The sequence below is a fragment of the Nocardioides sp. NPDC087217 genome, assembly GCF_044744805.1.
Classification (GTDB): domain Bacteria; phylum Actinomycetota; class Actinomycetes; order Propionibacteriales; family Nocardioidaceae; genus Nocardioides.
The window spans coordinates 636,518-692,899 of record NZ_JBIUZB010000002.1; the positions used below are offsets into that span (position 1 = coordinate 636,518).

Consider the following 56,382-nt stretch of genomic DNA (forward strand, 5'->3'; position numbering starts at 1 on the left):
GGTGCGGCGGCGGCGGGACGGCGGTGCCCTCCACCACCACCCCCCCCCCCCCCCCCCCGGGGGGGGGCCCCCCCCCGGGGGGGGGGGCCCCCCCCCCCCCCCCCCCCCCCCCGACCGCGCTGACGCTTCGGGCGACGGGGGTGACGTCTCGGCCGACCTGGGTGACGCCTCGCTCAGGCGTCGAGATCCTGCGCGACCAGGGCAGCGATGGTGTCGACGGCGGCCTGGTCGGGGCCGGTGACCTCGACCTTGTCGCCGTTGGCGGCGCCGAGGGTCATGATCAGCAGCGACGAGGCCGCATCGACCGGCTCGCCGCCGGGGACGGCGAGGGTGATCTCGGCGCCGAGCTCGTCGACCTTCTCGGAGATGATCGCGGCGGGGCGGGCGTGCAGGCCGACGGCGGAGCCGACGGTGACGGTCTGGGTGGGCATGATGCTCCTTCGGTGGTGGGTTGAGGGTTCAGCTGGTCGCGGCAGCCGGGACCGGAGCGCGACCGACGGACTTGAGGGCGATCACCATGCCTGCGCCGACGACCACGCCGGCGGCCAGAGCGATCAGGTATCCGAGCACGTTGGTGACGGCGAAGAGGACGAAGATGCCGCCGTGCGGTGCGCGGACGCCGACGTCGAAGAGCTGGGAGAGCCCGCCGGTCACCGCGCTGCCGACCATGATGGCCGGGATGACGCGCATCGGGTCGCCCGCGGCGAAGGGGATCGCTCCCTCGGTGATGAACGAGGCGCCGAGCAGCCAGCCGGCCTTGCCGTTCTCGTGCTCTGCGGGGGTGAAGAGCTGGGGGCGTACGACGGTGGCCAGCGCCAGCGCGATCGGCGGGACCATGCCGGCGAGCATGACGGCGGCCATGATCCGCAGCTCGGGGGAGTCGGCGGCGAGCGAGGCGGCACCGACGCCAGTGGCGGCGAAGCTGTAGGCGACCTTGTTGAGCGGGCCACCCATGTCGAAGGCCATCATCAGGCCGAGCACGGCGCCGAGGGCGACGGCGCTGGTGCCGTCCAGGGCGGCGAGACCGTCGGTGAGCTGCTCCATCAGCCAGTTGATCGGCTTGCCGAGCACGATGATCATCACCAGACCGGCGAGGATCGAGGTCACCAGCGGGATCACCAGCACGGGCATCAGACCGCGCGCCCAGCTCGGAACCCGCCACCCGCTGACCCAGTGGGCGATCACACCGGCGAGGACACCGCCCGCGATCGCGCCGAGGAAGCCGGTCGCGGGCGCCGAGACGCCGTCGGCGTTGACCACGCCGAACAGGTTCGCGGCCAGCGCACCCATGATGAAGCCCGGCGCGATGCCGGGGCGATCGGCGATGGCGTACGCGATATAGCCCGCCAACGCCGGGATGAACAGCATGAACGCGGTCTTGCCGATGACGAAGAACAGCGCGCCGAGATAGACGGCGAGGCCGCTGTCGAAGAGGGCGTGGTCGAGACCGAGGGCCTGTACGTCGGGGAGGTTGGTCAGAGTGTTGTCGACCATGACCGCCCCGTAGACGTTGGTGATGTCGTAGCCGCCGAGCAGGAAGCTCAGCGCGATCAGCAGGCCGCCGGCGGCGACGAACGGGATCATGTAGGAGACACCGGTCATCAGGACCCGGCGGGTCCGTCCGCCCCAGCTCTCCGACGCGGTGCCGGCGGACTCCGACGAGTCGCCTCTGCCGGACTCCACGCGGGCGGCGTTCGGGTCTTCGGCGGCGGCGAGCGCCTCGGCGATCATCGCGTCGGCGTCGTCGATCGGACGCTTCACACCGGAGGAGACCAGCGGCTTGCCGGCGAAGCGGCTCCGGTCACGGACACCGACGTCGACGGCGAAGATGGCAGCGTCGGCGCGGGCGATCGTCTCGGCGGGCAACGGCGTCGCCCCGGCCGAGCCCTGGGTCTCGACCGCGATCTCCACGCCGGCCCGGGAGGCCGCGGCCTGGAGGGCCTCGGCCGCCATGTAGGTGTGGGCGATCCCGGTGGGGCAGGCGGTCACCGCGACCAGGGTGCGCTTCTCCGCCGCGGCCGGCGCCGGTGCGGGTTCCTGCGTGGCGCTCTGGGCGGCCGGTGCGTCACCCACCGCGTCGAGGATGGTCTGGGCGGCCTGCTCGGCCGAGTCCGTCTCCCGCAGGGTCTGGCCGAACTCGGGGCGGGCGAGTGCACGGGCCAGCTTGGTCAGGATGGTCAGATGCGTGGCGTCTCCGCCCGCCGGCGCGCCGATCAGGAACGCGAGGTCGGCGGGGCCGTCCTTGCCACCGAAGTCGACCGGCGGGGAGAGCCGAGCGAAGGAGACGACGGGCTCGTCGACCCCGGACGTACGGCAGTGCGGGATCGCCAGGCCGCCGGGGAGACCGGTGGCGGAGACCTCCTCGCGGGCCAGCGCGTCGGCGACGAGCGCGTCGAGGTCGGTGGCCCGGCCGGAGTCGGCCACGCGCTGGGCCAGGGCACGGATGACGTCGTGCTTGTCAGGGCCGAGATCGGCGTCGAGGGCCACGAGCTCGGGGGCGATGAGTGCGGACATCAGAGTCCTCCGGTGATGGGGTCGAGGTCGCGTACGGACACGAGGTCGGCACGGACCTGGGGTGGGGTGGGGAGGGTGGTGCCGGGGAGGCCGGCGGCTGCACTGCCGTACGCGACGGCGAGCCCGAGACGTTCAGGGGCGGAGAGCCCGCGCAGGTCGGCGAGGAGATAGCCGAACAGCGAGCTGTCGCCGGCGCCGACGGTGCTGACGACCTCGGTCGGCGGCGGGGTGGCGTGCCAGGTGCCTTCCGCGGAGACGAGGACGGCGCCGTTCGCCCCGAGGGTCGCGAGCACGGCGGTGACGCCGCGGTCGACGAGGGTCCGAGCCGCCGCCGCTGCGGCGGCCGGCTCGTCGAGGGAGTCGGCTCCGGTGATGGAGGCCAGCTCCTCGGCGTTGGGCTTGAGCAGGTCGGGTGCGCCGGCCGGGAGCCCGGCGGCGAGCGCCTCGAGAGGTGCCTCGCTGGTGTCGACGGCGATGTGGGTGCCGGTGGACCGGAGCGCGCTCACGACCTCGGCGTACCAACCGGACGGCGCCTCGGGCGGCAGCGACCCGGCGAGGACGACCCAGCGCGCCTGCTCGGCCTCCTTCACCAGCCGGGCCGCCAGGGCGTCGAGCAGCGCCGGGGTTGCCGTGGCGCCCGGTCCGTTGAGCTTGGTGGTGGTGCCGTCGGGCTCGGTCACGGTGGTGTTGATCCGGGGCCGGCCGGCGGGTCCGACGGTGACCACGTCGAGCCCGGAGGCGCGCAGCTCGGTGACCATGGGATCGAGGTCGGGACAGGGGAGCACGGCACGGGTGGGAACCCCTGCGGCGTACGCGGCTCCGGAGATGTTCACGCCCTTGCCGCCGGGCTGGGAGGTCGTGGTCCGGGCGCGCAGCACCTCGCCGCGGCGCAGCGGGCTGGTGAGCATCACGGTGTGGTCGATGCTCGGGTTGGCGGTCAGGGTGACGATCATGCGATCAGCACCTCGAGGCCGCTCTCGCGGAGCTCGTCGGCGACGTCGTCGTCGATGTCGCTGTCGGTGACGAGCACGTCGACGTTGCCCAGCGCGGCGAAGCGGAGCGTGGTCTCGACGCCGATCTTGCTGGAGTCGGTGAGGCACACGACCCGGCGGGCGGCGTTGACCAGCGCGCGCTTGGTCGCTGCCTCCTCGTGGTCGGGGGTGGAGAGGCCGTGGGCCAGCGTCAGCCCGTTGGTGGCCACGAAGGTGACGTCGACCCGCAGGCGGCTCAGCGCGTCCACGGTCTCGGCGCCGACCGCGGCCTGGGTGGCGGGCCGGACGCGGCCGGGGAGCAGGTGGAGCTCGATCTGAGGGCTGCCGGCCAGCATGGCGGCGACGGGGACCGCGTGGGTCACCACGGTGAGCTGGTGGTCGCGCGGCAGGGCGTGGGCGAACCTGCTGGTCGTCGTGCCTGCGTCGATCGCGATCGTGCCGCCTTCAGACGGGAGGAGTGCGAGCGCGGCCCGGGCGATGCGGTCCTTCTGCGCGGTGAAGGTCTGTTCCCGCTCGCCGAGGGCGGACTCGAGCACGGCCATCGCCTCCACCGGCACGGCGCCACCGTGGACTCGGCGGACCAGGCCACGTCGCTCCAGGGTGGAGAGGTCTCGACGCACGGTCTCGGTGGTGACCTCGAACCGCTCGGCGATGTCGGCCACGGATATCCGCCCGCGTTCGGCGACGAGACGGGCCGTCGCGATCTGCCGCTCCTCGGCGTACATCGCGGCCTCCTTCATGATCGGTGTGGTTTCGGGTGGGTTTCGAGGTTGTGAATGCCCACATGTGTTGTTTTATGCCCGAATGTGTTGACTCGTCAAGGGGTTAGGGCAGATATTTGTGGTCATGGTCACGTCTCACTCATCTGTCCTTTCCGGCACCCCGGTGGTCCCGGGGATCGTGCTGGCGCCCGTCCACGTGGTGCGGACCGAGGTCGATCCCGCCGCGCTGGAGGCCTTCGAGCGGCGCGGCTTCGACAAGCCCGACGACGCCCTCGCTGCCTACGAGGCGGCCGCCACCGCCGTCGCCGACGGGTACGCCCGCCGCGCCGAGAAAGCCTCCGGCGCCGCCGCCTCCGTGCTGAGCGCGAGCGCCGGCCTGGCACGGGACAAGGGGCTACGGGTCGCCGTGGAGAAGCACCTGCGCGCGGGGGAGGGACTGGTCGCCTCCGTCGCGGCGGCGGTCGAGCAGTTCGCGACGCTGTTCAGCGGGATGGGTGGACTGATGGCCGAGCGGGTCACCGACCTGCGCGACATCGAGCGCCGGGTGCTCGCCCACCTCGCCGGCGAGCCCGAGCCCGGCGTGGATGTGCCCGAGGGGCGGTGCGTACTGGTGGCCGCCGACCTGGCGCCCTCCGACACCGCTGCCCTCGACCCGGCCCGCGTGGTAGCGCTGGTCACCGAGCGGGGCGGACCCACCAGCCACACCGCGATCATCGCCCGCCAGCTCGGCATCCCGTGCCTGGTCGGCGTGGCCGGCGCGACCGGCATCGTCGAGGGAACGCCGGTGCTCGTCGACGGCCAGTCCGGTCTCGTCGACCTGGAGCCCGGCCCCGACGCCGCCGCCCGCGCCGAGGCCGATCTCGCCCGACGCCAGGCCGCGGCTGCCTGGACCGGGCCAGGGCGTACCGCCGACGGCCACCCGGTGGCGCTGCTCGCCAACGTCGCCGACGGCTCCTCGTCACGCGACGCGGCCGCCGGCCAGGTCGAGGGCGTGGGCCTCTTCCGCACCGAGCTCTGCTTCCTCGACCGTCGAGAGGAGCCCACGGTGGCCGAGCAGGCCGACGTCTACGCCGAGGTGCTCGCGCCCTTCGCCAGCCGTGGCCACGTCGTCGTACGCACCCTGGACGCGGGCTCGGACAAGCCGATCGCCTTCGCGACCCACGAGGGCGAGGAGAACCCGGCTCTGGGTGTACGCGGCCTGCGGCTCGCCGCGGACAACCCCGGCCTGCTGGAGCGCCAGCTCGACGCCATCGCGATCGCCGCCGAGCGGACCGGCGCGGACACCTGGGTGATGGCGCCGATGGTCGCCACCGTCCAGGAGGCCGCCGACTTCGCCGCCCTGGTCCGCGCCCGCGGCCTCAAGCCGGGAGTCATGGTCGAGGTCCCAGCGGCGGCGCTGATGGCCCACCGGATGCTGGAGGTCGTCGACTTCCTCTCCATCGGCACCAACGACCTGACCCAGTACGCCATGGCCGCCGACCGGCTCGCCACCGACCTGGCCCACCTCACCGACCCCTGGCAGTCGGCGGTGCTGCAGCTCATCGCGATCACCGCCGAGGCGGGACGTACGGCCGGCAAGCCCGTCGGCATCTGCGGCGAGGCCGCCGCCGACCCGCTGCTCGCCCCGGTGCTCGTCGGTCTCGGTGTCACGTCGCTGTCTATGGCACCCGCAGCGGTCGCCGCAGTCGGCGCCCGGCTCGGATCCGTGACCGCGGAGCTGTGCGACACCGCCGCCGAGGCCGCGCTCGGCGCGCTATCACCGGCCCATGGCCGCGAAGCGGTCGTGGAACTCATCGGCTGACCCGAATCGCTGACCAGCCGCGAGCTGATCAGCGGCTCAGACTGACGAAGACGAACACCATGAATCCCAGGAGCAGCAGGAGCAGGACGATCAGGCACCCGCACAGTCCACTCTGAACGAGGACGCCGCGCTGGCGGACCGTGCCTGGTGCGCCGAGTTCGCCGGCCATCGCCAGGTGGGCCGGGCCCCGGTAGTCCAGCGTCGGAGTGTGATCAGGGGCAAGGACTGCGGTTGCCAGCCCGGCCTGCCCGCTGCGTCCGTTCTGATGGACAGCGATTGACACCGGCCGGTCTGCCGGGATCTCGAAAGCGCACTCGCCCCACTGTTGTGGGTACACCGCGCCATCGATGTTGACGCTCGCCGATGGCATCGAAATCAGGCCCCGGCGCAGGCGCAACGAGAGCACACGCATTGGTCCGGCATGCTGGCTGGCGTACGGGATCACCGGCGGGACCGGTCCGAGACGGTTCATGCCGAGGAGTATCTCGCAGCCCGTCCTGTTCGATCTGGCCGCACTTATGTATGACCGGTTGGCAGACTGAATCTGTGCCTGCTCGCTACGTGTTCACGGAGAAGTGGATGATCCCGAGTCCTCCGGATGCGGTGCGAGACGTGCTGGTCGACCTGGAGCGCTATCCCGAGTGGTGGCCGCAGGTGCGGGCGGTGGCGAAGCTGGGGGAGGACGATGCCCTGGTGGTGTGCCGCTCGACTCTGCCGTACGACCTGGAGATCGTGCTGCACGCGGTCAGTCGCGACCTGCCGACGCTGGAGGTCGGGCTCGGCGGGGACTTGGACGGGTTCGCGCGGTGGACTCTGACGGCGGCGCCGGGCGGGAGCCGGATGGTGTTCGAGCAGGAGGTCGTCGTCGACGGCCTCCTGGGACTGGCCTCGATGCTGCTGCGGCCGGTGCTGACCTGGAACCACCGGCAGATGATGCTCGGCTGCCGCAACGGCCTGGCCGCCGCGGTCTAGAGTGCGGAGCCCTTCTGGTACTCGGCCCAGGACAGGTTCCAGTCGCCGAAGCCGTTGTCCCATTCCATCTTCCGGTCGGTTCCGGTGGTGTCGACGATGTCGCCGATGCGGGCCAGGCCGTAGAGCCAGGCGGCGTTGGCGGTGGACAGGCCGGTGCAGCCGTGGGAGACGTTGGCGTAGCCCTGGGACCCGGTCGACCACGGCGCGGCGTGGATGAACTCGCCGGAGTTGCTGATCCGCATGGCGTACTCGACGTCGTCGAGGGAGTAGTAGTCGCTCGAGCTCTGGTCGGAGATGCCGATCGTCTCCGAGCGCATCTCCTTGACGCGGTGCTTCTCGGAGATGACCTTGATCCCCGACCGCGTGGTGAAGCCGGGCTTGCCGGTGGTGATCGGGATCGTACGCAGCAGCTTGCCGTTGCTGAAGACCTTCATCTGATGCGTACGCGCGTTGACCTTGAAGACGTGCGCGTCACCGACCTTGTAGGTGGCGGTGCGGCTGTGCTGGCCGTAGACGTCGCCGCCGGCGGAGGCGCCGTTGATGTCGAGGTCGACCTTGATGGTGGTGCCGGGCTTCCAGTACTTCTGCGGACGGTAGCGAGCCTCGGTGTCGGAGACCCAGTACCAGGACCCGGTCTGGGCCGGGGTGGAGGTGACGTGCATGCGCTTCTCGAAGGACGCGTGGTCCTTGACCGGGATGTCGAAGTAGACCGCGACCGGCATCCCGACGCCGACCTCGGACTTGTCGACGGGGACGATCGTGGCGAAGGTCTGCTGGGCCAGCGAGAGCGAGCGGGTGGTGAAGCTGCTCTTCACGGTGCCGGTCTCGCCGGTGGCGGTGACCGTGTAGCGCAGCGCCGGGTCGAGCAGGTCGTTGGCGGTCCACGTCTTCTTGTCTTCGGAGAGCGATCCGGGCACCGTGCGTCCGTCGGGCTTGGCGACCTTCACGCTCGTGAACTCACCCGAGGTCGCCGTCACCGTCACGACGCTGTCGACAGGTACGTCCTTGGCGCCGTCGGCGGGGGCGATCGTGGCGGCGAGAGGCTTCGCCGACGGCGAGGCGCTGGCCGACTCGCCCTTCGCGGCGGACTCCGGGCTCTCTGAGTTCCCGGCGCAGCCGGAGAGTGCGATCAGGGCCACCACGGCCACAACGACAGGAAAAGGACGAACCCGCATGGGATAACTATGCGGTAGGCGGCAACCGAATTCTCGGCGCGTCCGCGCGTGTGATGAAGGTTGTGGTGTTGTCGGCGCTGCCACGTACGGTATCTGCCGATGAGTGACACTCGCGTCGAGGCGGCGTACGCCGGGGCTCTGGCCGCCTTCAAGAACCCGATGCTCGACCTCCTGCACGGCCGGTTCGCGCCGTTCGTGGTGGCGGTGCTCTCGGTGACCTTCACCTCCGAGCGGGCCACCGTGCCGGTGGTGGACGCGCACGCCGAGATCGGCGACATGCTGGACCGGCTCCGGGCGACCGGCCACGCCGAGGGCGAGGGTGGCGAGGTGATGCTGCCTGTCGGCACGGCGCGCGAGCTGTGCCGCCAATGGGTGCGCGCCGGGTGGCTGCTGCGCCAGATCGAGGGCGAGGACGAGGTCTACCGGCTCTCCGCGCATGCGGTGGGCGCCCTCGAGATCGCGGGCCGGGCGAGCGGGTCGCGGGCTCGGGTCTCCGAGTCGCGGGTCAGGACGCTGCTGGAGGCGGTCGAGCGGCTCGCCCTGGATGCCGACCCCGACGTGCTGACCCGGGTGGCGCGGCTGACCGAGGAGATCGCCGAGCGACGCGCCGAGATCGCCCGCCTGGACCGCACCGGCGTCGTCGACACCGTCGATGACGACACCCTGCTGGAGCAGGCCGAGAACATCCTCCATCTGACCCGTGAGCTCCCGGCCGACTTCGCGCGGGTGGTCGAGTCGATCCGGGCGATGCAGCGTGACGTGGTGACCGACCTGCGCCAGGACGTACGCCCGGCTGGGGAGGTCCTGCGCGAGTACCTGCAGCGCGGCAAGGACGTGATGGCCTCCACGCCGGAGGGCAAGGCGTTCGCCGGTGCGCTGCGGATGATCGGAGACCCGCGCCGCCTCGACGACCTGGCCACCAACCTGCACACCGTCCTGCGACACCGGTTCACGAAGGCGATGGGTCCGACCGAGCGGGCCGAGCTGGCTGCGGTCGGGCGCCGGATCGAGACGGGCGTCGCCGAGGTGCTGGCCGCCCAGCAGACCGCCTCCCACGTGATCACCACCCAGGTGCGTACGCACGACCCGGCCCGCGACCGGCAGGTCGACGACCTGCTGCGCGATGTGATGGTCGGCTTCCAGGCGTGGATGCCGTCCTCACGGCCGGCCGAGTCCGTCGAGCCGCTGCGCCGGCTGCCGGTCGCCGACCTCGGTCACCTGCGCCAGTCGGTCAGCGAGCTGCGACCGCCCGAGCCGCCCGCGCCGCTCGCCGACTGGGGCGACGTGGAGAGCGCCGTCGAGGACACCAAGGCCTGGGGCGGGCCGGGCTACCGGGCGATCGAGGCCCACCTGGACACCTATCTCGCGGCCCATGGGGCGGACGAGCCGGTCGACCTGGCCGAGGTCTTCGCGGCCGCGCCGGAGGAGATCCGGCGCCCGGTCGACCTGCTCGGGCTGCTCGAGATCGCGCATCGCCGCGGGATGGCCGAGACGGGGGAGATCTCCACGATCGAGGCGGTCCGGGCCGACGGGGTGCGGCGACGGTTCGCGTTCGGCGGAGTGAGGCTCAGCGCAGTGATGGCGGCAGATGACGAAGGGGATGGGCGTTGAGCGAGACGGTGACACCGGCCGAGGCTGAGGTTAACCCTCAAGTTGAGGGTGAGGATGAGGCGGGGGTCGTGGCCTACGGCAGCGAGCCGGAAGGCTTCATCGAGCCCGTCTCGATGGAGGACGACCCGACCGAGCTCTTCGTCGGGGACCGCGGTGTCCTCGACGCCGACATCCGCCGGGTGCTGGTCCAGCTGCTGCGCCGCCGGTTCATCACGGCCGAGAAGAACCCGCGGCAGTGGCGTACGTTGCTCGACCACCAGGCGGTGATCGAGTCCCGGCTCCACGACCTGTTCATCCGGCTCGTCGTCGACCACGACCGCGGCATCGCCTACAAGCGACAAGTCCGCTCGGAGGAGCTGGACGTGCCGGTGCTCCTCAAGGACGACGCCTACTCGCGGGCCGAGACGCTCGTGCTGGTCCACCTCCGCACCGTCTTCCAGCGCGAGCGGGGCGCGGGGGAGAACTCCGCGCGGGTCGACGCCGACGAGCTGGAGCAGACCGTGCTCACCTACTTCGACGTCGCCAGCGGCGACGCCGCCGCCCGCCGTGAGATCCGCCGGGCCGTTGACCGGCTCGCCCGCGAGGGGCTGATCGAGGAGGAGTCCGAGGACCGCTACCGGATCACCCCGCTCGTCGAGATCGTGCTGAGCGTCGAGAAGCTCGCCGAGCTGAAGGCGTGGCTGAAGGAGTCTGCTGGTCGGGCAGCGAGCCCGCCTGCGGCGGAGCGTGTCGAGGCCAGCGAGAACGACGACGATGACGCCGACGATGAAGAGGAGACCGAGCAGTGAACATGATCGACAGCCTCTTCGGCCTCATCCCCGCCCGCTCCAACGGCCGGCAGTGGGTCGCGCGCGAGCTGCAGCTGGTCAACTGGGGCGGCTACGACGGCGCCCACCGGGTGCGCTTCTCACCGACCGCGACGCTGCTGACCGGAGGATCCGGGTCGGGCAAGTCGACGCTGATGGACGCCTACATCGCGTTGATCATGCCCCACACGACGCCGTTCAACGGTGCCTCCAACGGTGGTGTGGTGGGTCGTCCACGCGGCCAGGACCAGCGCAACATCCTCTCCTACGCGCGCGGCAAGATCGACGAGGCGAAGACCGCCGAGGGCACCAAGATCCGGGTGCTTCGCGGCGACGGCCGCGACACCTGGTCGGCGATCGCGATGACCTGGGAGGACCAGACCGGGGCCCGCTTCACCGCGGTCCGTGCCTGGTACGTCCCCGCGTCCGCCAAGAATCTCGACGACGTGACCAAGCTCCGCGCCGTGGCCGAGGCGGGCTTCGACGTACGGGATCTGGAGCCGGTCGCGGCCCACCGGTTCACGCGCACCTCGGTCGCCGAGGTCGGGCTCACTCCGATCGACACCGACCGCGACTTCACCGCTCGGATCCACTCCGCGCTCGGGATCGGTGCCGCGGGCGACGGCGAGAAGGCCGTCAACCTGCTGGGAAGGATCCAGGCGGGGCAGCAGATCACCACGGTCGACGACCTCTACAAGAAGATGGTGCTCGAGGAGCCCGAGACCCTCGCGACCGCCGACGGCGTCGTCGCCCACTTCGACGAGCTCTCCGCGACCCGCGACCGGATGGTCACCGCGCAGCAGCAGGTGCGTGCGCTGACGCCGATCCGCGAGCACCGGGCGGCGATCGAGGACGCTGCCGCCAGGCTGGAGGTTATCGACGGGATCGGTGCCTTCGGTGACGAGACCACCCCCGCCGGGCTCTGGCGGGCCGGCAAGCGGGTCGACCTGCTCAGCGAGTTGGAGTCGGACCTGAGCTCCCGCAAGAGCGCCGCGGAGAAGACGGTCGCCGAGAAGCAGGCGCTGATCGACGCCGCCGAGTCCGAGCGCGACGGCCTCGCGGTCACCGTCGCCGCCTCCGGCGGCCGGCGCCTCGAGGAGGCCACCCGCGAGATCAGGTCCGCCGAGACCCGGGTCGACAACGTACGCCGCGCCCGCGAGGCGCTCGACAAGGAGCTCGCCGTCCTCGGTGCGGTGGCCGCGACTCCGGACCAGTTCGAGACCCTCCAGGTGACCGCGCAGGAGGCGCTGGTCGACGACGACGCCCGCACCACCGCCCTCAACGCCTACGCCTCAGCCCGCTCGGCCGAGGCCGACGCGATCGGCCAGGTCGGCCGGCTCGAGAGCGAGCTCGCCGATGCCGAGAAGACCAAGAGCAACATCCCCGAGCCGTTGCGCGCGGCCCGCGCGGTGCTCGCGGAGGCGGCCGGGCTGAGCCCGGCGGAGATGCCGTTCGTCGGCGAGCTGGTCGAGGTACGCACCGAGCACGAGGCCTGGCGCGAGGCGTTCAACCTGGCCCTGGGCGGGTTCGCCACCACGATGCTCGTCGACTCCGCTCATGTCGGCGCTTTCCGGGCCGCGATCGAGTCCGTACGGCAGCGCACCCGGATCCGCTACGAGGCCGTCCGCACCGGCGTGAAGGATGGTGTGCACAGTCTGGACGAGGGCACTCTTCCGGGCCGCCTCGACTACCGCCGGGGTGTGTTCACCGGCTGGCTCAAGCAGCGGCTGACGGAGCGGCACGGCTACGTCTGCGTGCAGACGCCTGCTCTGCTCGGTCAGCACCGGATGGCGCTGACCGTGACCGGCCAGGTCTCACAGGGGACGCGCGGGGCCCACGGCGGTCACGGCGCCGGCAACGTGCTCGGCTTCACCAACACCCGGCGCGTCGCCGAGCTCACCGAGCTCCTCGAGACGGCGCGCAAGGACGCGGAGACGGCGAGCATGGCGGTCGCCGAGGCGGAGCGAGCCATCAAGGACCTCGACCTGCGACGTACGTCCTTCAAGGCGGTCACCGCGCTCACCTGGGACCAGGTCGACGTCGCCGGGGCCGCAGCCGAGCGGGACCGTTGGGCCGCGGTGATCGAGGAGGTCACCGCCGACAACCCGGAGATCGCCACGCTGCAGGAGCGGCTGAAGAGCGCCCGCGCCAAGGTCGACTCGCTGCGCGAGGGGATCGGGGCCGCCAAGAGCACCGTCAAGGAGCTCGACGTGCGCTGGAGCGACGTCGTCGAGCAGGTCGACCGGGCCAAGGACGCGCTGGAGGACGCGGCCGCCTCGGGCACCGATGTCGCGCCGGCCCAGGCCGACTATCTCGAGCAGCTCTTCAAGGCGGCCGGCGGCGAGGAGGCCGGCCGGCGCGAGGACGCGCTCGCCGAGCTCGATGCCGTCTTCGCCCGGGCGGGCGAGAGCCTCGAGACCGACCGCGCCGCCGCCCAGGAGACGATCGGGGCCGCCCGCGTCCAGCTGCGGCAGACGTTCGAGGCGTTCCTCGAGCGCTGGCCCAACCCCAACCTCCACACCGACCCCGATGCCTCCTATGCCGACTTCGACCGTCTCCTCGACGAGCTGCAGACCAGTGGCCTGCACGAGCTCGAGGTCGAGTGGCGCGACTCGCTGCTCAAGCTGTCGGGCAACGACCTGACCAACCTCGACTCGACCCTGTCGCGGGCCGTGCGTGAGATCCGGGACCGGATCGACCCGATCAACCAGATCCTCGCCGAGCTGCCCTTCAACGACGACGGCCACCGCCTCCGGATCGACACCCAGGAGGGCCAGTCGGCGGTGCGTGGCCGCTTCCGCAAGGAGCTCCGCGCCGTGCGCGACCTGATCGAGAAGGCGTCGTCCAACGAGACCCGGGAGCAGGCCTACACCCGGATGTCCCGGCTCATCGACCGCATGCGCCGCACGGCGCCCGACTTCGCCGACCTGATCGATGTACGCAACCACGTCCGGGTCAGCGCCGAGAAGGTCACCGCCGACACCGGTGAGCACGTCGCTCTCTACGACCACATCGGCGAGAAGTCCGGTGGCGAGTCGCAGGAGCTGGTCGCCTTCATCGTCGGTGCGGCGCTGCGCTACCAGCTCGGCGACGCCGGCGCCGAGCGGCCGCGCTACGCGCCGGTCTTCCTCGACGAGGCGCTCATCAAGGCCGACGCCCGCTTCACCGGCCGAGCGATCGGCGCCTGGCGAGGTCTCGGTTTCCAGCTCATCATCGGCGCCCCCAACGACAAGCACAGCGCCATCGAGCCGCACGTCGAGGTGCAGTACACCGTGCTCAAGGACGCCGAGGGCCACTCGTTCCCGAAGCTGGAGGTCGGCCTCGACGAGGTCCCGGCGCGGTGACCGGCTAAGGCTGCATCGAGAGGAACAGGAACGCGGCCAGCAGGACGAGGTGGACGAACCCCTGCAGGGCGTAGACGCGGCCCTGGACGACGGTGAGCCCGGTGACGAACACCGAGATGACCAGCAGCACGATCTGGGTCGGCTCGAGGCCCAGCTCGAGGGGACCGGTCAGCCAGATCATCGCCACGGCGAGGGCGGGGATGGTGAGTCCGATCGACGCCATCGCTGAGCCGTAGGCGAGGTTGAGGCTCGTCTGGACCCGGTCCCGAGAGGCGTTGCGGACCGCGGCGATCGACTCGGGAGCGAGGACGAGAAGGGCGATCACCACGCCCACGACCGCGTAGGGGAACCCGAGGCTCTTGACGGTGCTCTCGATCGTGGGGGAGAGGACCTTCGCCAGGCCGACCACGGCGACGAGGGAGACCAGGAGGAGGGCCAGGCTGAGGGCGGCCTCGCCCGCCGAGGGCGGGTCGGCGTGGCTGTCCTTGTCGAGATCGACCAGACCGGTCATCCGACCGTGCTCGTCGCTGGTGACGGGGAGGAAGAAGTCGCGGTGGCGGACCGTCTGGGTGAACAGGAAGGCGACGTAGAGCGCCAGCGAGGCGATGGCGGCGAAGACGAGCTGCGACGTCGAGTACTGCGGGCCCTGCGCCGACGTCGTGAACCTCGGCAGCACCAGGGTGAGACCGGCCAGGGCGATGACGGTGGCGACCGCCGACCCGGTGCCGGCGGCGTTGAAGCTGACCAGCCCGTGCTTGAGGGCGCCGACCATGAGCGAGAGCCCGACGATGCCGTTGAGGGTGATCATCACCGCGGCGAAGACGGTGTCGCGGGCATAGGTGCTCGTGCTGTCGCCACCGCTGGTCATCAGCATCACGATCAGACCGACCTCGATCACGGTCACCGCGATCGCGAGGATCAGCGAGCCGAACGGCTCGCCGACCTTGTGGGCGACGACCTCGGCGTGGTGGACCGCGCCCAGCACCGCACCGATCAGCACCGCTGCCACCACGGCCAGGATCGTCCAGTGGTCGTGGCGGAGCCACGCGAAGACCAGCACCACCAGGGCGAGGATCGGCACGACCACTGACCATTGCAGGCGGCCCCGGACCGCTGGCGCACTCATGGGTCGACCTTAACGGTCAGGACTCGCGCACCCGTCTCCTGACACCTGTCGCTGCACGTGACCTTGGCCGATTTACCCAATCGGCACACGTTGTATACAACCGTGGTGAATCCTTGATGATTGCATTCAGTTCGTTGCCCGCGTTCCCCCACCCCCAGGAGCAGCCATGCCACGGATACCCCGCCTTGCTGCGTACGCCGCCGTCTTCGCCCTCGCCCTGAGCGCGAGTGCCTGCAGCGAGGTCCAGAAGACCTCGACCGAGTCCTCCGACAAGGTCGCGGGTGATGTCGTCACTACGATCGGGATCGGCGACAAGGAGATCAAGGAGGGCGGGACGCTCACCATGGGCCTCTCCGCCGACCCCGACGCGCTCGACCCCACAACGTCGTCCTCGCTCTACACGCGCTACGTGATGGAGACGGTCTGCCAGAAGCTCTACGACATCGACGCCGACGGCGGGATCGTGCCGATGCTGGCCACCGCGCTTCCCGAGCTCTCCGAGGGCGGCCTGGTCGCCACCTTCCCGGTCAAGGAAGGCGTGAAGTTCGCCGACGGGACGCCGTTCGACGCGGCAGCCGTGGTGACCACGCTGAAGCGGAACCTCACCAAGCCGGACTCCTCGCGCGCCAGCGAGCTCGGCACGCTGAGCGAGGTTGAGGCGAGCGGTCCGTACGAGGTGCGGCTGAGGTTCAAGGAGCCGTTCTCGCCGCTGACGGCCTCGCTGGCCGACCGTGCCGGGATGATCATGTCGCCCACCGCGTTGAAGGAGCTGGGCGACAACTTCGCCGACCACCCGACCTGTGTCGGGCCGTTCAAGTTCGTCGACCGCGTGCCCGGCACCTCCATCACCGTGGAGAAGGACGCCGGCTACTACGACGCCGAGAATGTCCACCTGGACAAGATCGTCTACCGGATCATGACCGACGCCTCGATCCGCGCGGCCAACCTCAAGTCCGGCGACGTCCAGGTCGCCGACTCGCTCGCGCCGGCGGACATGGCCGACCTCCGCAAGGACAGCGACCTGTCGATGATGCAGGTGGGTTCCTTCGGCTACCAGGGCGTCCAGATCAACATCGGCAACCAGAACGGCGTCGGCACCCCGGTCGCGCAGATCGACACCCCGATCGCGAAGAGCAAGGACGTACGCCGGGCGTTCTCGATGGCGGTCGACCGCGAGCAGCTGGTGCAGAGCGTCTTCCACGGTTACTACGACCCGACCTGCTCGCCGATCGCGGACAGCAGCGAGTTCGCCACTGACGCCTCCCAGGCCTGCCCCGAGCACGACCCGGCAGGAGCCAAGAAGCTGCTCGAGGAAGCGGGTGTCACGACCCCGCTGAAGGTCACGATGCAGACCTCCAACACCCCGAGCAGCCTGCAGTTCGCGCAGGCGCTCCAGGCCCAGGTCGAGGCGGCCGGCTTCGACCTGCGGATCGAGCCGGTGGAGTACACCACCCTCCTGGACAACAACGACCGCGGCGCGTTCGAGGCGATGCAGCTCGGCTGGTCCGGACGCGTCGACCCCAACGGCAACACCTTCAACTTCCTCACCACCGGCGCGGGTCAGAACACCATGGGCTACAGCAACGCCGAGGTCGACAAGCTCCTCACCGACGCCGCCTCCGAGACGGATACCGCCGAGCGCGCCGATCTCTACGGCAAGGCGATCGCCCAGGTCCAGGAGGACAACCCGATCGTCTACCTCTACCGTCAGCGGAACCTGACCGGGCTGTCGAAGCAGATCGCCGGCGTCTCCGTCTTCTCCGACGGCGTCGTACGCATCAGCGGCGCCGCCTACCTGGCCGGCTGATGGGCGCCTATCTCCTCACCAGGACGTGGCACTCGCTGCTCACGATCGTGCTCTCCTCGATGGTGATCTTCGCCGGGGTGCGCATGCTGCCCGGTGACCCCGCGCTGGCGATGGCAGGGGAGGAGGCGAGCCCGGAGCGGATCGCCGCGGTCCGCGCCGACCTCGGGCTCGACCAGGCGCTCTGGGTGCAGTACGCCACCTGGGTCCGGAACTACGTGCACGGTGACTTCGGGCGCTCGCTGCGCACCGGCACGCCGGTCACCGAGCTGCTCGGCAGCACGCTCCCGGTGACACTGTGGCTGGCGGCGTACGCCCTGCTGATCGCCGTCGTCGTGGGGCTCGCCCTCGGGGTCATCGCCGAGCGGCGCCGCGGCCGGTGGCCGGAGTTCCTCGCCAACGGGGTCGCGATGGTGGGGCTCTCGGTGCCGAGCTTCTGGCTCGGGCTGCTGGCGATCCTCTACCTGTCGGTGCGGCTCTCGCTCTTCCCGGCCTCCGGCTACGTGCCGATGCTCGAGAACCCGGTGGATGCGATCTACCACCTGACCCTGCCGGCGCTGATCCTCTCGCTCGCGATCGCAGCCGCGGTGATGCGCCAGACCCGTGCCTCGATGATCGAGACGATGGGGTCGGACTTCGTCCGTACCGCCCGTGCCAAGGGGCTGGGCGGGCAGCGGGTGCTGCTGGCGTACGGCCTGCGGAACTCGCTCCTGGTCGTGGTCACCATCGTCGGGCTGCAGCTCGGTGGGCTCATCTCGGGGGCGGTGGTCACCGAGAGCATCTTCGGCCTGCCCGGGTTCGGCAAGCTCACGCTCAACAGCGTGTTCACCCGGGACTACCCGGTCATCGAAGCCGTCGTCGTGATCATCACCGTCGGATATGTCCTGATCAACCTGGCCGTCGACGTGCTCTACTCCGTCCTCGACCCCCGGATCCGCGTGGCAGGTGCCGCATGACGACGACCACGACGTACGCCGGGCCCAGCACCTGGTGGCGACGGATGCGGTCCAACCGGACCGCCATGGCCGGCGGAACGATCCTCGGCATCGTCGTGCTGGCGGCCGTGCTGGCGCCGGTGCTCGCACCCTACGGCCCGACGACGACTCACTTCGACGCTCCCTTCCAGCGGCCGGGCACGATCGGGTTCCCGCTCGGCACCGACAACCTGGGCCGCGACACGCTCTCACGGATGCTCTACGGGGCGAGGGCGTCCCTGCAGGTCGGGGTGCTGTCGGTGCTGGTCGCGACGGTCGTCGGGGTCCCGCTCGGCCTCATCGCCGGGTCCTGGCGCTGGGCTGACGCGCTGGTGTCCCGATTCACCGACGTGGCGCTCGCGTTCCCGTTCCTGATCCTCGCCGTCGGACTCGCCGCCATCCGTGGGGCGAGCCTGTCCAACGCGGTCCTGGCGCTCGGGATCGCGCACGTGCCGCAGATGATCCGGGTCGTACGCGGCGAGGCGCTGCGACTGCGGACGACCGACTTCGTGGCGGCGGCCGTGACCATGAACGCGAGCAGCCTGCGCGTCATGGGTCGGCACATCCTGCCCAACGCGCTGTCCGCGATCATCGTGCAGGCGACGATCATCATGCCCTCCGCGGTGCTCGGGGAGGCGGTGCTCTCCTTCCTCGGTCTCGGCATCCAGCCGCCCGAGGCGAGCCTCGGGGTGATGCTCTCGGACGCGCAGCAATACTTGGCCCAAGACGCGTGGCTCGGTGTCTTCCCCGGTGCGCTGATCGCGATCATCTGTCTCAGCTTCAACCTCTTCGGGGACGGGCTGCGCGACAGCCTCGACCCGGCCAACGACGAGAGGACGTCATGACCTACACACCTGCTTCCGAGTTCAAGACCCGACCCGACCTGCTCGGCAGGTTCGGGATGGTCGCCTCGACCCACTGGCTGGCCAGCGGGGCCGCGCAGGCGGTGCTGGAGCGGGGCGGCAACGCCTTCGACGCTGCCGTGGCCGGTGGTTTCGTGCTGCACGTCGTCGAACCGCATCTCAACGGTCCGGGCGGTGATCTCGTCGGGATCTTCGCGACCTCCGAGGGCGAGCCGACGGTCCTGATGGGTCAGGGCCCCGCACCCGCGGGAGCCTCCGTCGAGCACATGCGCGCCGAGGGGCTCGAGCTGGTCCCCGGGGCGGGGGCGCTCGCCGCGGCCGTTCCCGGCGCGGTCGAGGCATGGCTGATGCTGCTGCGCGACCACGGCACCTGGGAACTCGGCGACATCCTCGACTACGCGATCGACTACGCCCGCAACGGTCACCCGATCCTGGGCCGCACCGTCGCCACGATCGCCACGGTGGCCGACCTCTTCCGCGACCACTGGCCCACCTCGGCCGAGCGCTGGCTCGTCGACGGCGAGCTGCCGGAGCCCGACACCATGGTCCGCAACGAGGCCTACGCCTCGGTGCTGGAGCGGCTCGTTGCCGCAGGCGAGGGGGCCGCGACCAGGCAGACGCGGATCGATGCGGCCCGCGCGGCCTGGGGGAGCGGGTTCGTCGCCGAGGCGATCGAGGAGTTCGTACGCACCCCGCACCGCCATGCCTCCGGAACCGACCATTCCGGGGTGATCACGGCGGCTGACATGGCTGGGTTCTCCGCTGCGTACGAGACGCCGGTGAGCACGTCGTTCCGGGGTCACACGATCGCGAAGGCCGGGGCGTGGACGCAGGGGCCGGTCCTGCTCCAGATCCTCAACCTGCTCGACCCGCTGGACGACGCGCTGCTCGACCCGTGCAACCCCGAGGGGGCGCACACGATCCTGGAGGCGACCAAGCTGGCCTTCGCCGACCGCGACGCCCACTACGGTGATGGCGCCGACGCGGAGCGGATGGCGGTCCTGCTCTCCCAGGAGTACGCCGCCACCCGCCGTGCCCTGATCGGCGACGTGGCCAGCCGGGAGGTCCGTCCCGGCCTGGACGCCAAGGAGCTTCCGCCGTTGAGGGAGACCTACGATCCGGCCGCCGCGGCGGCCGGAGTCGGCGAGCCCACCGTCTCGCCGACCGGGGACGTACGCGGCGACACCTGCCACATCGACGTCGCCGACCGGTGGGGCAACATCATCGCGGTGACCCCGTCAGGCGGCTGGCTGCAGTCCTCCCCGACGATCCCGGATCTCGGGTTCTGCCTCGGCACCCGGCTGCAGATGACCTGGCTGGAGCCCGGTCTCCCGTCCACCCTGCAGCCCGGGCGCCGACCGCGCACGACGCTCACCCCGACGTTGGTGCTGCGCGACGGCGAGGCGGTCACCGCGGTGGGTTCTCCCGGCGGTGACCAGCAGGACCAGTGGCAGCTGCTCTACCTGCTGCGCACGATCGTGGGCGGCTACACGCCTCAGCAGGCGATCGACGCGCCCGCACTCCACTCGACCTCGTTCCCGGGGTCTTTCTGGCCGCGCACCTGGACGCCGGCGGGCGCCGTGGTGGAGGACAGGCTCGGCGAGGCACTCATCGAGAGCCTGCGCGAGCGCGGCCATGCCGTCGAGGCGGCCGGCGACTGGTCGCTGGGCCGGCTCTCCGCGGTGACCAGGGACCCAGCGACCGGGACGCTCTCCGCCGCCGCCAACCCGAGAGGGGCGCAGGGCTATGCCGTCGGACGCTGAGATGCTGTCGGTCACCGACCTCCGGGTCGCCTTCGGTCGCACGGAGGTGCTCCACGGCGTCGACCTGGCCGTCGGCCACGGTGAGCGGGTCGCTGTCGTCGGCCAGTCGGGCTCGGGGAAGTCGACGCTGGTCGCGGCGATCCTGGGCCTGCTGCCCGGAACGGGGCATGTCACGGGAGGCTCGATCAGGCTCGGCGACGACGAGCTGACGGGACGTACGGAGAAGGCCTGGCGGCGCCTGCGGGGCGAGCGCATCGGCCTGGTTCCGCAGGACCCGATGACCAACCTCAACCCCGCGATGAGGGTCGGTGCTCAGATCGCCGACGCGCTCGTCGCGGCGGGGCTCCGCGGCACCGCGGTCGAGGAACGGGTGCTCGAGCTGCTCACCGAGGCGGGAATCCCCGAGGCGGAGCGCCGGGCGGGGCAGTATCCGCACGAGTTCTCCGGAGGGATGCGTCAGCGCGTCCTGATCGCGATGGCGCTGGCCCGCGAGCCGAAGCTGCTGATCGCGGACGAGCCCACCAGTGCGCTGGACGTGACCGTGCAGCGGCGGATCCTCGACCACCTCGAGACCCTCGTCGCAGCCCACGGCACCTCGCTGCTCTTCGTCACCCATGACCTCGGGCTCGCGGCGGACCGGGCCGACCGGGTGGTCGTGATGCACGACGGCAGCATCGTCGAGACCGGGCCCGCGGCCCAGATCCTCAGGGACCCGCAGCACGACTACACCAGGCGGCTGATCGCGGCATCTCCGTCGCTGGACCGGGAGGGTCGCTCGCCGTCGCGTCCGGACGGCACCGATCCGATCCTCGTGGTGGAGGACCTGGTCAAGGAGTTCAAGCTCCGCGGCCGGCACAGCGGGACCTTCCGCGCCGTCGACCATGCCTCCTTCTCCGTCGAGCGCGGCACCACGACCGCGGTCGTGGGGGAGTCGGGATCGGGGAAGTCGACCATCGCCAAGATGGTCCTCGGCCTGGAGACACCGACCTCCGGCACCGCGCGGATCGACGGCCGCAGCATCGCCGGGGCATCGCGCGCTGACCGGGCCGATCTGCGCCGTCGCGTGCAGCCCGTCTTCCAGGACCCCTACAGCTCCCTGGACCCCACCTTCACCGTCGCCCAGCTGGTCGCCGAGCCACTGCACATCCACCGGGTCGACGAGCGGAAGGACCGGCAGGGCCGCGTACGCGAGCTCCTCGACCAGGTGGCGCTGCCCGGGTCTGTCGCCGGGAGACGACCCAGCGAGCTCTCCGGGGGCCAGCGGCAGCGGGTCGCGATCGCCCGGGCACTGGCCCTCGACCCGGAGCTGGTGATCTGCGACGAGGCGGTCTCCGCGCTCGACGTGCTCGTCCAGGACCAGATCCTCACCCTGCTGGCCGACCTGCAGCGTGATCTCGGCCTCAGCTACCTGTTCATCACCCACGATCTCGCCGTCGTACGTCAGATCGCACATAGAGTCGTGGTCATGCACAAGGGCAGGGTCGTCGAGCACGACACCGTGGACCAGATCTTCACCGCACCGACCTCGGCCTACACCGCCGAGTTGCTGGAAGCGATCCCCGGTGCGGCTCTCGCAGGCTGAGGGCGGTCGTCCGGCTGGTGCGCTGACAGCAGCCGTACGCCGCGACATCATCGCCGGGGAGCTGACCCCCGGGACCAGGGTGACCGAGGCCTTCCTGGCCCAGCGCTACGGCGTCAGCCGGGTGCCGGTGCGCGAGGCGCTGCGCGCACTCGAGGCGGAGGGGTTCATCGAGTCCACGCCGCACATCGGGTCGAAGGTCGGCCACGTCCCGTTCGACGAGGCGGACGACCTCTTCGCGGTCCGGGAGGCGCTCGAGATCGCGACCGCTCGCCGCGCGGCCGAACGGGCCAGGGGTCTCTTCGACCAGCCCGAGCCCAACCAGGCGTGGTTCGAGATCCGGCGCGAGCTCGCGCAGATCCTCGACGAAGGGGACGAGTGGGTCGCCCGGGACGATCTGGAGCCCCTGGTCGCGCTCAACGACCGCTTCCACATCCTCGTCGCCGAGCTCAGCGGCAGCAAGACGCTGGCCACCTTGCTGCGTCAGCTCTCCCACAAGATCGAGTGGCTCTACGCTCTCGACACCTTCTCCCGCGGCAAGCGGCTCTGGCCCGACCACCGGCGCATCCTGGCCGCGATCGACGCGGGTGACTGCGACCGCGCCGCCGAGCTGATGGGCTGGCACGTACGTGAGTCGCGGATCGGCTACGCGTTGCGCAGCGCTCCGCCGGAGAAGGTCGAGGAGCTGAGGACCCTTCCACCTGTTCCGGGTGGTGGGCGTCCGCCTGCGTGAGCCGGCCTGCTCCGCTGGTCGAGCCTGCTCCGCTGGTCGAGCCGCCGGAGCCGCTAGGCGGAGGCGTGTCGAGACCAACACGGTCGATTCCGCGGGAAACCTCGGTTGGGTGACTGTTCTTCGTTTCGGGGTTCGCCGCCGACCCTTGATTTGAGTGTTTCTCGATCGGGCGCCGCGTCAAGGACGCCCTTCGGGCGCCGGCTTCGCCGGCCGCTTCGCGGTCCTTGACTCGGCACCCGATCGAGAAAGATTTCGCCTGTATCGGGGCGGCGGCGAGAGAGTGGCGCGGAGTTCACGTTACCTGTTCGCTGACCGCCTAACATGGGGCTGACCTGCTTAAATAGGTCGCATCTCGGTGCTTGTTCGCATATAATAAGGCGCATGTACGAGACCATCGACCGCCTCCTCGCCGGGCCGCCTGCGGGTGCGTCCGAGGCTGAGCTGGTCGACTGGATCGCGCGTCTCGAATCGGTCAAGTGCACCGCCGAGGCGGTACAAGCCGAAGCAGCGGTACGTCTCGACGAAGCCGTCCGGGACCGCCAGGCCGAGGCCGGGGTGCCCGCCCGCAAGCTCGGCGAGGGCGTGGCCTCGCAGGTTGCTTTGGCACGGCGGGTCTCGCCCGAGAAGGGCGCCAAACTCCTCGGCCTCGCGAAAGTTCTGATCAGCGAGATGCCGCACACCTTCGCGCTGATGAAGGCCGGACTGTTCTCCCAGTGGCAAGCCACCATCCTGGCCCGCGAAACCGCCTGCTTGTCGGTGGAGGACCGTCGAGTCATCGACCACGAGCTCTGCGCTACGGGTCCGGACGGTGAACCTGCTCGGGCGGTGTCGATGGGGCTACGGCAGCTCGAGAACGCCGCCAAGAAGCTCGCCATCACCCTCGACCAAGCCTCCGTCGTCGCCCGGGCTGCCAACGCGGTGAAAGACCGTCGCGTCAGCCTGCGGCCGGCCCCGGACACGATGACCTGGCTCGGCGCGTTGTTGCCGGTCAGGGACGGGGTCGCGGTCTTCGCGGCACTGGACCAGGCCGCCAAGGCTGCTGCGGCTGCGGGTGATGAGCGGAGCCGGGGTCAGGTCATGGCCGACACCCTGGTCGACCGGATCACCGGCCGCGCCGAGGCCGGTGGCAAGCCGCGGATCGAGGTCAAGATCGTGATGACCGCCGACTCCCTCACCGGCGACGCCGACCAGCCGGCCATGGTCGAGGGCTACGGGCCCGTCCCCGCGGCCTGGGCCCGTGAAGCGCTCGCCGACGCGGAGGTGTTCGTGCGGCGCCTGTTCACCGACCGGGTCGGTCGGCTGGTGGCGATGGAGTCCCGCTCCAGGAAGGCACCCGACGGGCTGGCCGAGTTCATTGCGACTCGGGACGGCGGGATCTGCCGCACCAACGGCTGCGACGCCCCGATCCGCAACATCGACCACATCGAACGCCACGCCGACGGTGGCGAAACCAGCGCCGAGAACCTGCAGGGTCTGTGTGAGAGGTGCAACCAGGCCAAGGAAGCCCTCGGCTGGCAGGCCAGACCAGGACCCGACGGCACCATCATCACGATCACACCGACCGGGCACACCTACACCAGCCCACCACCCGACACCTGGGCACCAGACCCACCACCACTGTCGCCAGCGGAGCTCAGGCTGCGCGACGTACTCCTCGAACACACCCTCGCGGCCTGAGGCTCGTGCGCCTCCGAGAACTTTCTTCGGATCGGTGCTTGACCTTGACGCTACGTCAGGGCTGCACGCTTCTTCCATCGCCCCGAACACGGGACCCGAAACCATCGAAGAAGGAGCACCACCATGAACAACATCCTCAGCCGCCTCGTAGGTGACAAGAAGGACTGGAAGCGCATGGAAGCCCGCGCCGCCGCACTGCCCGCCGACTACCGCACCGTCTATGGCGAGATGAAGAGCTACATGTGGCGCTTCACCGCCGGCGACGGCATGGACATCGTCGAGGTCCTGCGCGAGATCCTCGACCTGTTCGAGACCGAGGCCGCCGCCGGACGTCGGGTCATCGAGGTCACCGGGACCGACCTGGCCGCCTTCTGCGACGCCCGGCTGCCCGAGCAGCACGACGCCTACCACGCCAAGCTCCGCGCCAACCTCAACCAGGTCGCCCAGAAGCTGGCATGAGGTGGCGGGAAAACGTAAGAGCCCCGCTGGCGTCTCGGGTCACCAGCGGGGCAAGAACAATGTTGCCGCATCACCTAAGGGGTTGTCACCCCCTTTCGGCAAAATCTGCAGAATTTTGCATTGCAAGATCCTGGTGGGCCCGAACCGGCTCCAAGTGGCACCCGTCAGATGACTGTCCCGACGTCCTTGGCGACGATGTTGTCCATCGCGCGCTCGGCGACGGCGGCGATGGTCATCGACGGGTTGCACGCACCCGTGGTGCCGGGGATGAGCGCTCCATCGAGGACGTAGAGGCCGTCCTGGCCCTGTACCCGACCGTCGAGATCGCAGACGGTGCCCATGTTGGCGCCGCCGAGTGGGTGCCACGTGCTGTTGACGATGGTGTTGGTGTCGATCAGGGCGCCGAGGCCGCCGCTGATCTTCGAGACCCGCTCGTGGATGGCGCGATAGCTCGCCGAGTCGCCGCCGAAGGGGAAGCGGAGGCTCACCGAGTCGGTCAGCGAGCTGTAGCGGAAGCTGCCGCGGTCCGCGCTGACGCCGAAGCCGACCAACATCGTGGCGCCCAGGTCGAGGCCGAGGGGGAGTGGTGGCAACGATGCCTGGATGACGGTGTTGGCCGTGGTCGGGTCGGACCAGTCCTGGCTCTGGTAGACGACGGGACCACCCTGCGTACCGGTGAGGTTCTCGTCGAAGGGGCGCCACATGTAGATCCGGTCGCCGTTGGTGCCCCAGTCCTGGCCGAGCTTGTCGGGAAGGTCCGGGATGGTGTCGGTCGCCGCGGCGCGGACCAGGAGCTTGCTGGTGTTGAGCGAGCCGGCCGCCATCACCAGTGCACGGGTGGTCAGGATCTTCTGCTCCACGACGTCGCCGGCGTCGTTGGTGCGGTCGACGTGGACCTCCCAGCGACCGTCGGCGGCCCGGGCCACGCTCGTCACGTTGTGGCGAGTCGCGACGTGCACCAGGCCGGTGGCCTCGGCCTGCTCGATGTAGGTGACGTCGACGGAGTGCTTGCCGCCGTTGTTGACACCGAGGGCGCAGTCGCCGTTGGTGTAGGAGGGAGCCATCTCGCCGCGCAGCTCCGCGAGCGCGTAGGACCAGTCGATCGGCATCGGGATCTTCTGCAGGTCATAGCCTGCGGCCTCGACCCGCTCGCCGAACGTACGCGAGACCCGGTAGTTGTCCGAGGCGATCAGCTCGTCGGGCGCGGTTGCGGCGCCGAGCATCTTGGCCACGCGCGGGTAGTGGACCCGGTCCATGAGCTCGTAGTCGAGCTCGTTCGGGAACCAGGTGTTGAAGACCTCCGCGGACGGCTGCAGCGTCATGCCCTGGTAGACCAGCGAGCCACCGCCGACACCGGCCGCGCACATGGCCAGCATGTTCTGGCCGAGGACGGGCTCGAGCAGACCGACGTACGGGCCGAAGTTCAGGGGAGTGCCGAGCAGCTTCTGCAGCGGCTTGAGCGCCTCGGGTGCGGTGGTGTGGAACAGCACCCGCTTGTCGAGCGAACGGATCGTCGGAAAGGTCTGCGCGTCCGGCCCGGTCGGCCAGCGGCGGCCACGCTCGAGCACCGTGACCGGCACGCCGGCCTCGGCCAGCCGCAGCGCGGCCACGCCACCACCGAACCCGGACCCGATGACGACCGCCCGGTGCTCCTCCCGCACCAGTCGTACGCGGCGGGGCGAGGTGGCTGCGGCCGGACCGCCGAGCAGGCCGGACGCCGCGGCACCGGCGACGCCGGCAGCACCGGCCAGGAACGTACGTCGTGAGGCTGAGGACATGGTCAAGGGGACTCCCTCGGCTCGTGAATCGTCGGTTACTGCCGCGTAAGAGTTGACGAATGGGCGAGGTGTGTCAAGGTTCACGGCCCCGTTCTGGACAACTGTGTCCGGAACGCGACACGTCTCGGAGAGCCCGGTGCAGCAACGCAGAAGGCGCAACCACAGCCATGTAGGCTGACCGCACTTCCAACAGCTAAGGACGATCTGAACCCCGATGGACGGACCGCAACCCGGCCAATATCCATGCCCGCTGAGTGATTCGCGGCCGCACCCGTCGAGGTTGGCCTGATGACCGAGGTTCTGTTCATCTTCTTGGCGCTGCTGCTGGTCGCCGCCTGTGGTGTGTTCGTGGCCGCCGAGTTCTCCCTGGTCACGGTGGACCACGCCCAGGTGGAGATGGCCGCCGAGCAGGGCGACAAGGGCGCCCAGGGCGTGCTCCGCGCGATGAAGGAGCTCTCCAGCAACCTCTCCGGCGCTCAGGTCGGCATCACCGTGACCAACCTCGGCATCGGCTGGATGTCGGAGCCGGCGATCGCCGAGCTGATCGACGCGCCGCTGCTCGCCACCGGCCTGCCCGAGGGCGCGGTGGCCGGAATCGCGGTGGCCATCGCGCTGACCCTCTCCACGATCGTGACGATGCTCTTCGGTGAGCTGGTCCCCAAGAACCTCGCGCTGGCCCTGCCCCTGGAGACGGCGCGTGTCACCCAGGGACCGATGCGGGCCTTCACCCGGCTGATGCGCGGCCCTATCAAGGTGCTCAACGGCACCGCCAACGCCATCGTGCGCCGCCTGGGCATGGAGCCGCAGGAAGAGCTGCGCTCGGCGCGAAGCTCCGCCGAGCTCTCCTCGCTGATCCAGCGCAGCGCCCACGAGGGCACTCTCGACGCCGACACCGCCGAGCTGATGGAGCGCTCGGTCGAGTTCGGCACCCGCACGGCGGGGGAGATCATGACCCCGCGCGTACGCGTCCACAGTCTCGACCACAACGACCGCGCCGAGGCGCTGATCGAGCTCACCCGGCGTACGGGCAACTCCCGCTTCCCGGTGCTCGACGACAACGAGGCCGTGGTCGGCACGGTGCACGTCAAGGCGGCCGTGGCGCTGCCGGTGCACGAGCGGCCCACGGCGAAGGTCAAGCACCTGATGGTGCCGCCGGTGGTCGTGCCCGACTCGCTGCGCCTGGACCCGCTGATGGCGCTGCTGCGCGCCGAGGGGTTCCAGCTGGCCGTGGTGCTCGACGAGTACGGCGACCAGGCCGGCATCGTCACCCTCGAGGACGTGATCGAGGAGATCGTCGGCGATATCGCAGACGAGCACGACCCGCTCAGCGCCCGCGCCCGGCTGCGCCGTGACGGCGGCTGGTCGCTGTCGGGCCTGCTGCGTCCCGACGAGGTCGAGGACATCACCGGAGTCGCCCTGCCCGAGAGCGAGGACTACGACACCGTCGCCGGTCTGATGCTGAGCCTGCTGGGCCGTATCCCCGAGCCGGGCGCCAGCGCTGAGCTGACGGTGCCCGGCAATCCGCCGCCCGACTCCGACGATGACGACGTCTACGCGAGGTACGTGAAGCTGACCGTGGAGGTCATGGACGGGCGCAGGATCGACCGGATCTCGATGCAGGTGATCGGCTGATGAGTACCACGATGGGGCTCGTGCTCGGCCTGGTGCTGCTGCTCGCCAACGCCTTCTTCGTCGGCTCGGAGTTCGCCCTGGTCTCGGCCCGGCGCAGCCAGATCGAGCCCGCCGCCCAGGCCGGCTCTCAGATGGCGAGGATCACCCTGCGGGCGATGGAGAACATCAGCCTGATGATGGCTGGTGCCCAGCTGGGCATCACGGTCTGCTCGGTGCTGCTGCTGGCGATCACCGAGCCGGCGCTGGCCCACCTGCTCGAGCCCGGCTTCGACCTGATCGGTCTGCCCGAGGCGTTCCACCACCCGGTCGCGTTCGTGATCGCGATGCTCGTGGTCACCTATCTGCACGTGGTGGTCGGCGAGATGGTGCCGAAGAACATCGCCCTCGCCGGCCCCGACAAGGCGGCTCTCGTCCTCGGCCCGGCGATCTACGCGGTCGTCTACGTGCTGCGCCCGATCATCGTCGCCTTCAACTACGCCGCCAACGTCTGCGTCCGCGCGCTCGGCATCGAGCCCAAGGACGAGGTGAGCTCCGCGTTCACCCGCGCGGAGGTGGCCGCCATGGTCGAGGAGTCCCGCGGCGAAGGGCTCCTGGAGGAGGACGAGTACGGCCGACTGGCCGGCGCGCTCGGCTTCACCGAGAAGACCGTCGCCAAGGTCACCATCCCGATCTCCGACTGGACGATCGTGCCGCGCGGCGCCTCGGGTGCCGACATCGAGGCGGTGTGCGCCTCGACCGGCTACAGCCGGTTCCCGGTCGCGGGCGAGAGCGGTGACCTGGTCGGCTACCTGCACATCAAGGACGTACTCGAGCCCGATGACGTACGCCGCCGGCAGCCCGTCCAGAACAAGTGGATCCGCCCGTTCGCGACGGTCACTCCCGACGACGCGCTCCACGAGACGCTCGAGACCCTGCAGCGCCGCGGCGCCCACATGGCCCGGGTCGTCCGTGAGGACGGCAGCACCATCGGCCTGGCGACGCTGGAGGATGTCATCGAGGAGCTGGTCGGCGAGATCCGCGACGCCGCCCACGCCGACGACTCAACGGCTACCGACTAGGGTTGGCTCGTGCCGCGTCTGGTGACAGAGGAGAGCCCGCAGATGCCCAACCGTCGATCTGGTGATCCCCGCCTGCAACATGGCCGGGACATGCGGCGACCGCGGGGCACGGCCGACCGCAACCAGCCCGTGCTCGGCAAGCTGCTCAGCATCCTGCGGCTCGTCTACGCGCCGGTGGTGCTGTGGGCGGTGATGATCGCCGAGGACGACACGATCGCACTGTCCGCGTTCGGTCTCGCGGTGGTCACCGATCTGCTCGACAGCTGGCTCAACCGCAAGCAGCTGGGCCGCCGCCGCTCGGGCGAGCTGCTCGACGTGGTGGCCAACACCGTCTTCGTCCTGGCCGCGACGCTCGCGCTCTGGCAGATCGACGTGATCCCGTGGCCGATCGCGCTGCTGGTGCCGCTGCGGTTCGTCGGCCTGCTGGCGATGATCCCGGCGCTGCGCAGCCGTGGGGTGCGTACGCTGCCCATCCATCTTCTCGGCAAGGTGGCCGCCTTCTGCATGCTGGCCTCCTTCCCGTTGCTCTACCTCAGCCACGACATCCCTGAGACCCTCGATCTCGGCCTGGAGCCGAGCCTGCCCATCCAGGTGGCGCAGGCCTTCGGCTGGGCCTTCGCGCTGTGGGGGATCCTGCTGCTGTGGTGGAGCCTGGTCCTCTACGCCCAGGAGGTGCGTCGCCTGATGGCCACCACGCCACCGCTGGAGAAGGGCGGGGCGACCCGTGCCTGACCAGATCCCCGGTTCCGAGGACCTGCGGGCCTACGTCACCAAGCCACTGCTCGACCGCATCACCGACCAGGCGATCGACTCCGACTACATGGCCGCCGCCGAGCGGCGCGAGCCCACGGGGGAGGAGCCGACGCGGCGTCGCCGGCCCGGCCTGTGGGCGATGGTGGTCGTCGGCCTCTTCGCGCTGCTGGCCACGACCGCCGCGGTGCAGACCTCGCGCAACGAGGACATCCGACAGACCAGCAGGCAGGTGCTGGTCGACCGCATCGAGCAGCGTCAGGACCGGATCGCTGATCTGCACCGTCAGATCTCCGCCCTCAGGGAGGACAACCAGCGAAGCGAAGCGGCGCTGAACTCGCTCGGGCTGCGGGCCGAGTCGGCGTCCTCGTCCGCCGCGTCGACCGCGGAGGAGACCGGGTTCGCTCCGGTGACCGGTTCGGGGATCAGGATCACCATCGACAACGCCGCCGACGGCAGCGAGGGCGGCACCGTCCGCGACTACGATCTCGCCGTGATCGTCAACGGACTGTGGCAGGCGGGCGCGACCGCCGTCGCCGTCGACGGTCAGCGGGTCACCCCGCGCAGCGGCGTGATCACCTCTGGTGCCACCCTCCGGATGAACGACGTCTCGCTCTCGCCGCCCTATGAGGTGTCGGCCATCGGCGACACGCGTACGCTGGCCGCACGCTTCGCCGAGACGGTCTCCGGCGCGATGATCCACACCACGACGCAGGACTACGGGATGCCCTACGACGTCGAGAACATCGACCGACTGACCCTTCCCGCGGCGCCGGCTGATCTGCTGGAGTTGACCCACCTCGGGGCCAAGTCCAAGGACAAGGGCACCCAGGGCTCCGAGAAGCCCACCGACAACACCGACGAAGACATGCAAGAGAACAGCGAAGGGGACCGCGAAGAATGATCGCCGTCATCGGCCTAGTGATCGGCATCGTGCTGGGACTGTTCTTCCAGCCCGAGGTGCCTGTCGGCCTGGCGCCTTACCTGCCGATCGCCGTCGTCGCCGCACTGGACGCCGTCTTCGGTGCGCTGCGCGCGTTCATGGACGGCATCTTCGACGACAAGGTCTTCGTCGTCTCGTTCATCAGCAATGTCGTGATCGCCGCCGGCATCGTCTACCTCGGTGACCGTCTCGGCGTCGGCGGCCAGCTGTCCACCGGCGTCATCGTCGTCCTCGGCATCCGCATCTTCACCAACGTCGCAGCCATCCGGAGGCACATCTTCCATGCCTGACCGGAAGAGGAGGCCACCGGTGAAGCGGACCGCGGCCAAGCGGACCCCCGCGAAGAAGGCGCCGGCGAAGAAGCCCGCCACGCCTCCGGAGGAGACCGTCGCCGAGCCTGTGACCGACGACGGCGCCATCCCCGAGGCCTCGGACGAAGGTACGCCGCCTGCTGAGCAGGCGCCCGCGGAGTCTGTCGAGACGACCGACGCCGCCGAGGCCGAGGAGCCGTCGGAGACGGACGCGCCCGACGAGGCGGAGTCCGATGATCCTGCGTCCGATGAACCTGCGTCGGACGAGGCTGTCGACGAGCCTGAGGAGCCGGCGGCCGAGGAGTCGGACGACGCCGACGTCGCCGAGGACCAGTCCGTCGAGCCCACCGACAACGAGGACGACGTCGAGCCTGTCGAGCCAGTCGACTTCGTCGAGCCCTCTGAGCCTGTCGAGTCGGCGGGGGCCGAGCCGCCGGCCGCCGAGAACGCCGAGAAGAGCGACGAGCCCGCTGAGGTCACAGAGCCCGACGAGGTCGAGGACACGGCTGTCGACGAGCAGACCGAACAGGTCGATGAGCCCGATGAGGCCGAGGAGCGGCCGAAGACCCAGAAGACCGATGAGCCTGATGAGTCTGACGAGCCCGAGGAGGAGCCGGCGCCGCTGGTCGGCCGGGCGCGACTCTTCGACGCGCTCACCCACTTCCGGCGCGGCCAGGTGGCCGTGGCGGTCCTGCTCTGCGTACTCGGCTATGCCGCCGTGGTGCAGGTCCAGACGAACACCGAGGACTCGACGTACGCCGGCCTGCGCGAGCAGGAGCTGATCGACATCCTCTCCGGCCTGGCCGGCACGACGCAGAAGGCCCAGGAGCAGATCGAGGAGCTCGAGGCGACCCGCGACGAGCTCGAGGACCAGACACTCCAGCAGCAGACCGCGCTGCAGCGCGCCGAGGAGCAGGTCGACACGCTCCGGGTGATCGCCGGGACGGTGCCGGTCAGCGGTCCGGGCATCACCATCGAGATCGACCCCGGCGCCGACCCGCTGCGGCTGACCGCGCTTCTCGACCTGATCGAGGAGCTGCGCACGAGCGGTGCCGAGGCGATGGAGATCGAGGGGGCCGACGGCGAGGCCGTACGCCTGGTCGCGTCGTCCTCGATCGAGGTCAGCCAGCCCGGCGCGGGTCTCAACGTGGGCGGCGAGCTGATCAGCCCGCCCTACCGCCTCCAGGTGATCGGGCCGCCCGACACGCTGGCCGGCGCGATCGACTTCTACCAGGGCCCGCAGGACCAGCTCGAGGAGCAAGGCGCGGAGGTCAAGGTGGAGTCGGAGGAGAAGATCGACATCGAGTCGATTCACACCGTGTCCCGCTGACCGTTTCGTCGGTGGGGCGCAGTAGGGTTTCGACAACCGGCTCGCGGGACGATCTTCCGCGGCCAGACCAGTACGCCTGATGAGGAGATGGCCGTGTACCCCGAGGACCTGAAGTACACCAGCGAGCACGAGTGGCTGCGCAACCCTGGCGAGACCGAGGGCTCCGTACGGATCGGGATCACCAACTACGCCCAGGACGCCCTCGGCGACATCGTCTACGTGTCGATGCCGGCCGTCGGTGACACGATCAAGTCGGGCGAGAGCTGCGGCGAGCTCGAGTCGACCAAGTCGGTCAGCGACATCTACGCGCCGATCTCCGGCGAGGTCGTCGCGGTCAACGGATCGCTCGACGCCACGCCCGAGCTGGTCAACGACGACCCCTACGGCGGGGGCTGGCTGTTCGAGGTCACTCCGTCCGATCCTGCCGAGCTGGAGAGCCTCCTCGACGCCGCGGCGTACGAGGCATCACTCGACGCCTAAGGCCGTGCGCTAAGAATTGGCGCAGCACAACCGAACACCTGGGCCGACCTGATAGGTTGCGGATACCATCCCTCAACGTTCACTTGAGGGTAGGTGCCCGGCCCTCGATGAACCTGGAGCTCAAAAATGTCCGTGTGCCCCGCTTGCGGCAGCCAGAACCCCGACGAAGCGCGGTTCTGCTCGCAGTGTGGCGTAAGCCTGACCGGGACCGACCAGACCTCGACGATTCAGCTCGGGGCTGACGCCGACACCTCTGACCGGGTGCTCAGCCCGGTCGAGGCGGCCACCGTCGAGGCCCTGCCGCGGGGCAACGGCATGCTCGTCGTGCAGCGCGGCCCCGGTGCCGGAAGCCGCTTCCTGCTCGACCAGGACACCGTGGTCGCGGGTCGTCACCCGGACAGCGACATCTTCCTCGACGACGTCACCGTCTCGCGTCGCCACGCGGAGTTCGCGCGAACCGGCGACACCTTCGAGGTCTCCGACGTCGGCAGCCTCAACGGCACCTACGTCAACCGCGACCGGATCGAGAAGGTCGTCCTCAAGGACGGCGACGAGGTCCAGGTCGGCAAGTTCCGGCTCGTCTTCTACGCCGGGCACGAAGGGGCGTAGCCGATGGCCGCCGCCGCGATGCCTGACCCTCAACGGCCGGCTAGCGACTCGGGGGAGCGGCTCAACATCGGGCAGGTCCTGGATCAGCTGCGTCCGGACTTTCCCACGGTGACGATCCCCAAGATCCGGTTTCTCGAGGACAAGGGACTTATCAAGCCGGAGCGTACGCCCGCGGGCTACCGCAAGTTCTCCCGCCGCGATGTCGAGCGGCTGCGCTATGTCCTGAGGATGCAGCGCGACCACTACCTGCCGCTCAAGGTCATCGGCGAGCACCTGGACGCGATCGACCGGGGCCTCGAGCCGCCGGCGATCGAGCCGACCGTGCCCACGGTCCCGACGGTGGCCCTGACGCCCAGCGGCGCGCCGGGCGCGGAGTCGTTCCGGCGTACGGACAACATGCGGATCTCGCGACGCGAGCTCCTCAAGGTGGCCGAGGTCGACGACGCGCTGCTGACCGAGCTGGAGAAGATGGCGCTGGTGGTGCCGCTGCGCAGCGGTCACTACGACACCGATGCTCTTGCGATCGCGCGCACGGCCAAGGAGCTGGCCGAGTTCGGCATCGAGCCTCGTCACCTGCGCGGTATGAAGGCCGCCGCCGACCGCGAGGTCGGTCTCATCGAGCAGATCGTGGCGCCGCTGCGGCGCCCCGGGAACGCCGGAGCGCAGGGCCGGGCCGAGGAGATCGGCAGCGAGATCGCCTCCCTGGCGGTCCGTCTGCACGCCACCTTGGTGAAGTCGGGACTGCGCGACCGCTGACTCGGTTGATATCGGCGGTCAACCGGGCTGCTGTCGCGACCCGGAGACGGGTAGGGTGGATGACATGCGCGAGGTCGATGTGCTCGGAGTCCGAGTGGAGATGCCCTCCAACCAGCCGATCGTGCTGTTGCGCGAGGTGGCGGGTGAGCGATACCTGCCCATCTGGATCGGCGCGGTGGAGGCGACCGCGATCGCCTTCGCCCAGCAGGGCGTGGTCCCGCCGCGGCCGCTGACCCACGACCTGCTCAAGGACGTGCTGGAGGCGACCGGCAACGAGCTCACCGAGGTGCAGATCACCTCGGTCACCGACCGCGTCTTCTACGCCAACCTGGTCTTCGCCTCGGGCGTCGAGGTGAGCGCGCGGCCCTCGGACTCGATCGCGCTGGCGTTGCGTACGGGGACCAAGATCGTGGTCTCCGACGAGGTCCTCGACGAGGCGGGGCTCGCCGTCCCGGCCGAGCAGGAGGACGAGATCGAGAAGTTCCGCGAGTTCCTCGACGAGATCACGCCCGAGGACTTCGAGTCCCACTGAGTCGGGATCACTCGCTCAGCGCGAGCATCGCCTTCTCGTCGACCGTGTCGGCTTCCGCCTGGTAGACGATCATGCGCTGACCGCCGGTGCGGGCCAGCTGCATGACCTCGTAGGTGAGCGTCATCCGGCCGACCCGCGGATGCTCGAAGGTCTTCGTGCCGCCACTGCGCTCACACACGTCGTAGAGCTCCCAGATCGCGGCGAACTCCGGCGACTTGAGCAGCAGCTCGCCCACCAATGCTGCGAGCCGGGGTGAGTCGACGTCGGTGCCGCCGACGGCGCGCAGGTTGGCGACCGAGCTGGCCACCGTCTGGTGCCACGGGTCGAGCAGGTGTCGCCCGATCGGGTCGAGGAAGAGGTAGCGGGTCAGGTTCCGGTGCTCCCGCGGCCCGTCCCACAGACCCGGGTAGAGCCGCCGGGCCGGCCGGTTGGCGGCCAAGATGTCGTTGTGCCTGCTGAACACGAAGGCGGGCAGCGGCCCCAGCTGCTCGAGCATGACGAGCACCGAGGGACGTACGGTCGTATCGGTCGTCGCCTGGGGCACGCTGATGCGTCCCGAGGCGACCTCGGCGAGCTCGTGCAGGCGCTGATGGGCATCGCCGGTCAGGCGCAGGGTACGAGCCAACGAGTCCAGGACGGCCGCTGACGGGTTGGTCTCCCGCCCGCGCTCGAGCCGGGTGTAGTAGTCCACCGAGACGCCGGCGAGCGCCGCGAGCTCCTCGCGCCGCAGCCCAGGCGTACGCCGCACGCCGGTGCCGGCGGGCAGGCCTGCCTCCTCCGGGGTCACCCGAGCGCGGCGGGCGCGCAGGTAGCGCCCCAGCTCGGTCGCAGCCATATCGCTCATCCCTATCAGTGTGCCGCAGGTCCGGCTCGCGTGAGGGGCCGTGTCACACCCACCCCTGGTCACACCCCGGCATCGCGCGGTCTGCCTCTGCGCGCGCGACGCGACCAGACTTTCGGGAACAACGACCTGGAGGAGGAGCACGATGACCGCAGTAGCCCATGAGGTGCCGAGCGGAGGTCAGGCAGCCGCGCCCGCGGGAAGCGTTCGAGCTCTGCTCGCCGCACTCCTGGGCTTCACGGTGATCACCGTCGACGTCTCCGCGGTCAACATCGCGCTGCCCTATCTGCACCGAGACCTGGGTGGCGGGATGGCTGGGCTGCAATGGGTCGTGGACGCGTACACGCTGATGTTCGCTGCCCTGATGCTCTCGGCGGGCGCGGTGACCGACCGGGTCGGACCGGTCCGGGCCTATGCGCTGGGGGTGGTGCTGTTCACCGTCGCCTCCGTGGCCTGCGCGGCCGCTCCGGTGATGCCGGCGCTCATCGCGGCCCGGGTGCTCCAGGGTGCTGCCGCCGCGCTGGTCATGCCGGCGTCGCTGGCGCTGGTCCGGGTGGCGTACGACGACGCGCGGGCCCGAGGGCAGGCGATCGCCGTGTGGACGATCGGCGGATCGGCGGCGATGGCGCTGGGGCCGGTGGCCGGAGGCCTGCTGAGCGAGTACGCAGGCTGGCGCTGGGTGTTCCTGGTCAACGTCCCGGTCGGGATCCTCATCGTCGCCCTGCTGGCCGGTCTGCGGATCCGGGCGGTACGGCGCAAGGCACCGCTCGACCTCCCTGGCCAGGCGCTCGCCGTGCTCGCGCTGTCGGCGCTGACGTACGCCGTCATCGAGGCCGGTCACACCGGCTGGCACGCGCCCGCCCTGCTCGCGGCAGCGGTAGCCGTCGCGGCGGCCGTCGCCTTCGTCGTGGTGGAGCGCCGCTCGGCGGCGCCGGTGCTGCCGCTCGGGCTGGTGGCTCAGGGGAGGGTCGCGGTCGCGCTGGTCTCCGGGTTCGGCATCAACTTCGGGTTCTACGGTGGGATCTTCCTGCTCGGCCTCTACTACCAGCAGGTGCGGGGCTGGAGCGGTGCCGAGGCGGGGCTGATGTTCGTCATCCCGGCGGCCATGACCACGTGCGCCAACGTCGTGGCGCCGCGCCTGGCGTACGTCGTGGGCCGCCGCGCGCTCATCGTCGGGGGCCAGCTGATCCTCGCGGTCGGAATGCTCGCCCTGCTCCCGCTCACGACGACGACGCCGGTCTGGCTGGTCCTGGTGCTGCTCGTCCCGCTCGCCACCGGCGGCGCACTGGCGATCACCCTCGTCACCGCCGACCTGATCGACGCCGTCGAGCCCGCCCGCGTGGGTGTCGCGACCGGCGCGCTGAGCACGTTTCGGCAGACGGGCGGCGCGATCGCGGTCGCCGTCTTCGGCGGTCTGGGGGCAGGTGCGTCCGGGATCCTCACGCTCCCGGGGATGCAGGTATCTCTCCTCGTCGGGGCCGGCGTCCTGGTGCTGACCGCCCTCGTGGCGACCGCCAGGCGTCGAAAGCCTCAGGCTCTACTTGAGGGTTAGCCCCGACGACACGCCGGAGGGGGTTCTTTGACCAGGGCCCTTGCGGCGCTTACCTTGTAGTTGTCTCTGTTGTAACTCCAACGATGTGGTCCCCCCGCCGCAGCCGTTCATTCCCCGAGTGGAGTTACGCACAACGGAGTAGACGATGGAGGACATCGTGTTCGACCACGAGCAGAAGCCCGGGCACGGCGCCGACGACGCGCAACGCGCGGCGGAGCAGGCTGACGAGCAGGGCCTTCTCTTCACCGACGATGTCTCGCCCCTGCCGAGCGACACCGGTTACCGCGGGCCGACGGCCTGCAACGCTGCGGGGATCAGCTACCGCCAGCTCGACTACTGGGCGCGCACCGGTCTCGTCGAGCCGAGCGTGCGCGGGGCCACCGGCTCCGGCACCCAGCGGCTCTACTCCTTCCGCGACATCCTGATCCTCAAGGTCATCAAGCGGCTCCTCGACGCCGGCATCTCACTGCAGCAGATCCGCGCTGCCGTGCAGCACCTGCGTGAGCGGGGCACCGACGACCTGACCCGCGTCACCCTGATGAGCGACGGCGCCTCGGTCTACGAGTGCACCAGCAACGACGAGGTCATCGACCTGCTCCAGGGCGGGCAGGGCGTCTTCGGCATCGCCATCGGTGGCGTCTGGCGCGAGATCGAGGGCACGCTCTCCGAGCTCCCCAGCGAGCGTACGACCGACGACGGCGAGCAGGTCGCCTCGATGTCCGACGAGCTCTCCGCCCGCCGCGCGGCGCGCAACGCCGGATAGTAAACGTCACGTAACACTAGACCCCGAGGTCCCCGCAGAGGCGGGGCCTCGGGGTCGAGTCGTTTATGCTGGAGGTGCTGACCATCCCGCACGGGAGAGCTCCTCTCGAAGGGGCGCCGAAGGGGCAATTCCTCCCCGGAAACTCTCAGGCATCCACGACTGTGCGGACCAGGCAACTCTGAAGCGGCGCAGGTGCGGTGACAGAGGGGGAGGGCGTACGAGTTGTCTTAGATGCCCTCAGGAGCCACTGTGTCCGACACGCCCACTCTGTCCGAGCTCGACGCCGCCTCTCCGTTCGTGGCGCGCCACGTCGGACTCTCGGCCGCCGACGAGGCGACCATGCTCGCGCGGCTCGGGTACGACTCGGTAGCAGCGATGATGGACGCCGCCGTCCCGGCCGGGATCCGCTCGGTCGAGTCGCTGGACCTGCCGGCCGCGCTGAGCGAGGCGCAGGTCGCGTCGCTGGCGCGGGAGATCGCAGCCTCCAACAAGCCCGGCGAGGCGATGATCGGGCTCGGCTACCACGCCACCGTGACGCCGCCGGTGATCCGTCGCAACGTGCTCGAGGACCCGAGCTGGTACACCGCCTACACGCCCTACCAGCCCGAGATCTCCCAGGGCCGCCTCGAGGCGCTCATCAACTTCCAGACCATGGTCGGTGATCTGACCGGCCTCCCGGTGGCCAACTCCTCGCTCCTGGACGAGGGCACCGCGGCCGCCGAGGCGCTGGCGCTGGTCCACCGGGCCAACCGCAAGGGCTCCGGTCCGTTCGTCATCGACGCCGACGCCCTGCCGCAGTCGATCGAGGTCGTGAAGGTGCGTGCCGAGGCGATGGGCCTCGAGGTCGTCGTGGCCGACCTCTCGCAGGGTCTGCCCGAGGGTGACGTGATCGGCGTGCTGGTGCAGTACCCAGGCGCCTCCGGTCGCGTCCCGGACCTCAAGCCGGTCATCGACGCCGCCCATGAGCGGGGTGCGCTGGCCGTCGTCGCCGCCGACCTGCTCGCGCTCACCGTCCTGGAGGCGCCCGGCACCATCGGCGCCGACGTCGTCGTCGGCTCGACGCAGCGCTTCGGCATCCCGCTCTTCTACGGCGGCCCGCACGCCGGCTACATGGCCGTCCACGAGGGGATCGAGCGGCACCTGCCCGGTCGTCTCGTCGGCGTCTCCATCGATGCCGAGGGGCGGCCCGCGTACCGCCTCGCTCTGCAGACCCGCGAGCAGCACATCCGCCGTGAGAAGGCGACGTCCAACATCTGCACCGCGCAGGTGCTGCTGGCCGTCGGCGCTTCGATGTACGCCGTCTACCACGGCCCCGACGGGCTGCGGACGATCGCGACCCGGACCCACCGCTACGCCGCCGTCCTGGCCGCCGCGCTCAAGTCGGCCGGGCTCCCGCTGGTCTCGGAGACGTTCTTCGACACGCTGGGTGTCACCGTCCCCGGGCGGGCGGCAGACGTCGTCACCGCGGCGCGCCGTTTCGGCGTACATCTTCGTCTCGTGGACGCCGACACCGTCGGCATCTCGACCTCGGAGGCGACCACTCGCTCGACCCTGTCGGCCGTGCTCAACGCCTTCGGTGTCTCGGGTGCGGATCTGGACGAGATCGACCGCACCACGGCCAGCGCGCTGCCTGACGGCCTGCTGCGCACCACCGACTACCTCACCCACGAGGTCTTCAACGCGCACCACAGCGAGACCCAGATGCTGCGCTACCTGCACAAGCTGGCGGCGCGCGACTACGCGCTGGACAAGGGCATGATCCCGCTCGGCTCGTGCACCATGAAGCTCAACGCGACCACCGAGATGGAGCCGATCTCGCTGCCCGGCTTCGCCGACCTGCACCCGTTCGTACCCGCCGAGGACGCCGCCGGCTACACGCGTCTGGTCGGTGAGCTGGAGGGCTGGCTGGCAGAGGTCACCGGCTACGACGAGGTCTCCATCCAGCCGAACGCCGGCTCGCAGGGCGAGTTCGCCGGACTGATGGCGATCCGCGGCTACCTGGACGCGCAGGGCCAGGGTCACCGCAAGATCTGCCTGATGCCGTCCTCCGCGCACGGCACCAACGCCGCCTCGGCCGTGATGGCCGGGATGAAGGTCGAGGTCGTGAAGTCGTCCGAGGACGGCACCGTCGACCTCGACGACCTGCGGGCGAAGCTGGACGCCCACGGCGAGAACGTCGCCGCGATCATGGTGACCTACCCCTCGACCCATGGGGTCTACGAGGAGGGCATCACCGAGGTCTGCTCGCTGGTGCACGAGGCCGGTGGACAGGTCTACATCGACGGCGCCAACTTCAACGCGCTCCTCGGCTACGCCAAGCCCGGTGAGTTCGGCGGCGACGTCTCCCACCTCAACCTGCACAAGACCTTCTGCATCCCGCACGGCGGTGGCGGCCCCGGCGTCGGTCCGGTCGCGGTCCGCTCCCACCTGGCGCCCTACCTGCCCTCGCACTCCCTGCACCCGGACGCCTCGAAGCGCTCCGGCATCGGTGCGATCTCGGCTGCTCCGTACGGCTCGGCCGGCATCCTGCCGATCTCCTGGGCGTACGTCAGGCTCATGGGCGCCGAAGGTCTGACCCGGGCGACGTCCGCCGCGGTGCTGTCGGCCAACTACGTCGCCTCGCGCCTCAACGAGCACTTCCCGGTGCTCTACCGCGGCGAGACCGGGCTGGTCGCACACGAGTGCATCCTCGACCTGCGGCCGATCACGAAGGAGACCGGTGTCACCGTCGACGACGTCGCCAAGCGGCTCATCGACTACGGCTTCCACGCCCCGACGATGTCCTTCCCGGTCGCCGGCACGCTCATGGTCGAGCCCACCGAGTCCGAGGACCTCGGCGAGCTGGACCGGTTCATCGACGCGATGATCGCGATCAAGGGCGAGATCGACCGGGTCGCCTCGGGCGAGTGGACCGCCGAGACCTCGGTCCTGCGCGGTGCTCCGCACACCTCTCGTGCTCTCGTCGGCGACTGGGACCGCGCCTACTCCCGCGAGGAGGCCGTCTTCCCGCGCGGCATCGACCCGGACAAGTACTGGCCGCCGGTCGCCCGCATCGACAACACCTACGGCGACCGTAACCTGGTCTGCTCCTGCCCGCCGGTGGAGTCCTTCGCCGAGTGACCTCCCGCCGAGTCGGCGCGTCATAACGCGCCGACTCGGCGAGGTCTTGGTCAGTTCAGGGTCATGATCGGCTCGCCGTTGGCGTTGAGCCCGGTGCCGTGGGTGCAAGTGCCGGACCTCGGCGCGCCGGCGTTGTAGGCCTGGCGTAGGCAGTTGCGCAGGGCGAGCTGTCCCCAGTAGTTGGGGTGCAGGCTCTCCTGGATGTAGTAGTTGCCGCTCGCGGTGGAGACGGTGCGGATCTGGTTGACCCACTCGGTGCGGTCGACCGCACCGGAGGCCCGCCAGCTCGACAGCCCCTTCTCCTCGAGAAGGCCCACGGTGTTCTCGCACAGCCGGCGGCCGGCGAAGGCGCCGGTGACGTCGATCTTCTTGATGTTGGTCAGCCCGGAGTCGCTCGCCGCACCCGAGATCGCGTTGTTGATCGTCGGCAGGATCGTGGTGTACGCGTAGTCGGCATCCGCGTTCCAGAAACCGCAGCCGCCGGTGTTCTGACGGGTGTAGCCGGACTCGCTGTAGCGGTAGACCGAGGAGGTCGCGAGCGGCGAGGGCACGTTCTGGACGATCAGGGTCCAGGCGCCGTCCGCGTAGCCCGCGTTGCGCATGGCGGTGCGCACGTTCTGGAACGCGGTGGTGATCCTGGCGCGTACTGCGGCGACATTGCCGGCCGCCATGGCGCTGGTGACGACCGCGTCGTCCTTGCAGTAGTCCTTGCTCCAGGACGGCGAGAGCAGGAAGTTCTGTACGCACTGGGTGACGATGCCAGCGAAGTTGAAGTCGTTGCCGCCGATGCCGATCGTCACCGCCTCGACGTTGTGGCTCGCCGCGAAGCTCTGCAGCATGAGGGCCTGGCCCTGGTTGCTGCCGCTGGAGTAGAAGTCGATGCCGGGCTTGAAGTAGCCCTCGCTGGTCGTGGTCGTGGCGACCTTCGCGCCCGAGCAGGCCAGGTTGAACCCGCTCACGCCACCGCCGATGTACGCCTCGGCGGCCGTGCTGCGGTGGCAGCGGTTGATCGTCTCGGCGGTGTGGCTGGCGTTGTCGAAGTAGGTCGCGCTGCCGCCCGCATCGACGAGCGACTCGCCGGAGTTGCTGTTGCCGGCCCAGCGGCCGGCCTCGCCGGAGACGTAGCTGTCACCCACGGTGACGATCCACGGCGCGCCGCTTCCGGGGCCGTCGGCGTGGGCGGGTGAGGCCATCAACGTCGTTGCGGAGAGCAGGGACGCTGGAAGGAGAAGGGTCGCGGCGACCTGGGCGACACGGGTGCTGAGACGTGGCACGGAAACCTCCGGGTGATCTGGGACGGCTTCCGCGGTGCGGAGCCGCCTCAGGCTAGTGACGTACGTCACTCCCGGGGAACTACTGGCGGGTAATAACTCTCGTCCCGAGGGTAAATTCTTCGCTCAGACGCCGACGACGTGGAGGGTGGAGCCGTCGCGGCCCTTGGCCACGGCCAGCTGGGTGGGGATCCGCTCGCGCATCTCGGTGACGTGGCTGACCACGCCGATGATGCGGCCGCCCTCGCGGAGGGTGTCGAGGACGTCGAGTACGTCATCGAGGGTGTCGGCGTCGAGGGAGCCGAAGCCCTCGTCGACGAAGAGGGTGTCGAGCATCTGGCCGCCGGCCTCGTTCATGATCACGTCGGCCAGGCCCAGGGCCAGCGCGAGGGAGACCACGAAGGTCTCGCCACCCGACAGGGTGGCCGGGTCTCGCGACTCGCCGGACCAGTCGTCGCGGACCATCAGCGCCAGACCACCGCGGCGGTCGCCGGCGCCCTTGGCCGCGGAGTGCTCCAGCGCGTAGCGCTGGTCGCTCATCTTCGCCAGCCGCTCGTTGGCGGCGGCGACGACCTGGGTGAGGCGGTAGGCGACGACGTAGGCCGACAGACTCATCTGGAGCTGGTTGTCGCTGCTCTTGCCCTCCGCGAAGGAGGCGATCCGGGCGGCGACCTCGAGGTCCTCGCGTATAGGCGCCCAGGCCGAGAGCGCACCGGTCAGGTCGCGTTGCAGGGAGTCGAGGCGGGCGGCCCGGTTGGCGGCGGTGTCGGCCGCCGAGCGGGCCGCATCAGCGGCGTCGGCGGCCGTGCGATGGGCGGTGGCGAGCGCCGGCAGGTCCGGCTCCTCGGTGGCCAGGATCTCGGCGGCGCCGGGGGAGTCGAGGGTCGCCCGGGCGGCCGCCAGGCTGTCGGCGTACGTCTTGATCTGGCTGTTCAGCGCCGCGACCCGCTCCGGTGGTAGCGCCGCGGCAAGGGCGCTCTCGGGGGTGTCGAAGCCGGCCCGGACCGCGGTGGCGGTGAGGGTGCGCTCGGCCCCGGCGAGCGCTTCGGCGGCGCGGGTGGCGGCCTCCAGGCGCTCGAGGCTCGTTGTCGCCGCGCGGTGGTCGCGTTCGAGCGCGGTGAGGAGGGCGTCGAGATCTGTGTGGTCCCCGCGGACGTCGGTCAGCTGCTCCTCGAGACGCTCGCGCTCGTCGGTGAGATGACGGATGGTGGTCTCGAGCTCGGCGGCGCGGGTCTCGAGCTCTGCGCGGAGCGTCGCCGAGCGGGCCCGAGCCTCTTCGACGGCGGTGAGCTCGGCGCGCAGGCTCGGCTCGCGGGCAGCGGTGCGCTCCAGACCGGCCAGGCGCTCGGCCATCGACGCGGCCGGCTCGTCGGTCTCGCCGGCGGCCTCCTGGGCGAGCTGCAGACGGGTGGTGAGGTCGCGCACGTGCTGGTCGCGGGCGTGCTCTTCGGCGCTGGCGTTGTCGTAGGTCGCCTGGGCGGCCTTCTCGGCAGCCGCGTCGGGGGCGCCGTCGGCGGGGGAGGCCTTGTGGGGGTGCTCGTGCGAGCCGCACACCGGGCAGTCCGCGCCGACCGCGAGCGCGCCGGCGAGCTCGGCCGCGATGCCGTCCAGCCGGGCCTGGCGTACGTCGAGATAGCGGGTGCGCGCCTCCATGGCGGCCGTCCTGGCCGCCTCGTGCCTGGAGCGGGCGTCGACGAGCTCCCTGGTCAGCCGGCCGACCTCGGTGACCGCGGCGACCTGAGCACGCAGCACCGGGATCGCCGCAGCGGCCTCGGCGGCCGCCGCCAGGTCCGCGGTGAGGGCCTCGGCCTGCTGCGGCAGCTCCTCGGCGAGCCGGGCCTGCTCGCGGGTCTGGGTGAGGAGCCGGTCCTGCTGGGTGCCGGTGGCCGCGAGCTCGCGGGTGACCTCGCTCAGACGTTGCTGGACCGGCACCAGGGCACGGGCCTGGGCGAGACGGGCCGAGATCCGGTCCACCGCCGCCTTGGCATCGGTCAGGGTCATGTCGCTCGGGGCGAGCGAGGTCGCTCGGGCGTGCTCGCGCCGCGCCTGGTCGGCGAGCTCGCTGACCCCGGCCACCGCCTCGGCCCGCTGGGCGGCCTCGACGCGGCGTACACGCTCCTCCTGCTCCTCGGCCGCGGCGACGAGACGGCTCTCGGCGGCGGCGGCTGCCCGGAGGCCGCGCTGCTTCTCGGCCATCGCCCGGGCGGCGTCGAGCGCTGCGAGGGTCTCCGACTCCGCGGCCAGGGCCTCCATCGCGGCGCCGGAGGTGACGGCCTGTGACTCGGTGGCCTCCTCGGCCAGCGCACGGGCCCAGGTGGCGATCGCGCCGTCGCCGGCGGGGAGGCCGAGGTCGTGGACGTCCCAGTCGTCGGGGAGGGTGACGGCCGCGGTCTCGCTGATCCGGCTGACCACCTCGGCGACGCCGGCGTTGAGCTCCTCGGAGCGCCGCCGGAGCTCGACGCGGCGCTCCCGCAGCCAGCGCTCGACATCGGCGAAACGCTCGGTGCGGAAGAGCCGCTCGAGCAGCCGTTTGCGCTCCTCGGCGCTGGAGCGGAGGAAGGCCTGGAAGCGGCCCTGGGGGAGCATCGCGACCTGCACGAACTGGGTCAGCGTCATGCCGAGGAGGTCCGAGACCAGATGGCCGGCCTCGTCGAGCCGGGTGGTGAGGGTGCGCCACTCCTCGCCGACCTGCTCCATGAGCACGACGGAGGCCTGCTGGGTCGTGGTGCCGGCGCCGCGCCGCTTGGGCCGCTCCCAGGACGGGGAGCGGGTGATCCGGAAGCGTCGCTGGGCGAGCGTCGCCTCCAGGACGACCCGCGTGGCGACCTCGGCAGGGGCCCGGTCGCTGCGCAGCCGCTTCGCGACCGAACGGTCACCGGGGACGTCGCCGTAGAGCGCGAAGCAGACCGCGTCCAGGACGCTCGTCTTGCCGGCGCCGGTGGCGCCGGAGAGCAGGAAGAGCCCCGCCTCGGAGAGCTGGTCGAAGTCGACGCTCACCGTGCCCGTGAACGGGCCGAACGCGGCGACCTCCAGGTGGTGAAGGCGCATCAGAAGAGCACCTCGAGCCACTCCTCTTCCTCGGCGACGCCGGAACGCGAGTCGAGTGAATCGACCTCGGGGTCCTCGCAGCAGGCGTCCACGGCGGTCTGCAGCAGCGCCAGCTCGGCCTTGGCCGCGGGCTCGCCGCGGAGCTCGGCCACGAACTCGGTGACCAGGTCGATGTCGCGCCGCGGCCGGGACGGGTCGGGCTGCGACAGCGCACCCAGGACCGGTGCAGTCGACTCGAAGCCCAGCACGAGGGTGTGCGGGAACCGCCTCCGCAGCCGTTCCATGGCCTGGGCCGGGCGGATCCGGTCGGTCAGGGTGATCTGCAGCCACGACTGCTCGTGGACCTCGTGGCGGGGGTCGCTCAGCAGCTCCTCGAGCGTGCCGCGCAGCCTGGCCAGCTTGCGCGGGACCGGCGCCTCCACGAACTCGCTGGCGACGAAACCGGACTCGTCGAGATCGATGAGCCAGGACCCCTTGAGGTGGTTGGCCTCGGAGAAGGAGTAGGCCAGCGGGGAGCCGCTGTAGCGCACCGTGTCGGTGATCGTGTGGCGGCCGTGGAGGTGGCCGAGGGCGGCGTAGGAAATGTCCTCGAAGAGGCTGGCGGGCACCATCGAGACGCCGCCGACGGAGATGTCGCGTTCGGAGTCGGAGGGCTCCGCGCCGGTGACGAACGCGTGGGCCATCACCACGCTGCGACCACCCCGCTGGTCGAGGTCGGCGCGGACCCGCTTCATCGCCTCGCCGAGCGCCGCCTGGTGGGAGCGCGACTCCAGCCCCCACGACGCCCTGGCGGCGTCGGGATCGAGGTAGGGGAGACCGTAGAAGGCCACTTCGCCGTGCTCGTCGGGGAGCATCACCGGGCGGCCGACTCCGGCCAGGTCGGTGCGGATGAAGATGCCGGCGGCGTCGATCAGCTCGGAGCCGAAGCCGAGTCGCTGCGCCGAGTCGTGGTTGCCGCTGGTGATGACGACCTTCGCCCGCGAGGCGGCGAGCCGGGAGAGCGCCTCCGAGGCCAGCCGCACCGCATCGACCTGCGGAAGCGCCCGGTCGTAGACATCGCCGGATATGCACACCACGTCGACAGATCCCTGCTCCACCACGGAGAGGAGATGGTCGACGTACGCCGCCTGGTGCCCGAGCATGCCCTCCCGGTGGAAGGACCGGCCCAGGTGCCAGTCGGAGGTGTGCAGGATCCGCATGAAACGAAAACTATCGGTGAGCACGGACAGTCTTGCCCCCGACTCACCGCCGGAGCGTCGGCTACGCGGGATAGGTCACCTTGATCGCCAGCTGCCGCTGCAGGTTGTCGGCCGCGTCGGCCACTCGGCGGCGTACGCCCGGGTCGAGATCCAGCTCGATGACCGCCCGCGCGGCAGCGAGGGTCTCCTCGGTCACCGAGCCGCTCGGGAAGAAGGCCTCGGCGGCCTCGGCCAGGCTCCAGCCAGAGCGCTTCTCGGCGGTGGCGGGAAGCTCGGCGAAGTAGCGCTCGACGTAGTCCGCGGTGAGCTCGGCCGGCCCGCTCCAGAACGCCCGCCCGGCGGCCAGGATGTCGTAGTTGGGCAGGTCGGTCTCGCCGGTGAACACCGACCAGCCGTACGCCTTCGCCTCCGCGTCGGGGATGCTGACCAGGGCGCCGTTCAGATGGATGCGGGCCTCGTTGGCGGGCTCGGCGTCATAGGCGGCGTGCAGCTCCTCACGAGAGGCGAAGCCGTGCTCGGCGAGCTTGGCGAGGATGCGCCAGCGCAGGTCGAGGTCGGTCTCGATCCCGGCCGGGGGAGTGGCGAGCCATTCCCGCAGCAGCGACTCGGACGACGCCGAGCGGATCCCGGCGCGGTAGGACGACAGCTGCAGCTCGGAGCCGGGAGCGACCTCGGCGAGCTTGCGGAGGGCCGCCTCGTGGAGCCGCTCGCGCGCCCCCGCGGGCGCCAGCGGCACCACCGAGCCGAAGAGCCACGGCATGGTGCGCCTCGGGGTGTCCTCGACGTCCTCCACCGGGAGCGACGCCTCGGCGATGTCGATGACGTCGGCCGGGTCGACCGCGGCGTTGAACCAGGCGCTGCGCAGGTTGTTCCACACGCCCGCGCGCAGACCGTCGTCGGTGATCTCCGGGAGCGCCGCCTTGAGCGCCTGCACGGTCTCCCAGTCGGGGATGACCGAGGCCCAGGTGTCGTCGTAGGGGTCGAGCACGACCGCGTTGGCGGCGACCTGGAGCGGCGTCTGGTCACCGCTCACCGTGAGCTCCTCGGTGGTCCACCGGGTGCCGTTGAGGATCGCCGCGCGGAAGGTGTGGGAGCGATCGGCGGGATGCAGCGACGGAGCGGTGCGGTTGACGACCATCTTGGCCGGGTCCCACGAGAGCGTGTCCGGGCCGGCCTTGAGCAGCCACTGGGAGGTGAAGGTGTCGAGGTCGAACTCGACCCCCGCCTCGGCCGCGGCGGCATCCCAGGAGCTGAACAGGTCGTGCATCGTCGCGTTGCCGAACCGGTGCCGGTTGAAGTGGTCGATCGCACCCGCGAAGAAGACGTCGTCGCCCAGGGACGCGGCGAGCTGGCGCAGGATCGCGGAGCCCTTGGAGTAGGAGATCCCGTCGAAGTTCTGCAGCGCGGAGACGGCGTCCTCGGCACCGTTTCCGGCGACCGAGTGCGTCGAGCCGCGCTGGTCGGCGGTCAGGCCCCACTGGCGGCGGGCGTAGGACATGTCGGCCCAGGCGTCGGCGTACTCCGTCACCTCGGCGGTCACCCGGTTGCCCATGTATTCGGCGAAGGACTCGTTGAGCCACAGGTCGTCCCACCACTGGGGCGTGACCAGGTCGCCGAACCACTGGTGAGCCATCTCGTGGGCGACCGTGGTGGCCCGCTGGATCCGCATGCCGCGGGTCACGCGGGAGGTGAAGACGAGCGGGTCGCGGAAGGTCACGCAGCCCGGGTTCTCCATCGCGCCCGCGTTGAACTCCGGCACGAACGCCTGGTGGTAGTTGCCGAACGGGTAGCGGATGCCGAAGAGCCGGTGGAACTCGTCGAAGCACTGCTTGGTGATCGTGAAGAGCTCCTCGGCGTCCTTGTCGAGGTCGGCGGCGATGCTCTGCCGCGAGCTCAGCGACAGCGGGATCCCGTCGTGCTCGTCGTGGATCATGTGCCACGGGCCGGCGACGAGCGTGACGAAGTACGTCGAGAGCGGTTGGCTCCGCTCGAACTCCCACTCACCCGGCGAGGTCTGGGTGCCCGGCGCGTTGCCGATCACCGTCCAGTCGCGCGGCGCGGTCACGTGGAAGGTGTAGGGCGCCTTCAGGTCGGGCTGGTCGAAGCAGGCGAAGATCGTCGGGGCGGCGTCCATGAAGCACATCCCGTAGACGTAGGCCCGTCCGTCGGCCGGGTCGACGCTGCGGTGGAGCCCCTCGCCGTCGTTGCGGAACGGCATGGTGGCCTCGACGACGAGCTCGTTCAGGCCCTCCTGCGTGGTTATCGGGAGGCGACCCTTCGCGAGCGTCGCCGGGTCGACAGCGCCGCCGTTGAGAGTGATCCGCGCGACCGAGACCGGCTTCAGGTCGACGAACGTCGGCCCGCCCTTCGATGTGAACCGGATCGTCGTCACCGAGTGGAAGGTCTCCTCGTGGGAGGCCAGGTCGAGACGTACGTCGTAGTCCTCGATCTTCAGCAGACCGGCACGGGCGGTGGCCTCGTCTCGGCGCAGGGGCAGGCTCTGGGTGCTCACGTCGCACAGGCTAACGGGCAGATGGCACTCTTACCCCATGACTTCTGATGCGGCAGACCAGCGCTCGGTATCTCTGGAGAAGATCGGCGAGCACCGCTTCCGTGCGACCAACGCGCGCGGCGGCACCGTGGTGATCGGCCACGGCGACGACCCCGACTTCACCCCGGTCGAGCTGCTCCTCGCCGCCCTGGCCGGCTGCAGCGCTCTGGACGTCGACTTCATCACCGGCAAGCGGTCCCCGATGGAGACCTTCGAGGCGCTCGCCGCGGGCACCAAGATCCGCGACGAGCAGGGCAACCGCCTCGTCGACCTGTCGGTCACCTTCGACATCGCCTTCCCCGAGGGCGAGGCCGGCGACGCCGCCCGCAACGTCCTCCCGGACGCGATCAAGAAGTCCGAGACCCGCCTGTGCACCGTCGGCCGCACCGTCGCCGTCGGCACCCCTGTGACCTACGGCGAGGGCGCCCTCTCCTAACCCGCCGAGACTGCAGTTCTGGCGGCTGAGACTTCAGTTGTGGGCGACGAAAGTAGAGTTTCGTCGCCCACCACTACCGATTCGGCCTCCACATGTGCAGATTCGACGGTCAGGGGAGCAGGAGCGCAGAGTCGCCGAACTCGTGCCACAGATAGCCCTCGGCGACGGCGGCGTCGTAGGCCACCTGGGTGAGCTCGGGGCCGGCGACGGCCTCGACCAGCAGCAGATGGCTGGCTTGCGGGTCGTGCCAGCCGGTGATGAGCCCGTTGACGACGTACGGCGGGTTGGCCGGTGTGATGACCCGGTCGGTCCAGCCGCTCGCCGCCCGGACCGCGCCCGTCGCGGGGATGACCGCCGACTCGAGGGCTCGGGTGACGGTGGTGCCGGCCGCGACGACGCGGCCACCGGCGTACCTGGTCTGCTCCACCAGCCGGGCGGTGGTCTCGGAGACCTCGAACCACTCCGCCCCGGGGGCCTCGCCTGCCTCCTGGGAGGAGACGCCGGTGTGCAGGGTGATGGGCGCGATCTGGATGCCGCGGGTGACCAGCTCGGTGACCAGCGGGTGGGTGAACGGTCGCGCAGCCGAGGGCATCTCGGCGCTTCCGGGGCGGTGCCCGAAGACGGTCTGGTAGGCGGAGAGCGGGTAGCGGCGGTCGAGATAGCCGTACGCGATCGGGCGGCCCGCCCGCTCGAGCTCGGCGGTCACGTCGCCGGTGATCCGGGCGCGCCACAGCCGGTTGCCCTCGCCGGTGGGGGAGGAGGCGCGGCCGTCGGGGTAGGGCTCGCGCAGGGTGACCCGGAGGCCGGCGGTCACGATCACGTCGCCCTCGGCGGCGTCGAGCACGGACCGGGAGGCGTCCGGGGCGGAGCGGATCTCCACTGCCCAGCCGGTGTCGAGACGCTGGGCGAGGTGGAGTACGACCCGGCCGCGCCCGATCATGTCGGCGTCGAGCTGGCGCGCCTCGGTCACCGAGTCGTTGACCACGACCAGGTCGCCGGGGGAGAGGTGATCGGCAAGGTTGTGGAACCGGGCATGTCGTACGCCGCCCGGCGACGCCACCAGCAGGCGCACCCCGTCGCGTTCGATGCCGCGCCACTCCGCGGGCGCGGGGGCGGTGGTCTCGTCGGGAAAGGGGAACGTGGTGGTCGGTCGTTCGGCGAGCATGGTCATCGGGTTGCTCCTACTGATGCGAGTTCAATGGCGCGGTAGCGCCCGGACGGCTGGTCGCCGGAGAGCAGCGCGAGCAGGTGCGGAACGACCGATTCCGGCAGCGGTCGGTCGGAGATGTCCTCACCGGGGAAGGCGGCCTGGTGCATCGCGGTGCGCATGTCGCCGGGGTCGACGGCGTACGCACGGATGCCGTTCTCCTCGCCGAGGGTGAGGATCAGGTGATCGAGCGCGGCCTTGCTGGCTGCGTACGTTCCCCAGGTCGGGTAGTGCTCGACCGCCGCGTCGCTGGAGATGCCCACGAGGGTGCCGCGCGAGGCGATCAGATAGGGGAGGAGCCGCTGGGTCAGCGTGAGCGGGGCGAGCAGGTTGGTCTCGAGCACGCGGGAGAAGAGGCTCTCCGGGACCTCGGCCAGGGGAAGCATGGGGCCGAGCTCGCTGGCGTTGTGCACGAGCAGGTCGAGGCGCCCGTGCCGGGCGACCGCGGCGGCGATCGCGTCCTGATGGTCGAGATCTCGTACGTCGCCGCTCAGCGTCGTCACCCGAGCGCTGTCCGGCAGGGAGGCATGGAGGCGGTCGGCGTTCCGGGCGTCGGTGACGATGCTCCAGCCCTTGTCGATGAGGGAGGTCGCGAGGGCGAGTCCCAGCCCCGCGGAGCCGCCGGTGATGACGGCTACTTCGTTGTCTGATCGGTTCATGCCCCCTAGGATTCAACCTAAAGTGAACTTGAGATCAAGGGCCGCGGCAGAAAAGAGTGAGATGAACACCCACGACCTGCTCACGATGGGCGAGGTGACCCGGCGCAGCGGCTATGCCGCCTCAGCGGTGCGCTACTACGAGAGCCAGGGCCTGATCCGGGCCGAGCGATCGGCCGGGGGACAGCGTACGTTCGAGCGCAGCGTCCTGCGTCGCCTCGCCTTCATCCGGGCCGCCGCCAACGTCGGGCTCTCCCTGGACGAGATCAAGGCAGAGCTCGACTGCCTGCCGGGGGACCGGACCCCCACGAAGGCCGACTGGGCACGCATGTCCAGGCACTGGCGCCGCCGCCTCGAGGAGCAGATCCACGCCCTCGAGCGTCTCCGTGACAACCTCGACTCCTGCATCGGCTGCGGCTGCCTCTCCCTGCAGCGCTGCGGCATCTCCAACCCCAACGACGCCGCCGCGGCCCAGAGTGCCGGCGCCGCGTACCTCCCCAAGGTCCTCCGCCGCGACCCACCTCGCCGCCGCGCCTGACCAGCCGAATCGGTAGAAGCTGCGTGCCGAGAATGCAACTGTGGGCGACGAAACTGGAGTTTCGTCGCCCACAACTACCGATTCGGCGCGCCATACGTGCGGATTCGGCGCGAGGGTGATCAGCCGACGGTGATCGTCTCGAACTCGACAGGCGTCTTGGGCGCGCCGGTGCCGTCGGGGCCGGCCTCGCCCACGCCGGCCTCGCCGACTTCCTGGAGGGTCTTGATGGCGGCCTCGTCGAGGGTGCCGAAGACGGTGTAGGCGGGCGGGAGCTGGGTGTCGCCGAAGACCATGAAGAACTGGCTGCCGCCGGAGTTGGGCTGGCCGGTGTTGGCCATCGCGAGGGTGCCGGCGGGGAAGGTGTCGCTGTCCTTGAACTCGTCGGGGATCGTGTAGCCCGGGCCGCCGGTGCCCTGACCGGTCGGGTCGCCGCACTGCAGCAGCTCGAAACCGGGGTTGGCGCCGAGGCGGTGGCAGCTGGTGCCGTCGTAGTAGTCCTGCGAGGCCAGCGAGAGGAACGAGTTGACCGTGCAGGGCGCCTTGTCGGCGTCGAGGGTGATCGCGAGCGGGCCGACCGAGGTGTTGATGGTGGCGGCGACCTTGCCGGTGTACTGCGCGGTCTTCTCCGGCTGGTCCACCTCCTTGGAGGCGCCCATCGGGTCCTCGACGTAGTCGCAGTCCGCCGAGCCGGGCTTCACGATCGACTTCCAGTCGCTGGACTCGCTCGACTTCGGGCCCTTGCTCTCCGCGGCGGGGTCGGAAGCGGACCCGTCGTCGGAACCACAGGCGGAGAGCGTCAGGAGCAGGGCAGCGGCGGCAACGGCCGGGAGCGCACGAGAAGGCATGCCCAGATGCTAGGGGAGCAGCCTGAAGGTTCCCTCGACGGACCCCGCATGGCGATACCGCCAGCTTCTTCCGCCAGCGTTGGGGCTGCGCACTATCGCACACCTTGGTCGTCGGCCGCGATACTGCACCAGCCTCGTCGCACCCGATCGCCACGACGAGGGAGGGGCTCGGCTACCCTCCAGCCGTGCCTGTGCTTTCCCTGCGTTTCGAGCTCGACGACCTGACCCGGCCCGAGGTGATCCGGCTCCTGGAGGACCATCTCGAGGACATGTACGCCGTGACACCGGCCGAGTCGGTGCACGCGCTCGACCTCGAGGCACTGAAGGTGCCCGAGATCGCGTTCTGGTCGGCCTGGGAGGGCGACGAGCTCGTCGGCTGCGGCGCGCTGAAGTCGCTCGGCGAGGGTGACTACGAGCTCAAGTCGATGCGCACCACGGCCGCCGCCCGCGGCCGCGGCGTCGCGACCGCGATGCTGCGGCACCTGCTGGCCGAGGCCAGGTCACACGGCGGTCGCCGGGTGCTTCTGGAGACCGGCACCGAAGCCTTCTACGAGCCCGCCCGGCGCCTCTACGCGGGCAACGGCTTCACCGAGCGCCCGCCCTTCGGCAGCTACGTGCTCGATCCCAACTCGGTCTTCTTCGAGCTTTCGCTGTAGTCGTCGACCGGCGGGGCGCCCCGCCGGAACAGTAGGTCGTCGAGAGCGAGCTTGGTGCGGCGTACGACGATCAGATAGACCGCGATCGCGAGCCAGCCCAGGTCGCGGAGGGTGTCGGCGAGATAGGCGGGATCCGCGGAGGCGCCGCCGCCACCGAAGCAGCCGCAGTCGATGTTGAGCCCGCGCGCCCAGGCCGAGGTGATCCCGACGAGGAACGAGCACAGGCCGAGCGCGGTCGCCACCGCCGCGGTTCGGGTGAACAGCCCGAGGATCAGCAGCGCACCGAGGACGATCTCGGCGATCGGCATGGCGATCGCGTACGCAGGGGCCAGCTGCCACGGCAGCAGTTGGTAGCCGCGCACCGCCTGCTCGGTGATCGCCGGCTCGGGCAGCTTGGCAAGCCCGGCGGCGAGGAACACGAAGCCGAGGTAGAGGCGGCCGACGAGGCCGATCCAGCCCAACAGATCAGCGCGAGTCCTCATGAGAGCACCACCCAGGAGGTGCGCAGGACGCCGAAGACGACGAACGCCGCCACGACCGCGCAGCCGGCCCACAGCAACGGCGCCGGCGAGACCTCGTCCCTGATCTCACGCCGCACGAACCACACCCCGAGCGCCAGCACGGCCACGGAGACCGCGACCAGCCCGACGACGTACAACACCTCGTTCACATCGCCAGCGTGCCACAGCCGAGGCCCGCAACCACCGCCCGGACGCCCGCCTTCAGCGCATCTTCAGGCTGCGGGCCGGCTTCTCAGGAAATACGTCAGGGTTGCAGCCACCACGGGCTGGTGTAGGCGATGCCCAGGTCGTTGCAGGGATGGCCCTCCGGACCCGGGCTCGCGTTGGCGCCAGTTGGGTCGCTGACCCGCAGCAGCATCCAGTCGCCGTCATCGACGGAGACGGGCACCGTGACCGAGACCGGGTCGCCGACGCGGAACGCCACGACGTCGGCCACAAGAGGCACCGACGGACCCGGACGCAGCACCTGCAGATGGAGCTCCCGGCCGACCCACTCATCGTCGCGAGCCAGGTCGAGGGTGAACCGCATGTCGCCGCCACGGCCGGGAACCACCGAGCCCATCCGGTGCTCGACGCCGTCCAGCGTGGCCACCGCGTCGACCCGGAGCCCCGAGGTGCGAGTGGCGAAGAACCGCCGCGCCCGCATCGCCTCGAAGACGCCGGCGCGGTCGTGGGAGGCGACCCACAGCCCGGTACGTCCCTTGCCCTCCGGGTGGCCCCAGTCGGTGCCGTGCTCGTCGGTGACCCCGCTGATCCCGGTGCGCCAGCCGGCGTTGAGGCACTGGCACAAGGGAGAGGTCTTGCCGTCGGCAAAGCCCTCGAACAGATAGTCGTCGCCCCGGTTGAACATTTCCAGCGACACCATCCGCTCCCGCGCCCGCGCGTCGTAGCGGAATTCCTGGAACCGTAACGGCTCCCGCCCGGGATGGTTGAACCCGGCGATCCCGTCAGATCCGCCGTCGATCAGCGGCGTGGAGGGCGAGCGCATCAGCCAGTCGAAGAACGGCCGCATCGCCCCGACGTCGACGATGTCGGTGAAGTGCTCGCTTCCCCACACGTTGATATGACCCAACAACGGCTCGGACCACTCGAAGCCGCGGATCGCGGTGAAGGTGCCGTCGGCGTTGGCCGCATCGGCCAGCTCGCGGGTCCGGGCCCAGTCCGAGCGGGTGATGCCGCCGAGCTGCTTGTACGCCGCCGGCAGCAGCCCCGCGAGCGCGTCACCGAGGATGTGGTCGGAGACCGTGGCATGGTCGGTGAGCGCCGCGACGTCGAGCCCGGCGCTCCGCATCGAGTCGAAGGCGAGGTCGGGGTCGCCGTCGCCGTCCGACATCAGCGTGTGGTTGTGCAGGTCGGCATGGACCAGCGTGGTCCCGGACGAGAGCCGCGACAGCCGGCTCGCCCCCACGCCGGCCCGAGCGGTCGCCGAGGCGGCCGCACCCGTGAACGACGAGGACATCGACGCCAGCAGGAGCCCCGCTCCTGCCGCTCCCAGCGCCGTGCGCCGCGTGAGCGGCCTGCTCATCGACCGAAGAGTCCCGTGCTGCTGTCCGTGTCCGAGGCACATGGCCCCTATTTCACGCAGATCACAGCGGCGTACGGGAGGCTTTCAGCTCACAGGTCGGTGAAGTCGGCGTAGAGACAGGCATGGTCGGAGGCCGCGTGCTGCTCCGCGGTCAGCGTCGGGAACAGGTCCCAGGGATCCTTGGTCCGCGGCCCGTGCCACACGCCCTTGCGGAAGACGCCGCCACCGGTCTGCTTCGCGCGCAGCGCGGGGGAGAGGAGCAGGTAGTCGATCTTGGCGTCCTCGTTGCCGGAACCGTACGTTCCGCGGCGGTGGTTCCAGTCCCAGTTCGCGTGCTCGCTGGCATCCACGAGCCCAGAGACGGACAACAGTGGCTCCAACGATCCGCCGGCGGGGGAGTCGTTGAGATCGCCGGCGACGCAGACGTGCTCGATCCCCTCCTCGAGCAGCCCCCGATAGATCTCCGCGACCCGCTTCGCCTGCCGGCCGCGCCGCTTGGCGCCGAGCGGGTCGCCCTTCTCCGAGTAGCCCTTGGACTTGAAGTGGTTGGCGAGGACCA

Annotated in this window: 49 protein-coding genes and 1 riboswitch (1 of these 50 running past the window's edge); of the genes, 29 read left to right on the forward strand and 20 right to left on the reverse strand. The window is 70.4% G+C overall.

The annotated features are described in order from the left end of the window. Positions 1 to 173: 173 nt before the first annotated feature. From ACIO3S_RS10390 to ACIO3S_RS10405, 4 genes are read right to left on the reverse strand one after another with little or no spacing between them, the layout of a single operon-like run. Entirely contained in the window at positions 174 to 431 is a 258-nt protein-coding gene (locus ACIO3S_RS10390) for an HPr family phosphocarrier protein (RefSeq protein ID WP_160023680.1), read from the reverse strand. A gap of 28 nt (positions 432 to 459) precedes the next feature. Continuing rightward, positions 460 to 2,517, reverse strand: a complete 2,058-nt coding sequence (locus tag ACIO3S_RS10395) for a fructose-specific PTS transporter subunit EIIC (RefSeq protein WP_400464603.1) — start codon at positions 2,515 to 2,517, stop codon at positions 460 to 462. Beyond that, positions 2,514 to 3,467, reverse strand: coding sequence for a 1-phosphofructokinase family hexose kinase (locus ACIO3S_RS10400; protein ID WP_400462645.1), 954 nt, complete (start codon positions 3,465 to 3,467; stop codon positions 2,514 to 2,516). Before ACIO3S_RS10400 ends, ACIO3S_RS10395 begins: the two co-directional genes overlap by 4 nt. Continuing rightward, on the reverse strand, positions 3,464 to 4,246 hold the full coding sequence (locus ACIO3S_RS10405; protein WP_400462648.1) for a DeoR/GlpR family DNA-binding transcription regulator: 783 nt from the start codon (positions 4,244 to 4,246) through the stop codon (positions 3,464 to 3,466). The genes ACIO3S_RS10400 and ACIO3S_RS10405 overlap by 4 nt, the downstream gene beginning before the upstream one ends. A gap of 106 nt (positions 4,247 to 4,352) precedes the next feature. Here ACIO3S_RS10405 and ptsP point away from each other — a divergent pair, with 106 nt between their 5' ends. Further along, positions 4,353 to 6,029, forward strand: a complete 1,677-nt coding sequence (ptsP, locus tag ACIO3S_RS10410; RefSeq protein WP_400462651.1) for a phosphoenolpyruvate--protein phosphotransferase — start codon at positions 4,353 to 4,355, stop codon at positions 6,027 to 6,029. Between the two features lie 28 nt (positions 6,030 to 6,057). Here the strand turns inward: ptsP and ACIO3S_RS10415 are convergent, their stop codons facing one another. Beyond that, positions 6,058 to 6,501 (reverse strand): hypothetical protein, encoded by a 444-nt coding sequence (locus ACIO3S_RS10415; RefSeq protein WP_400462654.1) that lies wholly within the window; start codon positions 6,499 to 6,501, stop codon positions 6,058 to 6,060. Between the two features lie 74 nt (positions 6,502 to 6,575). Here ACIO3S_RS10415 and ACIO3S_RS10420 point away from each other — a divergent pair, with 74 nt between their 5' ends. Next, positions 6,576 to 7,001 (forward strand): SRPBCC family protein, encoded by a 426-nt coding sequence (locus ACIO3S_RS10420; protein WP_400462657.1) that lies wholly within the window; start codon positions 6,576 to 6,578, stop codon positions 6,999 to 7,001. On the opposite strand, the gene ACIO3S_RS10425 is transcribed toward ACIO3S_RS10420, so the two are convergent. Next, complete coding sequence (locus tag ACIO3S_RS10425; RefSeq protein ID WP_350713930.1) at positions 6,998 to 8,176, reverse strand: Ig-like domain-containing protein; 1,179 nt, start codon at positions 8,174 to 8,176, stop codon at positions 6,998 to 7,000. The two genes, ACIO3S_RS10420 and ACIO3S_RS10425, sit on opposite strands and share 4 nt — an antisense overlap. Positions 8,177 to 8,275: 99 nt before the next feature. Here ACIO3S_RS10425 and ACIO3S_RS10430 point away from each other — a divergent pair, with 99 nt between their 5' ends. The 3 genes from ACIO3S_RS10430 (at position 8,276) to ACIO3S_RS10440 (ending at position 13,937) form a co-directional block, all read left to right on the forward strand. Continuing rightward, complete coding sequence (locus ACIO3S_RS10430) at positions 8,276 to 9,787, forward strand: DUF3375 domain-containing protein (RefSeq protein ID WP_400462660.1); 1,512 nt, start codon at positions 8,276 to 8,278, stop codon at positions 9,785 to 9,787. 68 nt (positions 9,788 to 9,855) lie between these two features. Further along, positions 9,856 to 10,575: a DUF4194 domain-containing protein gene (locus ACIO3S_RS10435; RefSeq protein WP_350844698.1), complete on the forward strand. Its 720-nt coding sequence runs from the start codon at positions 9,856 to 9,858 to the stop codon at positions 10,573 to 10,575. Between the two features lie 2 nt (positions 10,576 to 10,577). Beyond that, the gene (locus ACIO3S_RS10440; protein WP_400464606.1) at positions 10,578 to 13,937 is read left to right on the forward strand and encodes an ATP-binding protein; all 3,360 of its coding nucleotides are present in this window, start codon (positions 10,578 to 10,580) and stop codon (positions 13,935 to 13,937) included. A gap of 4 nt (positions 13,938 to 13,941) precedes the next feature. On the opposite strand, the gene ACIO3S_RS10445 is transcribed toward ACIO3S_RS10440, so the two are convergent. Further along, the gene (locus ACIO3S_RS10445; RefSeq protein ID WP_400462663.1) at positions 13,942 to 15,063 is read right to left on the reverse strand and encodes a calcium:proton antiporter; all 1,122 of its coding nucleotides are present in this window, start codon (positions 15,061 to 15,063) and stop codon (positions 13,942 to 13,944) included. Between the two features lie 166 nt (positions 15,064 to 15,229). Here ACIO3S_RS10445 and ACIO3S_RS10450 point away from each other — a divergent pair, with 166 nt between their 5' ends. The 8 genes from ACIO3S_RS10450 (at position 15,230) to ACIO3S_RS10485 (ending at position 24,915) form a co-directional block, all read left to right on the forward strand. Next, entirely contained in the window at positions 15,230 to 16,870 is a 1,641-nt protein-coding gene (locus tag ACIO3S_RS10450; RefSeq protein WP_400462666.1) for an ABC transporter substrate-binding protein, read from the forward strand. Further along, a complete protein-coding gene (locus ACIO3S_RS10455) occupies positions 16,870 to 17,823 on the forward strand; it encodes an ABC transporter permease (protein ID WP_400462669.1) in 954 nt (317 codons plus the stop codon). Before ACIO3S_RS10450 ends, ACIO3S_RS10455 begins: the two co-directional genes overlap by 1 nt. Continuing rightward, positions 17,820 to 18,686: an ABC transporter permease gene (locus ACIO3S_RS10460; RefSeq protein WP_400462672.1), complete on the forward strand. Its 867-nt coding sequence runs from the start codon at positions 17,820 to 17,822 to the stop codon at positions 18,684 to 18,686. Before ACIO3S_RS10455 ends, ACIO3S_RS10460 begins: the two co-directional genes overlap by 4 nt. Next, entirely contained in the window at positions 18,683 to 20,467 is a 1,785-nt protein-coding gene (locus ACIO3S_RS10465) for a gamma-glutamyltransferase family protein (RefSeq protein ID WP_400462675.1), read from the forward strand. The genes ACIO3S_RS10460 and ACIO3S_RS10465 overlap by 4 nt, the downstream gene beginning before the upstream one ends. After that, complete coding sequence (locus tag ACIO3S_RS10470; protein WP_400462678.1) at positions 20,451 to 22,049, forward strand: dipeptide ABC transporter ATP-binding protein; 1,599 nt, start codon at positions 20,451 to 20,453, stop codon at positions 22,047 to 22,049. Before ACIO3S_RS10465 ends, ACIO3S_RS10470 begins: the two co-directional genes overlap by 17 nt. Then, positions 22,030 to 22,779, forward strand: coding sequence for a GntR family transcriptional regulator (locus tag ACIO3S_RS10475; protein WP_400462681.1), 750 nt, complete (start codon positions 22,030 to 22,032; stop codon positions 22,777 to 22,779). The genes ACIO3S_RS10470 and ACIO3S_RS10475 overlap by 20 nt, the downstream gene beginning before the upstream one ends. A 381-nt stretch (positions 22,780 to 23,160) precedes the next feature. Continuing rightward, positions 23,161 to 24,456, forward strand: a complete 1,296-nt coding sequence (locus ACIO3S_RS10480) for a DUF222 domain-containing protein (RefSeq protein ID WP_400462684.1) — start codon at positions 23,161 to 23,163, stop codon at positions 24,454 to 24,456. Positions 24,457 to 24,579: 123 nt separating this feature from the next. Beyond that, the gene (locus ACIO3S_RS10485) at positions 24,580 to 24,915 is read left to right on the forward strand and encodes a DUF1048 domain-containing protein (RefSeq protein ID WP_400462687.1); all 336 of its coding nucleotides are present in this window, start codon (positions 24,580 to 24,582) and stop codon (positions 24,913 to 24,915) included. A 164-nt stretch (positions 24,916 to 25,079) separates the two neighbouring features. Here ACIO3S_RS10485 and ACIO3S_RS10490 read toward each other — a convergent pair whose 3' ends face one another. Continuing rightward, positions 25,080 to 26,693: a GMC oxidoreductase gene (locus ACIO3S_RS10490; protein WP_400464609.1), complete on the reverse strand. Its 1,614-nt coding sequence runs from the start codon at positions 26,691 to 26,693 to the stop codon at positions 25,080 to 25,082. A gap of 288 nt (positions 26,694 to 26,981) precedes the next feature. Between ACIO3S_RS10490 and ACIO3S_RS10495 the strand changes: the two genes are divergently transcribed. From ACIO3S_RS10495 to ACIO3S_RS10540, 10 genes are all read left to right on the forward strand, one after another. Continuing rightward, positions 26,982 to 28,325 carry a hemolysin family protein gene (locus tag ACIO3S_RS10495; protein WP_160023662.1) on the forward strand — a complete coding sequence of 448 codons (1,344 nt, stop codon included), beginning with the start codon at positions 26,982 to 26,984 and terminating at the stop codon, positions 28,323 to 28,325. Next, on the forward strand, positions 28,325 to 29,383 hold the full coding sequence (locus ACIO3S_RS10500; protein WP_400462691.1) for a hemolysin family protein: 1,059 nt from the start codon (positions 28,325 to 28,327) through the stop codon (positions 29,381 to 29,383). The genes ACIO3S_RS10495 and ACIO3S_RS10500 overlap by 1 nt, the downstream gene beginning before the upstream one ends. Positions 29,384 to 29,473: 90 nt before the next feature. Next, a complete protein-coding gene (locus ACIO3S_RS10505; protein WP_350843421.1) occupies positions 29,474 to 30,115 on the forward strand; it encodes a CDP-alcohol phosphatidyltransferase family protein in 642 nt (213 codons plus the stop codon). Then, the gene (locus ACIO3S_RS10510) at positions 30,108 to 31,037 is read left to right on the forward strand and encodes a DUF881 domain-containing protein (protein WP_400462694.1); all 930 of its coding nucleotides are present in this window, start codon (positions 30,108 to 30,110) and stop codon (positions 31,035 to 31,037) included. The genes ACIO3S_RS10505 and ACIO3S_RS10510 overlap by 8 nt, the downstream gene beginning before the upstream one ends. Continuing rightward, positions 31,034 to 31,366, forward strand: a complete 333-nt coding sequence (locus ACIO3S_RS10515) for a small basic family protein (protein WP_008359542.1) — start codon at positions 31,034 to 31,036, stop codon at positions 31,364 to 31,366. Before ACIO3S_RS10510 ends, ACIO3S_RS10515 begins: the two co-directional genes overlap by 4 nt. A gap of 19 nt (positions 31,367 to 31,385) precedes the next feature. Continuing rightward, complete coding sequence (locus ACIO3S_RS10520; protein WP_400462699.1) at positions 31,386 to 32,717, forward strand: DUF881 domain-containing protein; 1,332 nt, start codon at positions 31,386 to 31,388, stop codon at positions 32,715 to 32,717. Between the two features lie 93 nt (positions 32,718 to 32,810). Further along, positions 32,811 to 33,197: a glycine cleavage system protein GcvH gene (gene gcvH / locus ACIO3S_RS10525; protein ID WP_357339795.1), complete on the forward strand. Its 387-nt coding sequence runs from the start codon at positions 32,811 to 32,813 to the stop codon at positions 33,195 to 33,197. Between the two features lie 126 nt (positions 33,198 to 33,323). Beyond that, positions 33,324 to 33,806 carry an FHA domain-containing protein gene (locus tag ACIO3S_RS10530; protein WP_160023650.1) on the forward strand — a complete coding sequence of 161 codons (483 nt, stop codon included), beginning with the start codon at positions 33,324 to 33,326 and terminating at the stop codon, positions 33,804 to 33,806. Positions 33,807 to 33,809: 3 nt separating this feature from the next. Next, positions 33,810 to 34,562, forward strand: coding sequence for a MerR family transcriptional regulator (locus tag ACIO3S_RS10535; RefSeq protein WP_350713951.1), 753 nt, complete (start codon positions 33,810 to 33,812; stop codon positions 34,560 to 34,562). A gap of 64 nt (positions 34,563 to 34,626) precedes the next feature. Beyond that, a complete protein-coding gene (locus tag ACIO3S_RS10540) occupies positions 34,627 to 35,094 on the forward strand; it encodes a bifunctional nuclease family protein (protein ID WP_091042032.1) in 468 nt (155 codons plus the stop codon). A gap of 7 nt (positions 35,095 to 35,101) precedes the next feature. Here the strand turns inward: ACIO3S_RS10540 and ACIO3S_RS10545 are convergent, their stop codons facing one another. Continuing rightward, on the reverse strand, positions 35,102 to 35,938 hold the full coding sequence (locus ACIO3S_RS10545; RefSeq protein ID WP_400462705.1) for a helix-turn-helix transcriptional regulator: 837 nt from the start codon (positions 35,936 to 35,938) through the stop codon (positions 35,102 to 35,104). A 142-nt stretch (positions 35,939 to 36,080) separates the two neighbouring features. On the opposite strand from ACIO3S_RS10545, the gene ACIO3S_RS10550 reads away from it, so the two are divergent. The 3 genes from ACIO3S_RS10550 (at position 36,081) to gcvP (ending at position 41,370) form a co-directional block, all read left to right on the forward strand. After that, entirely contained in the window at positions 36,081 to 37,487 is a 1,407-nt protein-coding gene (locus ACIO3S_RS10550) for an MFS transporter (RefSeq protein ID WP_400462708.1), read from the forward strand. Positions 37,488 to 37,632: 145 nt separating this feature from the next. Next, entirely contained in the window at positions 37,633 to 38,250 is a 618-nt protein-coding gene (locus ACIO3S_RS10555; RefSeq protein ID WP_201451022.1) for a MerR family transcriptional regulator, read from the forward strand. Between the two features lie 81 nt (positions 38,251 to 38,331). Continuing rightward, a riboswitch (glycine riboswitch) is annotated at positions 38,332 to 38,422 on the forward strand. Positions 38,423 to 38,481: 59 nt separating this feature from the next. Beyond that, positions 38,482 to 41,370 carry an aminomethyl-transferring glycine dehydrogenase gene (gene gcvP / locus ACIO3S_RS10560; RefSeq protein ID WP_400462711.1) on the forward strand — a complete coding sequence of 963 codons (2,889 nt, stop codon included), beginning with the start codon at positions 38,482 to 38,484 and terminating at the stop codon, positions 41,368 to 41,370. 50 nt (positions 41,371 to 41,420) lie between these two features. Here gcvP and ACIO3S_RS10565 read toward each other — a convergent pair whose 3' ends face one another. From ACIO3S_RS10565 to pepN, 4 genes are all read right to left on the reverse strand, one after another. Then, positions 41,421 to 42,644, reverse strand: coding sequence for a hypothetical protein (locus ACIO3S_RS10565; protein WP_400462714.1), 1,224 nt, complete (start codon positions 42,642 to 42,644; stop codon positions 41,421 to 41,423). Positions 42,645 to 42,767: 123 nt separating this feature from the next. Beyond that, positions 42,768 to 45,689 (reverse strand): AAA family ATPase, encoded by a 2,922-nt coding sequence (locus ACIO3S_RS10570; RefSeq protein ID WP_400462716.1) that lies wholly within the window; start codon positions 45,687 to 45,689, stop codon positions 42,768 to 42,770. Beyond that, the gene (locus ACIO3S_RS10575; RefSeq protein WP_400462718.1) at positions 45,689 to 46,888 is read right to left on the reverse strand and encodes an exonuclease SbcCD subunit D; all 1,200 of its coding nucleotides are present in this window, start codon (positions 46,886 to 46,888) and stop codon (positions 45,689 to 45,691) included. Before ACIO3S_RS10575 ends, ACIO3S_RS10570 begins: the two co-directional genes overlap by 1 nt. A 61-nt stretch (positions 46,889 to 46,949) precedes the next feature. Beyond that, positions 46,950 to 49,400 (reverse strand): aminopeptidase N, encoded by a 2,451-nt coding sequence (gene pepN / locus ACIO3S_RS10580; RefSeq protein WP_400462721.1) that lies wholly within the window; start codon positions 49,398 to 49,400, stop codon positions 46,950 to 46,952. Positions 49,401 to 49,437: 37 nt separating this feature from the next. Between pepN and ACIO3S_RS10585 the strand changes: the two genes are divergently transcribed. Continuing rightward, complete coding sequence (locus ACIO3S_RS10585) at positions 49,438 to 49,875, forward strand: OsmC family protein (protein ID WP_400462724.1); 438 nt, start codon at positions 49,438 to 49,440, stop codon at positions 49,873 to 49,875. Between the two features lie 109 nt (positions 49,876 to 49,984). Here ACIO3S_RS10585 and ACIO3S_RS10590 read toward each other — a convergent pair whose 3' ends face one another. Further along, complete coding sequence (locus tag ACIO3S_RS10590) at positions 49,985 to 51,046, reverse strand: S-adenosylmethionine:tRNA ribosyltransferase-isomerase (protein WP_400462727.1); 1,062 nt, start codon at positions 51,044 to 51,046, stop codon at positions 49,985 to 49,987. Continuing rightward, the gene (locus tag ACIO3S_RS10595; RefSeq protein WP_400462730.1) at positions 51,043 to 51,741 is read right to left on the reverse strand and encodes an SDR family NAD(P)-dependent oxidoreductase; all 699 of its coding nucleotides are present in this window, start codon (positions 51,739 to 51,741) and stop codon (positions 51,043 to 51,045) included. The genes ACIO3S_RS10590 and ACIO3S_RS10595 overlap by 4 nt, the downstream gene beginning before the upstream one ends. A 61-nt stretch (positions 51,742 to 51,802) precedes the next feature. On the opposite strand from ACIO3S_RS10595, the gene soxR reads away from it, so the two are divergent. Beyond that, a complete protein-coding gene (gene soxR, locus ACIO3S_RS10600) occupies positions 51,803 to 52,276 on the forward strand; it encodes a redox-sensitive transcriptional activator SoxR (RefSeq protein ID WP_350713968.1) in 474 nt (157 codons plus the stop codon). Positions 52,277 to 52,395: 119 nt separating this feature from the next. On the opposite strand, the gene ACIO3S_RS10605 is transcribed toward soxR, so the two are convergent. Next, entirely contained in the window at positions 52,396 to 53,121 is a 726-nt protein-coding gene (locus ACIO3S_RS10605; RefSeq protein ID WP_400462733.1) for a peptidylprolyl isomerase, read from the reverse strand. 185 nt (positions 53,122 to 53,306) lie between these two features. Here ACIO3S_RS10605 and ACIO3S_RS10610 point away from each other — a divergent pair, with 185 nt between their 5' ends. Then, positions 53,307 to 53,777: a GNAT family N-acetyltransferase gene (locus ACIO3S_RS10610; protein WP_400462736.1), complete on the forward strand. Its 471-nt coding sequence runs from the start codon at positions 53,307 to 53,309 to the stop codon at positions 53,775 to 53,777. Here the strand turns inward: ACIO3S_RS10610 and ACIO3S_RS10615 are convergent. From ACIO3S_RS10615 to ACIO3S_RS10630, 4 genes are all read right to left on the reverse strand, one after another. Next, the gene (locus tag ACIO3S_RS10615; RefSeq protein WP_400462739.1) at positions 53,732 to 54,259 is read right to left on the reverse strand and encodes a DoxX family protein; all 528 of its coding nucleotides are present in this window, start codon (positions 54,257 to 54,259) and stop codon (positions 53,732 to 53,734) included. The two genes, ACIO3S_RS10610 and ACIO3S_RS10615, sit on opposite strands and share 46 nt — an antisense overlap. Beyond that, on the reverse strand, positions 54,256 to 54,447 hold the full coding sequence (locus ACIO3S_RS10620) for a hypothetical protein (RefSeq protein WP_400462741.1): 192 nt from the start codon (positions 54,445 to 54,447) through the stop codon (positions 54,256 to 54,258). Before ACIO3S_RS10620 ends, ACIO3S_RS10615 begins: the two co-directional genes overlap by 4 nt. A 95-nt stretch (positions 54,448 to 54,542) precedes the next feature. Continuing rightward, complete coding sequence (locus ACIO3S_RS10625) at positions 54,543 to 55,823, reverse strand: CehA/McbA family metallohydrolase (protein WP_400462743.1); 1,281 nt, start codon at positions 55,821 to 55,823, stop codon at positions 54,543 to 54,545. Between the two features lie 89 nt (positions 55,824 to 55,912). Beyond that, on the reverse strand, positions 55,913 to 56,382 hold the end of the coding sequence (locus ACIO3S_RS10630; RefSeq protein ID WP_400462746.1) for an endonuclease/exonuclease/phosphatase family protein. 655 nt of this gene lie beyond the right edge of the window; only the last 470 of its 1,125 coding nucleotides appear in the window; the start codon falls outside the window, past its right edge; the stop codon is at positions 55,913 to 55,915.

Excerpts from the sequence above, each read along its gene's own strand:
- ACIO3S_RS10470 (WP_400462678.1), top strand. The coding sequence starts at position 20,451 with ATGCCGTCGGACGCTGAGATGCTGTCGGTCACCGACCTCCGGGTCGCC.
- ptsP (WP_400462651.1), top strand. The coding sequence starts at position 4,353 with ATGGTCACGTCTCACTCATCTGTCCTTTCCGGCACCCCGGTGGTCCCG.
- ACIO3S_RS10440 (WP_400464606.1), top strand. The coding sequence starts at position 10,578 with ATGATCGACAGCCTCTTCGGCCTCATCCCCGCCCGCTCCAACGGCCGG.
- ACIO3S_RS10535 (WP_350713951.1), top strand. The coding sequence starts at position 33,810 with ATGGCCGCCGCCGCGATGCCTGACCCTCAACGGCCGGCTAGCGACTCG.
- ACIO3S_RS10465 (WP_400462675.1), top strand. The coding sequence starts at position 18,683 with ATGACCTACACACCTGCTTCCGAGTTCAAGACCCGACCCGACCTGCTC.
- ACIO3S_RS10430 (WP_400462660.1), top strand. The coding sequence starts at position 8,276 with ATGAGTGACACTCGCGTCGAGGCGGCGTACGCCGGGGCTCTGGCCGCC.
- ACIO3S_RS10590 (WP_400462727.1), bottom strand. The coding sequence starts at position 51,046 with ATGACCATGCTCGCCGAACGACCGACCACCACGTTCCCCTTTCCCGAC.
- ACIO3S_RS10390 (WP_160023680.1), bottom strand. The coding sequence starts at position 431 with ATGCCCACCCAGACCGTCACCGTCGGCTCCGCCGTCGGCCTGCACGCC.
- ACIO3S_RS10570 (WP_400462716.1), bottom strand. The coding sequence starts at position 45,689 with ATGCGCCTTCACCACCTGGAGGTCGCCGCGTTCGGCCCGTTCACGGGC.
- ACIO3S_RS10490 (WP_400464609.1), bottom strand. The coding sequence starts at position 26,693 with ATGTCCTCAGCCTCACGACGTACGTTCCTGGCCGGTGCTGCCGGCGTC.
- ACIO3S_RS10495 (WP_160023662.1), top strand. The coding sequence starts at position 26,982 with ATGACCGAGGTTCTGTTCATCTTCTTGGCGCTGCTGCTGGTCGCCGCC.
- ACIO3S_RS10555 (WP_201451022.1), top strand. The coding sequence starts at position 37,633 with ATGGAGGACATCGTGTTCGACCACGAGCAGAAGCCCGGGCACGGCGCC.
- ACIO3S_RS10585 (WP_400462724.1), top strand. The coding sequence starts at position 49,438 with ATGACTTCTGATGCGGCAGACCAGCGCTCGGTATCTCTGGAGAAGATC.
- ACIO3S_RS10575 (WP_400462718.1), bottom strand. The coding sequence starts at position 46,888 with ATGCGGATCCTGCACACCTCCGACTGGCACCTGGGCCGGTCCTTCCAC.
- ACIO3S_RS10445 (WP_400462663.1), bottom strand. The coding sequence starts at position 15,063 with ATGAGTGCGCCAGCGGTCCGGGGCCGCCTGCAATGGTCAGTGGTCGTG.
- ACIO3S_RS10485 (WP_400462687.1), top strand. The coding sequence starts at position 24,580 with ATGAACAACATCCTCAGCCGCCTCGTAGGTGACAAGAAGGACTGGAAG.
- ACIO3S_RS10500 (WP_400462691.1), top strand. The coding sequence starts at position 28,325 with ATGAGTACCACGATGGGGCTCGTGCTCGGCCTGGTGCTGCTGCTCGCC.
- soxR (WP_350713968.1), top strand. The coding sequence starts at position 51,803 with ATGAACACCCACGACCTGCTCACGATGGGCGAGGTGACCCGGCGCAGC.
- ACIO3S_RS10400 (WP_400462645.1), bottom strand. The coding sequence starts at position 3,467 with ATGATCGTCACCCTGACCGCCAACCCGAGCATCGACCACACCGTGATG.
- ACIO3S_RS10625 (WP_400462743.1), bottom strand. The coding sequence starts at position 55,823 with ATGAGCAGGCCGCTCACGCGGCGCACGGCGCTGGGAGCGGCAGGAGCG.
- ACIO3S_RS10530 (WP_160023650.1), top strand. The coding sequence starts at position 33,324 with ATGTCCGTGTGCCCCGCTTGCGGCAGCCAGAACCCCGACGAAGCGCGG.
- ACIO3S_RS10425 (WP_350713930.1), bottom strand. The coding sequence starts at position 8,176 with ATGCGGGTTCGTCCTTTTCCTGTCGTTGTGGCCGTGGTGGCCCTGATC.
- gcvP (WP_400462711.1), top strand. The coding sequence starts at position 38,482 with ATGCCCTCAGGAGCCACTGTGTCCGACACGCCCACTCTGTCCGAGCTC.
- ACIO3S_RS10505 (WP_350843421.1), top strand. The coding sequence starts at position 29,474 with ATGCGGCGACCGCGGGGCACGGCCGACCGCAACCAGCCCGTGCTCGGC.
- ACIO3S_RS10595 (WP_400462730.1), bottom strand. The coding sequence starts at position 51,741 with ATGAACCGATCAGACAACGAAGTAGCCGTCATCACCGGCGGCTCCGCG.
- ACIO3S_RS10605 (WP_400462733.1), bottom strand. The coding sequence starts at position 53,121 with ATGCCTTCTCGTGCGCTCCCGGCCGTTGCCGCCGCTGCCCTGCTCCTG.
- ACIO3S_RS10540 (WP_091042032.1), top strand. The coding sequence starts at position 34,627 with ATGCGCGAGGTCGATGTGCTCGGAGTCCGAGTGGAGATGCCCTCCAAC.
- ACIO3S_RS10455 (WP_400462669.1), top strand. The coding sequence starts at position 16,870 with ATGGGCGCCTATCTCCTCACCAGGACGTGGCACTCGCTGCTCACGATC.
- ACIO3S_RS10515 (WP_008359542.1), top strand. The coding sequence starts at position 31,034 with ATGATCGCCGTCATCGGCCTAGTGATCGGCATCGTGCTGGGACTGTTC.
- ACIO3S_RS10450 (WP_400462666.1), top strand. The coding sequence starts at position 15,230 with ATGCCACGGATACCCCGCCTTGCTGCGTACGCCGCCGTCTTCGCCCTC.
- ACIO3S_RS10480 (WP_400462684.1), top strand. The coding sequence starts at position 23,161 with ATGTACGAGACCATCGACCGCCTCCTCGCCGGGCCGCCTGCGGGTGCG.
- ACIO3S_RS10545 (WP_400462705.1), bottom strand. The coding sequence starts at position 35,938 with ATGAGCGATATGGCTGCGACCGAGCTGGGGCGCTACCTGCGCGCCCGC.
- ACIO3S_RS10460 (WP_400462672.1), top strand. The coding sequence starts at position 17,820 with ATGACGACGACCACGACGTACGCCGGGCCCAGCACCTGGTGGCGACGG.
- ACIO3S_RS10615 (WP_400462739.1), bottom strand. The coding sequence starts at position 54,259 with ATGAGGACTCGCGCTGATCTGTTGGGCTGGATCGGCCTCGTCGGCCGC.
- ACIO3S_RS10405 (WP_400462648.1), bottom strand. The coding sequence starts at position 4,246 with ATGAAGGAGGCCGCGATGTACGCCGAGGAGCGGCAGATCGCGACGGCC.
- ACIO3S_RS10550 (WP_400462708.1), top strand. The coding sequence starts at position 36,081 with ATGACCGCAGTAGCCCATGAGGTGCCGAGCGGAGGTCAGGCAGCCGCG.
- ACIO3S_RS10415 (WP_400462654.1), bottom strand. The coding sequence starts at position 6,501 with ATGAACCGTCTCGGACCGGTCCCGCCGGTGATCCCGTACGCCAGCCAG.